This window comes from Mesorhizobium amorphae, from assembly GCF_014843845.1.
GTDB lineage: Bacteria > Pseudomonadota > Alphaproteobacteria > Rhizobiales > Rhizobiaceae > Mesorhizobium > Mesorhizobium amorphae_A.
Genome location: NZ_JHQS01000023.1, coordinates 1 through 57671 on the forward strand (window position 1 = coordinate 1; position 57671 = coordinate 57671).

44 protein-coding genes and 11 pseudogenes (1 of these 55 running past the window's edge) are annotated in these 57671 nt (G+C 58.2%); 40 read left to right on the forward strand and 15 right to left on the reverse strand.

Annotated elements, in window-relative coordinates; all coding sequences use genetic code 11:
- The coding region (locus DH08_RS12710) for an amidase family protein (protein ID WP_246800805.1) at positions 1–656 on the forward strand (656 nt) is incomplete at its 5' end.
- A gap of 268 nt (positions 657–924) precedes the next feature.
- Here the strand turns inward: DH08_RS12710 and DH08_RS37565 are convergent.
- Positions 925–1125: pseudogene (locus DH08_RS37565) on the reverse strand (integrase core domain-containing protein); the annotation flags it as partial.
- A 12-nt stretch (positions 1126–1137) separates the two neighbouring features.
- Between DH08_RS37565 and DH08_RS12715 the strand changes: the two are divergent.
- From DH08_RS12715 to DH08_RS36215, 21 genes and pseudogenes are all read left to right on the forward strand, one after another.
- Positions 1138–1402 (forward strand): annotated as a pseudogene (locus DH08_RS12715) (hypothetical protein); the annotation flags it as partial.
- Positions 1403–2012: 610 nt separating this feature from the next.
- Positions 2013–3614, forward strand: coding sequence for an ABC transporter substrate-binding protein (locus tag DH08_RS12720; protein WP_192179640.1), 1602 nt, complete (start codon positions 2013–2015; stop codon positions 3612–3614).
- Positions 3614–4555 carry an ABC transporter permease gene (locus tag DH08_RS12725; RefSeq protein WP_192179641.1) on the forward strand — a complete coding sequence of 314 codons (942 nt, stop codon included), beginning with the start codon at positions 3614–3616 and terminating at the stop codon, positions 4553–4555. Before DH08_RS12720 ends, DH08_RS12725 begins: the two co-directional genes overlap by 1 nt.
- Before the next feature lie 2 nt (positions 4556–4557).
- Positions 4558–5439 carry an ABC transporter permease gene (locus DH08_RS12730; protein WP_192179642.1) on the forward strand — a complete coding sequence of 294 codons (882 nt, stop codon included), beginning with the start codon at positions 4558–4560 and terminating at the stop codon, positions 5437–5439.
- Between the two features lies 1 nt (position 5440).
- Positions 5441–6448: an ABC transporter ATP-binding protein gene (locus tag DH08_RS12735; RefSeq protein WP_192179643.1), complete on the forward strand. Its 1008-nt coding sequence runs from the start codon at positions 5441–5443 to the stop codon at positions 6446–6448.
- A complete protein-coding gene (locus tag DH08_RS12740) occupies positions 6445–7476 on the forward strand; it encodes an ABC transporter ATP-binding protein (RefSeq protein ID WP_192179644.1) in 1032 nt (343 codons plus the stop codon). Before DH08_RS12735 ends, DH08_RS12740 begins: the two co-directional genes overlap by 4 nt.
- Positions 7477–7608: 132 nt before the next feature.
- The gene (locus DH08_RS12745; RefSeq protein WP_192179645.1) at positions 7609–9021 is read left to right on the forward strand and encodes a CapA family protein; all 1413 of its coding nucleotides are present in this window, start codon (positions 7609–7611) and stop codon (positions 9019–9021) included.
- 559 nt (positions 9022–9580) lie between these two features.
- Positions 9581–10988 (forward strand): annotated as a pseudogene (locus DH08_RS12750) (M20/M25/M40 family metallo-hydrolase).
- An 8-nt stretch (positions 10989–10996) separates the two neighbouring features.
- Positions 10997–12100 (forward strand): annotated as a pseudogene (locus tag DH08_RS12755) (ISAs1 family transposase).
- 592 nt (positions 12101–12692) lie between these two features.
- Positions 12693–13928 carry a hydantoinase/carbamoylase family amidase gene (locus tag DH08_RS12760; protein ID WP_192179646.1) on the forward strand — a complete coding sequence of 412 codons (1236 nt, stop codon included), beginning with the start codon at positions 12693–12695 and terminating at the stop codon, positions 13926–13928.
- A gap of 537 nt (positions 13929–14465) precedes the next feature.
- Positions 14466–15719, forward strand: coding sequence for a methylaspartate ammonia-lyase (locus tag DH08_RS12765; protein WP_192179647.1), 1254 nt, complete (start codon positions 14466–14468; stop codon positions 15717–15719).
- A gap of 15 nt (positions 15720–15734) precedes the next feature.
- Positions 15735–16886, forward strand: a complete 1152-nt coding sequence (locus tag DH08_RS12770; RefSeq protein WP_192179648.1) for a CaiB/BaiF CoA transferase family protein — start codon at positions 15735–15737, stop codon at positions 16884–16886.
- Positions 16887–17019: 133 nt separating this feature from the next.
- The gene (locus DH08_RS12775; RefSeq protein WP_192179649.1) at positions 17020–17922 is read left to right on the forward strand and encodes an HpcH/HpaI aldolase/citrate lyase family protein; all 903 of its coding nucleotides are present in this window, start codon (positions 17020–17022) and stop codon (positions 17920–17922) included.
- 127 nt (positions 17923–18049) lie between these two features.
- Complete coding sequence (locus DH08_RS12780; protein WP_192179676.1) at positions 18050–18976, forward strand: LysR substrate-binding domain-containing protein; 927 nt, start codon at positions 18050–18052, stop codon at positions 18974–18976.
- A 199-nt stretch (positions 18977–19175) separates the two neighbouring features.
- A complete protein-coding gene (locus DH08_RS12785) occupies positions 19176–20603 on the forward strand; it encodes an NAD-dependent succinate-semialdehyde dehydrogenase (RefSeq protein ID WP_192179650.1) in 1428 nt (475 codons plus the stop codon).
- A gap of 5 nt (positions 20604–20608) precedes the next feature.
- Positions 20609–22153 carry a FumA C-terminus/TtdB family hydratase beta subunit gene (locus DH08_RS12790; RefSeq protein WP_192179651.1) on the forward strand — a complete coding sequence of 515 codons (1545 nt, stop codon included), beginning with the start codon at positions 20609–20611 and terminating at the stop codon, positions 22151–22153.
- Positions 22154–22639: 486 nt separating this feature from the next.
- Entirely contained in the window at positions 22640–23137 is a 498-nt protein-coding gene (locus DH08_RS12795) for an Lrp/AsnC family transcriptional regulator (protein ID WP_192179652.1), read from the forward strand.
- A gap of 204 nt (positions 23138–23341) precedes the next feature.
- Positions 23342–23587, forward strand: a complete 246-nt coding sequence (locus DH08_RS12800) for a multiubiquitin domain-containing protein (protein WP_192179653.1) — start codon at positions 23342–23344, stop codon at positions 23585–23587.
- The gene (locus DH08_RS12805) at positions 23587–24012 is read left to right on the forward strand and encodes an E2/UBC family protein (protein ID WP_192179654.1); all 426 of its coding nucleotides are present in this window, start codon (positions 23587–23589) and stop codon (positions 24010–24012) included. The genes DH08_RS12800 and DH08_RS12805 overlap by 1 nt, the downstream gene beginning before the upstream one ends.
- Positions 24009–25463, forward strand: coding sequence for a HesA/MoeB/ThiF family protein (locus tag DH08_RS12810; protein ID WP_192179655.1), 1455 nt, complete (start codon positions 24009–24011; stop codon positions 25461–25463). The genes DH08_RS12805 and DH08_RS12810 overlap by 4 nt, the downstream gene beginning before the upstream one ends.
- 4 nt (positions 25464–25467) lie before the next feature.
- Complete coding sequence (locus DH08_RS36215; protein WP_246800807.1) at positions 25468–25923, forward strand: ubiquitination-like system serine protease family protein; 456 nt, start codon at positions 25468–25470, stop codon at positions 25921–25923.
- A 904-nt stretch (positions 25924–26827) separates the two neighbouring features.
- On the opposite strand, the gene DH08_RS37350 is transcribed toward DH08_RS36215, so the two are convergent.
- Positions 26828–27064 carry a hypothetical protein gene (locus DH08_RS37350; protein WP_428338301.1) on the reverse strand — a complete coding sequence of 79 codons (237 nt, stop codon included), beginning with the start codon at positions 27062–27064 and terminating at the stop codon, positions 26828–26830.
- Positions 27065–27400: 336 nt separating this feature from the next.
- Here DH08_RS37350 and DH08_RS12820 point away from each other — a divergent pair, with 336 nt between their 5' ends.
- From DH08_RS12820 to DH08_RS36225, 5 genes are all read left to right on the forward strand, one after another.
- Positions 27401–28807, forward strand: coding sequence for an aminotransferase (locus DH08_RS12820; RefSeq protein ID WP_192179656.1), 1407 nt, complete (start codon positions 27401–27403; stop codon positions 28805–28807).
- 662 nt (positions 28808–29469) lie between these two features.
- Positions 29470–30195: a LuxR family transcriptional regulator gene (locus DH08_RS12825; protein WP_192179657.1), complete on the forward strand. Its 726-nt coding sequence runs from the start codon at positions 29470–29472 to the stop codon at positions 30193–30195.
- 216 nt (positions 30196–30411) lie between these two features.
- Entirely contained in the window at positions 30412–30927 is a 516-nt protein-coding gene (locus tag DH08_RS12830; RefSeq protein ID WP_428338300.1) for an acyl-homoserine-lactone synthase, read from the forward strand.
- A 1-nt stretch (position 30928) separates the two neighbouring features.
- Positions 30929–31078 (forward strand): transcriptional regulator domain-containing protein, encoded by a 150-nt coding sequence (locus DH08_RS37355; protein ID WP_428338299.1) that lies wholly within the window; start codon positions 30929–30931, stop codon positions 31076–31078.
- Positions 31079–31448: 370 nt separating this feature from the next.
- Positions 31449–31727 (forward strand): DNA -binding domain-containing protein, encoded by a 279-nt coding sequence (locus DH08_RS36225; RefSeq protein ID WP_246800808.1) that lies wholly within the window; start codon positions 31449–31451, stop codon positions 31725–31727.
- A gap of 27 nt (positions 31728–31754) precedes the next feature.
- Here the strand turns inward: DH08_RS36225 and DH08_RS12840 are convergent, their stop codons facing one another.
- Entirely contained in the window at positions 31755–32006 is a 252-nt protein-coding gene (locus tag DH08_RS12840) for a DNA -binding domain-containing protein (RefSeq protein ID WP_192179658.1), read from the reverse strand.
- A gap of 173 nt (positions 32007–32179) precedes the next feature.
- Between DH08_RS12840 and DH08_RS12845 the strand changes: the two genes are divergently transcribed.
- Both DH08_RS12845 and repC read left to right on the forward strand, forming a co-directional pair.
- The gene (locus DH08_RS12845) at positions 32180–32437 is read left to right on the forward strand and encodes a helix-turn-helix domain-containing protein (protein ID WP_192179659.1); all 258 of its coding nucleotides are present in this window, start codon (positions 32180–32182) and stop codon (positions 32435–32437) included.
- Between the two features lie 224 nt (positions 32438–32661).
- Positions 32662–33498 (forward strand): annotated as a pseudogene (gene repC / locus DH08_RS12850) (plasmid replication protein RepC); the annotation flags it as partial.
- A 181-nt stretch (positions 33499–33679) separates the two neighbouring features.
- Here repC and DH08_RS12855 read toward each other — a convergent pair.
- Positions 33680–33957 (reverse strand): annotated as a pseudogene (locus DH08_RS12855) (ISL3 family transposase); the annotation flags it as partial.
- Between the two features lie 290 nt (positions 33958–34247).
- Between DH08_RS12855 and DH08_RS12860 the strand changes: the two are divergent.
- The 4 genes and pseudogenes from DH08_RS12860 to DH08_RS12875 all read left to right on the forward strand — a co-directional run bounded on the left by DH08_RS12860 (position 34248) and on the right by DH08_RS12875 (position 38699).
- Entirely contained in the window at positions 34248–35537 is a 1290-nt protein-coding gene (locus DH08_RS12860) for an ATP-grasp domain-containing protein (protein ID WP_192179660.1), read from the forward strand.
- Positions 35538–35597: 60 nt separating this feature from the next.
- Positions 35598–35894, forward strand: a pseudogene (locus DH08_RS12865) (short-chain fatty acyl-CoA regulator family protein); the annotation flags it as partial.
- A gap of 344 nt (positions 35895–36238) precedes the next feature.
- A complete protein-coding gene (locus tag DH08_RS12870; RefSeq protein ID WP_246800809.1) occupies positions 36239–37954 on the forward strand; it encodes an ABC transporter ATP-binding protein in 1716 nt (571 codons plus the stop codon).
- Between the two features lie 226 nt (positions 37955–38180).
- Complete coding sequence (locus DH08_RS12875; protein WP_192179661.1) at positions 38181–38699, forward strand: acyl-CoA thioesterase; 519 nt, start codon at positions 38181–38183, stop codon at positions 38697–38699.
- A gap of 278 nt (positions 38700–38977) precedes the next feature.
- Here the strand turns inward: DH08_RS12875 and DH08_RS12880 are convergent, their stop codons facing one another.
- The 3 genes from DH08_RS12880 to DH08_RS12890 are packed head-to-tail and all read right to left on the reverse strand — an operon-like array spanning position 38978 to position 42695.
- Entirely contained in the window at positions 38978–40024 is a 1047-nt protein-coding gene (locus tag DH08_RS12880; RefSeq protein WP_192179662.1) for a GlxA family transcriptional regulator, read from the reverse strand.
- Positions 40024–41136, reverse strand: a complete 1113-nt coding sequence (locus DH08_RS12885) for a mandelate racemase/muconate lactonizing enzyme family protein (RefSeq protein WP_192179663.1) — start codon at positions 41134–41136, stop codon at positions 40024–40026. The genes DH08_RS12880 and DH08_RS12885 overlap by 1 nt, the downstream gene beginning before the upstream one ends.
- Positions 41137–41144: 8 nt before the next feature.
- Positions 41145–42695 carry a trimethylamine methyltransferase family protein gene (locus tag DH08_RS12890; protein WP_192179664.1) on the reverse strand — a complete coding sequence of 517 codons (1551 nt, stop codon included), beginning with the start codon at positions 42693–42695 and terminating at the stop codon, positions 41145–41147.
- Between the two features lie 160 nt (positions 42696–42855).
- On the opposite strand from DH08_RS12890, the gene DH08_RS12895 reads away from it, so the two are divergent.
- Positions 42856–43767: a LysR substrate-binding domain-containing protein gene (locus DH08_RS12895; RefSeq protein WP_192179665.1), complete on the forward strand. Its 912-nt coding sequence runs from the start codon at positions 42856–42858 to the stop codon at positions 43765–43767.
- 2 nt (positions 43768–43769) lie between these two features.
- Here DH08_RS12895 and DH08_RS12900 read toward each other — a convergent pair whose 3' ends face one another.
- Genes DH08_RS12900 through DH08_RS12910 form a run of 3 tightly spaced genes read right to left on the reverse strand, consistent with a single transcriptional unit; the run spans position 43770 to position 47554 of the window.
- Positions 43770–45092, reverse strand: coding sequence for an NAD(P)/FAD-dependent oxidoreductase (locus DH08_RS12900; protein WP_192179666.1), 1323 nt, complete (start codon positions 45090–45092; stop codon positions 43770–43772).
- A gap of 13 nt (positions 45093–45105) precedes the next feature.
- Positions 45106–46632: an aldehyde dehydrogenase gene (locus tag DH08_RS12905; protein ID WP_192179667.1), complete on the reverse strand. Its 1527-nt coding sequence runs from the start codon at positions 46630–46632 to the stop codon at positions 45106–45108.
- Positions 46610–47554 (reverse strand): dihydrodipicolinate synthase family protein, encoded by a 945-nt coding sequence (locus DH08_RS12910; RefSeq protein WP_192179668.1) that lies wholly within the window; start codon positions 47552–47554, stop codon positions 46610–46612. Before DH08_RS12910 ends, DH08_RS12905 begins: the two co-directional genes overlap by 23 nt.
- 254 nt (positions 47555–47808) lie before the next feature.
- Here DH08_RS12910 and DH08_RS12915 point away from each other — a divergent pair, with 254 nt between their 5' ends.
- The 5 genes and pseudogenes from DH08_RS12915 to betB all read left to right on the forward strand — a co-directional run bounded on the left by DH08_RS12915 (position 47809) and on the right by betB (position 51574).
- Positions 47809–48651, forward strand: coding sequence for an enoyl-CoA hydratase/isomerase family protein (locus DH08_RS12915; RefSeq protein WP_192179669.1), 843 nt, complete (start codon positions 47809–47811; stop codon positions 48649–48651).
- The gene (locus DH08_RS35805) at positions 48648–48845 is read left to right on the forward strand and encodes a hypothetical protein (RefSeq protein ID WP_210328712.1); all 198 of its coding nucleotides are present in this window, start codon (positions 48648–48650) and stop codon (positions 48843–48845) included. Before DH08_RS12915 ends, DH08_RS35805 begins: the two co-directional genes overlap by 4 nt.
- Positions 48846–48874: 29 nt before the next feature.
- Positions 48875–49510: pseudogene (locus tag DH08_RS37360) on the forward strand (mandelate racemase/muconate lactonizing enzyme family protein); the annotation flags it as partial.
- Between the two features lie 73 nt (positions 49511–49583).
- Positions 49584–49952 (forward strand): annotated as a pseudogene (locus DH08_RS36845) (enolase C-terminal domain-like protein); the annotation flags it as partial.
- A gap of 167 nt (positions 49953–50119) precedes the next feature.
- The gene (betB, locus tag DH08_RS12930) at positions 50120–51574 is read left to right on the forward strand and encodes a betaine-aldehyde dehydrogenase (protein WP_345892380.1); all 1455 of its coding nucleotides are present in this window, start codon (positions 50120–50122) and stop codon (positions 51572–51574) included.
- 254 nt (positions 51575–51828) lie between these two features.
- Here the strand turns inward: betB and DH08_RS12935 are convergent, their stop codons facing one another.
- From DH08_RS12935 to DH08_RS37365, 4 genes and pseudogenes are all read right to left on the reverse strand, one after another.
- A complete protein-coding gene (locus DH08_RS12935) occupies positions 51829–52596 on the reverse strand; it encodes an ABC transporter permease (protein ID WP_345892381.1) in 768 nt (255 codons plus the stop codon).
- A gap of 123 nt (positions 52597–52719) precedes the next feature.
- The gene (locus tag DH08_RS12940) at positions 52720–53676 is read right to left on the reverse strand and encodes an ABC transporter permease (protein ID WP_192179672.1); all 957 of its coding nucleotides are present in this window, start codon (positions 53674–53676) and stop codon (positions 52720–52722) included.
- An 18-nt stretch (positions 53677–53694) separates the two neighbouring features.
- Positions 53695–55377: an ABC transporter substrate-binding protein gene (locus tag DH08_RS12945; protein ID WP_246800810.1), complete on the reverse strand. Its 1683-nt coding sequence runs from the start codon at positions 55375–55377 to the stop codon at positions 53695–53697.
- Between the two features lie 250 nt (positions 55378–55627).
- Positions 55628–55865, reverse strand: a pseudogene (locus DH08_RS37365) (hypothetical protein); the annotation flags it as partial.
- 1 nt (position 55866) lies between these two features.
- On the opposite strand from DH08_RS37365, the pseudogene DH08_RS12950 reads away from it, so the two are divergent.
- Positions 55867–56280, forward strand: a pseudogene (locus tag DH08_RS12950) (VirB4 family type IV secretion/conjugal transfer ATPase); the annotation flags it as partial.
- Between the two features lie 51 nt (positions 56281–56331).
- On the opposite strand, the gene DH08_RS12955 reads toward DH08_RS12950, so the two are convergent.
- On the reverse strand, positions 56332–57671 hold the 3' portion of the coding sequence (locus DH08_RS12955) for an amidase (protein WP_192179673.1). 115 nt of this gene lie beyond the right edge of the window; 1340 of the gene's 1455 nt are visible here — the last part of the coding sequence; its start codon lies off the right edge, out of view — the gene reads right to left on this strand; the stop codon is at positions 56332–56334.

Genomic DNA, 57671 nt, shown 5'->3' on the forward strand with positions numbered 1-57671 from the left:
GGGGAGCGTTTGATCTCGATCCGGAAATTCTTCAAGCAGTCGATACAACTGCTGCACTCCTGGAGGACATGGGCCATGTGGTTACGGAGATGGATCCGCCATATGAGCCCGTAGAGAAAACGAGGCTATCTCTCGGCGGCGGCACTCGCTTTGCAGATTCACTTGATGCTGCGGCGCGGGCCATGGGCAGGACCATCAACGCGAACACGTTGGAACCGGGCACTCTCAAGCATTATGAACGTAGCCGAAATTCTTCACCTGCTTCCATGGGAGACCTACTTGAGGATATCCGGAGATTCCGGTTCCGCGTCGGCGTGGCGATCGAACCCTTCGATATTTTGCTGACGCCAACGATGCCATTCGCTGCCCTGCCGCACGGAGGCATCTTCAGTACGACCAATCCGACCTTATCCTCAGAGGAGTTCAGTGACGCGGATGGCGCGGCTGCGATCTATCAGTACTTGGGTGTATTCAATATCACCGGGCATCCATCAGTGTCGCTGCCGGTGGCCCAGAGCACTAACGACTTACCAATCGGCCTTCAAATCGTCGGCCGTTTCGGTGACGAGGCAACGTTGGTGCGTATCTCGCGCGACCTGGAGGAGGCATGCCCATGGCGCCACCGAAGACCAGGCGTGCGAGCGGGGCGAAGCTGACAGCGCACCGGAGTTTTGCCTCCCGATGAAGCAATTGTCCGCTCTGTACTTGCAGGCAGTGAATTGGAGTGAGAGAAACCTCTTCGAATTGACAGGATTGGCTGCGTGGGATCCTCGCAGGTGTGCACGAGACGCACAATTTCGAGCGGAGTTTCGATCTCTTCGCGGTTTGTCCAACAAGCTCCGGCCGTGAGGCGCCGGTGAAAACCGGCGAAGACACGGAGCCTTCGATCAGCGCAGTGTCGGAGCCGGTTACGGCGATGACTTCGGCAAAGGCCGCCGGGTTCTGATAGCCGAGCGAATTGCGACCTCGCAGTGTTGAAGTCCTCCATCCATTTAGCGATAGCACTTCGGCGTGATCCAGGCCGACGAACGGGCTCTCGTTCAGGAACTCATCGCGCCGTTCATTGAATGTCTCGACATAGCGGTTCTGCATAGACTTGCCCGGCGCGATGTAGTGCCACCCGATGATCCTTCGACCAGCGCCGAGATACACTTGGCCGTGCGCGGCTTGGGGTGCCCTGTTCGGTTCACGCTTACGGCAGGCCAAAAGGGCGATGCGCCGCAAGCCGCCGCCTTGATGGAAGATCTGCCCGCCGATGTGGTCACGGCCTATAACGACGCCGACCATTTACGTCCTGCCCTCGCCGCCAAGGATCGGTCCCCGTCATAACCCACAACCCATCGCGCGCTCAAATATCAAGCAGTTCCGCCGAGTCGCAACCCGCTTCGAAAACCACAGCAATTAACAGGCCGTGATCACTCTCGCCGCCATCGTCCTATGACTGCGCTAGTGCTCACACTACCTAAAGCCTGGTCCGCAAGCATCATACGTGGCAATCGCATACCTGCCGCAAAGATCAGACGCTGAATGCTTCTTTGGTGAGGCCGGACGCAGAGCTTGATTCAGGCATGGCGACACGCCTTAGGCCGATCTGAGCCAATCTTAAAACCAGATGACCGCGATACACACACTGAATTTGACGTAAGCTCCGAGGGGATCGAAAATCCAACTTAATAGCCAGAACTTGGAACGGGAGGAACAATGAGCTTTTTGGCAAACTGCAGGCGGTGCATGCAGCGTTGGCGCGGCCTTTTTGTCGCCGGTCGGGCTGCGCCAGCGATTCTCTGACGAGGTCCCGGCCGGAAGCTCCCATGACAAATCAAATGGATAGAGTGCGCAGTGCGTGGATTTTAGAAAACCAGGATCTCATGGCAAAGTAGAACTATAGAAGACAGCAGGAACTGTTCAGAAGAGTAATGCAGGAGCAAGATTTAAGTCGCCGGTGATCTTCTCGGCACTGATCCAATAGACGCGGTTAACCGCTCCACTAAGCAAGAAAGGGGAATGCAACAATGACAATCTCTCGACGCGATCTCATCAAGGCGGGCATAGCCGCCGGAACGGCTCTATCGCTCCCGTCCGTCCTGCGAGCACAGACGGCGCCGGCCGATGCCCGGATCGCTCGGATGGTTATGGGAGGTAGCCTCAGCGCCTTCGACCCGTACTATTCGACGGCTACCATCGCCTACAACCACGCCTTCGCGATTTACGACACGCTATTCGGGTTCGACTCCAAGAATATGCCGCAGCCGCAAATGGTGGGGCAGTGGGGCGTTTCCGACGACAAGAAGACCTATACGTTCGAGCTCCGGGATGACCTGGGCTGGCACGACGGCACCCCGGTCACTGCGGCGGACTGTGTTGCCTCGATCCGTCGCTGGGGTCAGCGGGAAACCGGCCCCGGACCCCAGGTTATGCAGCGGGTTAAGGATATCTCGAAGAAGGACGAGAGGACCTTCATCATCGCGCTCAAGGAGCCGCTGGGCTTGCTGATCGAAATCTTGGCGTCGGAGAGAATATTCGTCATGAGAGAGAGGGACGCGAGTCTCCCTCCGACCGAACAGGTGACTGCGAATATCGGATCGGGGCCGTTCAAGTTCAATCATGCTCTTGCCAAGCCTGGCGCGAGCTTCACATACGACCGTAACGAACAATACGTGCCACGCAACGAGCCACCCGACGGGCTCGCCGGCGGGAAGGTCGTCAACGTCGATCGCGTGATCTGGGACAATATTGCCGATCAGCAGACTGCTTTGGCAGCTTTGCAGACGGGTGAGGTTGATTTCGTCCAGACCCCGCCGTCCGACTTTTACTCGGTGATCGAGAGCGACCCCAACCTTGAACTTCAGGTACTGGACAAGGGAGGGGAAGACATGTTCTTGCGCATGAATGCGCTGCAGAAACCGTTCGATAATGTCAAGGCGCGCCAAGCGATGCTTCACCTGATCGATCAAGAGGCTATGATGCGCGCTGCGCACGGCGATCCTAGGTACACCGGCACCGTCACTTCGCGATGGGGGAACAGTCCGCCCTATTCGAATGACGAGAATACGGGATGGTTCAAAAAAGGCGGAGATCCGGACAGGGCCAAGCAACTCTTCAAAGAGGCGGGATATGCAGGCGAGAAAGTCGTCATCCTGCAGCCCACGGACTGGGCGGCGACAAGCAATGCCTCTCAGCTTCTGGCCGCCACATTGCGGAAGATCGGCGTCAATGCCGAGCTCGCGCCGAGCGACTCGAGCGCGTTGCGCGCGCGCCGGGAGAACAAGGGCCCCGTTGAGAACGGCGGCTGGAGCATCTTCATTACAGGCTCGTCGGATGATTCCTTCCGCGATCCAATTGCCTCAGCTTACCTAGCCCCGACTGGCGAGAAGGGCTGGGCGGGGTGGGTGAAGAACGATGAATTCGAGGCTCTCCGGGCGAAATGGCTGGATGTCGAAACGCTCGAAGAGCGCAAGGCGATGGCCCGCGAGATGCAAAGGCTGTGGTGGGACTTCGTCGGCATCGTTTTTCTGGGTAAATCTGTCAGGCCAATCGCGCGCCGCAAGACGCTCACCGGCCTCATCGGCGTCCCGGATTTCGTCGTTATGTGGAACATGCAGAAGGCCTCATAATGGCTGCCTACATCCTTCGCAGGATGGTTTCGACCATCGCCGTCATGGCGATGGTCGGGATCTTCGTCTTCCTGCTTCTAAGGCTAGCGCCCGGCGATCCCGCAGCCATCATCGCCGGCGACACGGCTACGCCACAGATCATTGCCGGCATCCGCGAACAGCTGGGGCTCAACGAGCCGCTGCCCGTTCAGTTCGTCCATTGGGCTCTCAGCATACTCGGTGGCGACTTCGGGACCTCAATTTTCACGGGGCGACCCGTTCTCCAGCTGATCTCGCAGCGGCTGGAGCCGACCATTTCCATTTCGATCCTGACGATCATCCTTTCGGTGACGATTGGGGTCTCCTTCGGTATCGTCGCGGCGTGGCGAGCTGGCGGTCTCGTTGATCGCATCCTGACAGCATTCGCGACACTTGGTTTTTCTGTCCCGGTGTTTGTCGTCGGCTTCTTTCTCATTTACGTGTTCGCGATCCGGACACGTTGGCTTCCCGTTCAAGGATACCAGTCTATCGACGATGGCTTCGGGCCATGGCTTGTGCACCTAATCCTGCCGACCGTGACTTTGGGCGTTCCCTACATTGCTTTCATCGCCCGGATCGCGCGGGCAAGCATGCTGGAGGTTCTGTCGGAAGACTATATGCGGACTGCCGCTGCCAAGGGCGCCTCGTCATATTCCATGCTTTTCCACCACGCTCTGAGGAATGCCGGTGTTCCTATCCTCACCGTGATCGGGTTAAGTTTCGCAGGTCTGATCGGTGGCGTCGTCATCACGGAAACGGTGTTCAACATACCTGGCGTCGGTCGTTTGGTGGTCGATGCGATCAACAACCGCGATTACCCTATCATTCAAGGTGTGCTCATCCTGGTTTCGGGTCTGTACGTCCTTATCAATCTCGCGGTCGATCTTTCCTACACTCTCGTCGACCCCCGCATCCGGTACTGATTATGACGCTCCTCTCCGCACCAGTTGAAACCGTCCTGACGGGCCGCCTGCGAATATCTGACCTTCCCCGTCTGGCAAGGCGGCATCCGCTCGTCCTTCTAGGCGGCGGCCTCTTGGCGCTGTTGATCGTTCTGGCGCTCGCTGCCCCGCTTTACGCCGGCGATCCATCAAGCATGGATCCATTCAAGCGCCTCCAGCCGCCGTCAGCCGACATGTGGTTCGGAAGCGATAATCTGGGGCGTGACGTGTTTGCACGAACGGTGTTCGGCGCCCGGATCTCACTAATAGTCGGATTGACCTCGGCGGTGGGCGCGGCTTTGGGCGGTCTTCTGATCGGTGTCATCGCCGGCTACAACCGCGGCTTCGACAATATCGTCATGCGGGTCATGGATGGCCTTATGTCGATCCCGACGATTCTGCTGGCCATTGCCCTTATTTCTCTGACAGGACCAGGGATCGGTATCCTTATCGTCGCTATTACGATCCCGCAGATGCCGAGCGTCACGCGGCTCGTTCGTTCGGCGGTTCTGAGTGTTCGGGAGCGTCCCTATGTGGAAGCCGCGCTCTGCGGGGGTGCGCGCCTGCCGAAAGTGCTGTGGCGGCACATCCTCCCAAGCACTATTCCGGGGCTTATGGTGCAGAGCGCCATAGTCTGCGCAGATGCGATTCTGACAGAGGCCGGGCTGAGCTTCCTTGGGGTAGGCGTGCCCCCCGAGATCCCCAGCTGGGGCAACATGATTTCGAGTTCTCGCTTGTATCTCGCTATCGCCCCTATGACGGTCTTCGCCCCCGGCATCTGCCTTGCTGTCACGGTCCTTGCCGTCAACCTGCTTGGGGATGGACTGCGCGACGTGTTCGACCCCCGCTCAAACCGGAGGCGCTAACATGCAGTTGCATCAAACCGCAGCGAACGACGTGCTTCTCGATGTCCGAAATCTGGAAACGCATTTTTACGGCGAAGAGTGCGTCACCCGGGCCTTAGGCGGCATTAGCTTCCAGGTGAAGAAAGGCGAGACGCTCGGCGTCGTAGGCGAATCGGGATGCGGGAAGAGCGTCACCGCTCTCTCCATCCTTCGCCTGCTGCCGAAGCTGACCGCCAGGACTGTCGGCGGCGAGGTGCGCTTTCACGGACGCGACCTGCTTGAGCTGTCCGATCGGGAAATGCGACAGATCCGCGGCGCCCAGATCGCCATGATCTTCCAGGACCCGATGACGAGCCTTAACCCGGTCTATACGGTCGGTCGCCAGATCGCCGAGGCGGTGCAGATCCACACGCAAGCGTCCCGCTCGGTGGCCATGGCAAAGGCCGAAGACATGCTCCGTCTCGTCCGCATCGCGGATCCTGAGCTTCGCGTCAACAACTATCCTCACGAAATGTCGGGCGGCATGCGCCAGCGCGCCATGATCGCCATGGCTCTTGCCTGCTCACCGGAACTGTTGATTGCCGATGAGCCGACGACGGCGCTCGACGTCACCATCCAGGCGCAGATCCTGCGGCTCATCGTCGATCTGAAAGAGCGCACGGGAACGGCCGTGATGTTTATCACGCATGATCTGGGCGTCGTAGCCGAGACATGCCAGCGCGTGATCGTGATGTATGCCGGCCGGATCGTAGAACAAGCGAGCGTGATAGATCTGTTTGCGCGACCGGCGCATCCCTACACCCAGGGCCTCATGCGATCGGTGCCCGATCGGCGGCGCGGCCGCCAGCGCCGCCTTCCGGAAATCCCTGGCATCGTGCCAAGTCTGCGCGAACCCATTGTCGGCTGCAGCTTTGCGCCTCGCTGCGCGTTCGCGATCGACATTTGCCGCGAGAAGAGGCCCCCCCTGCGTGATGTCGGGTCGAGCCACGCCGCAGCTTGCTGGCGCGCCGAAGAGGTGGTGGGCGCATGAGCGGTCCTTTGCTGAAAGTCGAGAATCTGACCAAGCATTATCCGCTCGGTGCGGGATTCCTGAAGAGGACCATCCCGGTGATCCGGGCAGTAGAGGATGTGTCCTTTTCCGTTGAGGCGGGCGAGACGCTCTGTATCGTTGGTGAATCCGGCTGCGGCAAGTCGACTGTCGCGCGGCTCCTGATGCGGCTCGTGGAGCCGACGGGCGGGCGCGTGCTGATCGACGGGACCGACATTGCGGGTCTCAAGAAAGACGCGCTTCACGCCTGGCGCCGTCGGATGCAGATGGTCTTCCAGGACCCTTACTCGTCGCTAAACCCGCGCCTCACCGCTGGGCAAATTATCACCGAACCCGTCGAGAATTTCGAGCGCCTCAGCCGGAAGCAGCGTCAGGCACTCGCTGCGGACCTTCTCCGAAAAGTCGGAATGTCGCCCGAAATGATGCACAGGCTCCCTTCCGAATTGTCGGGCGGTCAGCGCCAGCGGCTCGGCATTGCACGCGCCCTGTCGCTCAACCCCTCGCTCATCATCGCCGACGAAGCGGTGTCAGCGCTCGACGTCTCCGTGCAGGCGCAGATTCTGAATCTGCTTCTGGATCTCCAGCAGCAGTTGGGCATCGCCTTTGTCTTCATCTCGCATGACCTTGGCGTCGTGGAGCATATCGCCCATCGCGTTGCCGTCATGTACCTGGGGCGCATCGTCGAGCTCGCCCCGTGCGAGGCGCTCTTCGCCAAACCAGTCCATCCCTACACCGAGGCGCTGATTGCGGCAGCGCCAGTGCCGGATCCGACGCGGATTCGGCTGGAGGCGCCCGTTGAGGGCGAGGTGCCGAGCCCCATCAATCCGCCGAGTGGGTGCGCGTTCCACCCGCGCTGCCCACTGGCCGTCGAGCGGTGCCGCATCGAAGTGCCGCCTTTGGTGCCCATGGCAGACGGGCGACTCGTGGCCTGTCATGTGCGCGCTCCGGCCATAGATATCCCGGTCCATCTGGTTGATGCGGGCGAGCATTCGCCCAGTGGTGTGTCATAGCCACAGACTCTTCAACCCCATCAAACATCTTGTTCGTACCGCTCACATGAATACCGAATATTGCGTGGAGCGCGACAAAAAGAGATGAACTGAACAGACTTGATCGCAAAAGATTCAGCTATGGAGACAGCTATGGAGAAGCATTCAGACGAGAACGGTTGCCGACCGGCCCAAGCCGGCAGCTATGATACGGTCGGTTCGATTGCAACGAACGTTGCGGACGGCTTTACGATGGTAGCGGTTGGCGACCTTATCGTGTCGCGGCCGCTGGCCAAAGGTCAACATCCCGGCCTCGGCGAGATCGTCAAGATTCTTCATGATGCCGATGTCACTTTTGGCAACATGGAAATGAACATTTTTGATATCCGATCCTTCAAGGGAAGTCCGCAGGCTGAATACGGCGGTGCGTTTCACATCAGCCTTCCCGAGATCGGACCTGATTTGAAGGCGATGGGATTCAACATCGTCAGTCGAGCAAACAACCATACGCTTGACTGGGGGCTTGAAGGCATGCGCGAGACGAGCCAAGTGCTCGATCAGAGCGGGATCGTCCATGCAGGGGTGGGCGAGAACCTCGCACAAGCTGGCGCTGCTCGCTTTTTGGAAACCGCGCGCGGTCGCGTGGCGTTGGTGTCGCTTGCTTCATCGTTCACGCCTATGTCTCGGGCGGGCGATCCCGCCGGCGAGGCGCCAGGCAGACCCGGACTCAACGCCCTTCGTTTGGCGCGAAGCATCGTGGTCCCGCCCGAGAAACTCGAGAGCTTGAGGCAGATACGCGATGCGTTGCCCGACTCCCTCCCGGGCGGTCGATCGGCGCCGCCTGCAGTCTCAGGGGCCGCGGCTGAGCGGCCCGAGGATCCTAAGGATCCAAACCGCGTCGTGGTCGCCGGAATGACGTTCAAAGCGGGCGACAAGGCAGGTTACAGCTACGAAGCCGACCCCCTGGACGTCGCCGACATTCTTAGAAATGTTCGTCGGGGCAAGCAGTTCTCCGACTTCTGTATCGTCACGAATCACTGTCACCAGCCCGGGAATTGGAGCGAGGAGACGCCTGATTACGAGCAATCCTTTGCGCATCGAGTGATTGATGCAGGAGCGGATGCATATGTCGGACACGGACCCCACAAGTTGCGCGGCATCGAGATCTATAAGGGTCGGCCTATCTATTATAGCCTGGCCAATTTCTTTTATGATGACCACCGGACGCCTGTAGGGGCCGACATGTTCGCTGCTTATGGGAAGGACCCACGGGTCGACACGGATGCCGAGGTGACAGTCGCGGAGGAGGCGAAAGGATTTGACGACCCGGTGTTCTATGAAAGCATAGTCACCGTCAGCCGCTTTGAGCAGAACCAGCTTGCTGAATTGCGGCTTTATCCCATTGAGCTCGGTTACTTGAAGAGGTTTGCCAACCGGGGTGTCCCGCGGCTCGCCCCTCCGCCGCAAGCAAAATCCATTCTGGAACGTCTGCAGAAGCTCTCGAAGCCATTTGGGACCGAGATCGCCATCGAGAACGACGTCGGCGTAATTAAACTGAGGTCCTAACTCGTCGCAATTGTACGGCTCGAATTCGTGATTAGCGGCTTGAACAACGCGCGGATCGTGGCCGAGAGCCTTATGCTGAGCATGCGCGTTGCGGAGGTCGTGGGCAAAACGCTCGGGCAGGTCTATGACTGCCGGAAGGAGTTTGGAAGCAGCCGGTCGGCGCTACCAGAAGCATGAGGTACAGATTTGGCGCCGAGGGGTGGCCAGATCGCCCGTCATGTGCTCCTGCGAAGCCAGCGACATGGTCTGCGATCCGCGCTCTCAATCTCATCGAAACCAAGCTGGGGGCTGCATCAGGCTGTTCCCTTGCTTCCCTTGCACCGGTGGGAGTTGTCGCCGGCCTTTCGAGATGCGGCGACTTGGGAGGCGCGCGCCGGCCGGCCCGTCGACCCACGGGTGCCCGCGCGGACAACGCGCTCATTCGCCTAGGTCCAACTCCCTTCAGTGGTGGCCGCTCGGACTTGCCCATCTGAATTGTCGTTAGCATGCTTGCAGCAGCTGCCTGCCAGGTGAGAACACTCTGTACCTCTGAACTCTCCTCTTTCTTACAGGCAAAGATATGACCTCTTCTGATCCGTTGGACGCCGTTTTCGAGCATATTGAGGCGAACCGCCCCCCTCCTCGATCGCCTGATCGATTACGTTCGGCACCCGAGCATCAGCGCCGAGAATGTCGGCATCGCCGAAGTCGGCGCGCTCCTTGTCGAGATGCTTACCGGGATCGGGCTCGAGACCAGCCTGGTGCCGACCGAAGGGCACCCGATGGTGGTTGCGCGCTGGCAGAAAGCGCCGAGGAAGGCGACCGTTCTGCTCTACGGCCATTACGACGTGCAGCCGGCTGACCCGATCGACAAATGGCTCTCGCCCCCTTCGAGCCGACCATACGCGACGGGCGCCTTTACGCACGCGGCGTGGGCGACAACAAGGGCCAGCATTTCGCACAGATCCTGGCAATCGAGTCCCACCTCAAGGTGCATGGCGCGCTGCCCTGCAATGTCATCCTGCTGCTGGAAGGCGAAGAGGAGATCGGCAGTACGCACATCGCCGATTTCGTGCGTGCCAACAAGGGTATCCTAAAAGCTGATCTTGCCGTCACCGCCGATGGCCCGCGTCATGCAAGCGGCGCACCTGTGATCAAGTTCGGATCGCGCGGAGAGGTGTCTTTTGAACTGCGCTGCCGCCACGCTAACGGCGACTTGCATTCGGGTAACTATGGCGGCGTTGTGCCCAATCCGATCTGGACGTTGGTGCATCTGCTCGGCACCATGAAGAATGCCGATGGTGAAATCACCATTAACGGTTTCGACGATGAAATCGAGCGACCGTCAAAGGAGGAATTGGTCGCGGTCCAGCGTTTACCTCTCGATGTCGAGGCCGTGAAGCGTGGTCTCAATCTTGCGAGACTCGACGCGCCGGCGGAACGACCCTTCTATGAACGCCTGTGCTTCCGCCCGACGCTGACGATCAATGGCTTCCATGGCGGCTATGGCGGGCCTGGCAGCAAGAGCGTCCTGCCCAACGAAGCCTTCGTGAAATGCGACATTCGGCTCGTGGAAGCACAGGACCCCGCGGACATCCTGCGCAAGGTGGCCGCCCATGTGGAAAAAAAACGCGCCCGAAGTGGAGTTCATGGCGCAAGGAAGCATCCATCCCTCGAAAACACCCATTTCCTCCCCTTTCACCGCGCCGCTTCGTCGTGCTTTCGTCGCTGCGCAAGGGGAGGAGCCTTTGCTGATCCCCGCAGGCTTCGGCACTCTCCCTAACTATGTGTTCACGAAGATCCTCGGCATTCCTGCTTTCGACACGCCTTACGCCAACTACGACGAAGCCAACCACGCGCCGAACGAGAACCTAACGCTCAGCTGCTTCTACAGCGGGATTCGCACAGGCGCTGCATTACTGCACGAGCTTGGCTCGTTGCAACTTCCTGCGCGCGAGGTCAGCGGAACGAGTTCAGGCGTAGATTAGCGTGATTCATGGCTTCCGGAGATTGGAGAGGAAGCCATGAGCGAAGACGTGCGGCGCGCCGCAAGAGCCTTTTGGAGCATTTTCCGCAATCAAGGACAATCGCCAGCCGTGCAAGGTGATGTATCAGCTCGGCGAGGTGCTGCTTTTGGTGGTCTGCGGCACGATGGCGGCCTAGCGTCTTCAGCCCTACCATTTCGGCATTCCCTGCGCCGACTGGCTGCGGGGTGATGAACCGGATCGGGCCGGACCTGTTCGCCTCCTGCATTCTGGCTTTCGTCGCCGAGCGGCTGCCCGCCGTGGTCGGCCAGATCGCCATCGATGGCAAGACCTCATGTGGCAGCCACGATCGCGGACGCGGACAGGCGGCACTACACCTGGTCTCGGCTAATGCGACAACCCACAGCCTCGTACTGGAGCAACTGGCGGTGGCCGACAAATCCAATGAAAATCACCGCCATTCCCTTTGCTGCTGAAGGAGTTGGCCGCGTCCGGAGCGCTTTCGGGCAGTCTCGTTTCCATCGACGCCATGGGCTGCAGTCCGACACCGCTGGGACGATCGTCGATCTCGGCGGCGACTATCTGCGGGCCACCAAGGACAATCAGAAGACTCCAACTCTATTTCGACGGCGTCCCGCCAATGAGATCGATGCGCTCACCGAGGTCGAGAAGGCTCATGGCCGCATCGAGACGCGCCGTCATCTCGTCTCGCAGCGTGTCGACTGGATGAGCGGCAAGCGGCACTATCCCGATGAGCCGCGTTTCAAGGGTCGCAGCACCATCGCCCATGGTCGAAACCCGCATCGAGACCGGCGCCGAGGTCAGGGTCGAGCGGCGATGCTACATCTCCTCTCGCATCCTCACCGCGAAAGCCTTCGCCGAGGCCGCCAGAGCCTGGGGCATCGAGAACGGGCTGCACTGGGTTCTCGATGTCCAGTTGAAGGAGGGCCAATGCCGCCCGCGCCGCGGCCACGGCGCCACAAACATGGCAATGGTTCGCCATCTCGCCCTAAACCTCATTCGAGCTATGCCCGCCAAAACAATCCATCAAGGGAAAGCGAAAACTCGCAACCTGGGATACAGACTGCCTCATGGCCGCACCCCAAGCCCGTTAACCTGGACTCGTTGCCCTGCTCGCGAGTCGGTGGAGTGTGTAGCGCCGCGTCCAGCGAACAAACCGCTCCGGGGAACTGCGCCGTCTGGCGTATCAAAGTTCGTGCGGTTGCCGCCGGTTCACGCACGGGATTCTGACGCATTTCAAAGCGGCGGTCCAAAACGCCCGATCGAACCGCCGTGGTGCGAACCAGTATGCCCGGACGCGTGGGTGACGGCGTCACGACGCGTCTCCCTATCCGATCAATCTCTGATTCACGCAACCCGCACGATGCTCTAATCGTTGAAAAGCGCAGAGAGCGCGGCCCGCTTCGACCACCAAAGGTACTTTTTCTTCATACCACTTGGACTGCCATCTAGGACCAAGATATCCTTGATCTGAATACGCAATTTGACGTTACGCGTGATCTTCTCATATCCTGGCATCGGTCAAGTGATCATCAATGCCTCGCAAAGGGTTGGCTCACCGGCCTCCCGTTTCGCAAGGGCTCTAGAGCCGACCACAGCCGATCCAGAGCCAATGCGGAAATCATGTTGACTTGAATCCCACTGACACGCGTCCTATGGCAATACAATACCAGGACAGTGCAGCAGATGCCAATGATCAACGCCGGGCGGTTGCTCTCGGAGCTCAGACGTTTCGCGCAGTTCGGCGCGTACCGGACGGGTGTCCATCGCCCGACCTATTCGAAGGAGGACATGGACAGCCGCCGCTGGCTTGCGCAGCAATACGAAGCCGTAGGGCTTCAGGCGCATATAGACGGGGTCGGCAACGTGTTCGGCGTGCCGCGGTCGGAACGGCGATCGCTGTTGATCGGGTCGCACGCAGAGTCCCAGAATTATGCCGGATGGCTCGACGGGGCGCTTGGTGTGATCTACGGCCTCGAGATCGCTCGGACCTTTGCGGAAACACCGGACTGCGCAGGCCTTCCCATCGCCCCAGTGGCGTGGGCGGATGAAGAAGGTCACTACGTCTCGATGCTCGGTAGTCGTTCATTCGTCGGTGATATCGACGAGGCGGAGATCGATCGCGCGGTGAATGTCGATGACGGGCTGCCGCTTAGGAACGCGCTCCGTGCGGCCGGCCTGGCCGGCGTACCCCGATCTCTGTTGGAGCCGGAACGCTACGCCGGTTATCTGGAAGCACATATAGAACAGGGCGACGCGCTGGAAGCCTCGATCAAACGGATCGGTGTTGTTACGAGCATCGTCGGGCTCTGGCAGTACTCAATCGTCTTTCACGGCATCCAGAATCACGCCGGCACGACGCGCATGGCTATCCGAAAAGACGCGGGCGTCGCTGCAGCTACGCTGGCCATGGCCATTGCCGAGCGCTTTCCGGAAGTGGCCGGCCCGTGTTCCGTCTGGACCACAGGCCGCATTACACTGGAGCCGGGTGCTCCCAGCATAATTCCGGGCAGGGCAGAGATGCTGTTCCAGTTCTGGGACTCAGCGATGTCGGTTCTTGAGCGCCTCGATTCACTACTAAGAGAACTGGTTGAACAGACCGCGATCAAAACGGGTTGCCGCGCCCAGATCGAGCGGACCGAGACTGGCAAACCATGCCATATGGATCCGGCCTTCCAGGAAGCGATAGAGAGTGCAGCAGCGCGCTATGCTCCCGACGTCTACGTGAGAATGCCGAGCGGGGCTAGTCACGACGCGCAAGTCGTGGCCCATAAACTGAAGTCCGCTATGCTTTTCGTGCCAAGCATCGGAGGAATCAGCCACTATTGGACCGAAAACACAAGCGATGCCGACCTGGTGCTCGGCTGCCAGGTGCTGGCTGATGCCGCTGAGGCGATCCTGCGTGGTGAGGGAAACACCTGAACCGCGGCTAGACGCTTCTATGCAACGCCGGGAGCTGGCTGAACCTCGCGTCAACTTCCATTCTGCTCACGCTAACCTGAGGCGCAGCAGTCTAGAATTTGGACGGTCAATTTCCTATTGGCGAACAATCACGCTAGGGCGGAAGGCTGGAATCGCGGGAAGCGCAAGAAGAACCGCCGATACTGGATCCGGACTCAGCGTGATCTCCAGCACACGGTCGAGAGTCTGCAGAGCCATGATCTTGAACATGTCATGGGGATGGCGAGGGGCCGAGGATACGGTTCGTCGAAGCCAACGGCGTTCCACGAGCAGCAAGCCTAGTCTAGAATGAGTCCGCGAGTTGAGAACCTACCCACAATAAGAGACGCTCTGCTCCCGGGGGAGGTTCATTGCAGCAGGCGCCGGCCATCTGAAAACGCGATGGTACCGCCCGGGACATTATATTGGCGAAGTCAACGCCAAGGGGCGCATACTTGGAGTCCAGCGGATCGAACTGCATCCGCCGCCAACGCCGTCCGATAAATCGAGCGAAACAAAGTGCAGATCAAAGATGTCTTGCTCGCGCCTGGCAATGGCGCATTTTTCTACGATGATCAGGAAGCCATTAGGTCCGGCGCAATCCAGGACGGCTTCATCTATGTCGGCGAACCGATAACGCCTGGGTTCGCTTCGCTTCGCGTTCCGGCATCTTCGCTTAGTGTCGGGCTTGTTCTCACCGACGACACCGTTGTTTGGGGCGACATGATGGGCGTTCAGTACTCTGGAGCCGGTGGACGCGATCCTCTATTTGAAACTGCTCAAATCTCGGATTTGACGTCGCGCGTCGTGGTGCCACGGCTTCTCGATGTCGATGCGTCTTGCTACCTTGATGCCTGCGCCAAGGTTTTCGAGCCTCACGAACATGAGCGGCTACCCCTCGCGCTTGAGTATGGCGTCAGCCAAGCGCTGCTACGCGCAGCAGCCCACCTTCAACGTACGACGATGGCGGAGATCGTATGCAGTGAATTTAGCCTGCCGCTGCCAACGCGTAGGGTCCCGATCTACTGCCAGAGCGGTGATGCTCGGGAAATCAACGTCGACAAAATGATTCTGAAGGCGGTGGATGTGCTTCCCCACGGCCTGATCAACTCCCGGCAGAAATTCGGCGTCAACGGCCAGACCTTCATGGAGTTCGTGAAGTGGGTTGCAACGCGTACGCGCCAAATCGGCCGCCCGGAGTATCATCCGGTGCTGCATTTCGATGTGTATGGCTGGATCGGCCAGGAAATCGACCTGGAGCCGCAAAGCATCGCCGACTTTATCTGCAAGGTTGCAGATACCGTCCCGGATTTCACGCTCAACATCGAGTCCCCGGCGGATTTTGGTTCGACACAAGCTCAAATTGAGAACTACGCCAAGATCGTATCTATTTTGGATAGCCGGGGCTCCAACGCACGCATTGTCGTGGATGAGAGATGCAATACGCTGGAGGACATTCGGCTTTTTGCCGAAGCGAAAGCCACGCATCTCGTCCAAATTAAGACCCCCGATGTCGGCTCGATTGCCAATACGGCGCGTGCCGTTCTCCTCTGCAAGGGGAACAAGGTGGGAGCTTATGTTGGAGGAAGTTGCACGGAGACGGATCTCTCCGCCCGGGCTTCGGTTCACGTATCGGTCGCAACACAGGCGGACATGATGCTCGCAAAGCCTGGAATGGGTGTCGACGAGGCATTCTCAATTGTTGGGAACGAACAAAACCGGTTGCTGGCGATGCTGAACCGTCGCCGGACCCAAAACGAAAACGTTGGATGAAAAGCACGGTGCCGCATGCAGAACTCTCTTGAGGGGATCACCGTCGTAGCCGTGGAGCAGGCCGTGGCCGCGCCTTACGCATCTTCTCGTCTTGCTGACGCCGGCGCACGTGTCATCAAGGTCGAAAGGCCCGAAGGGGACTTTGCCCGCAACTACGACAAGTTGGTGCGGGGACAAAGCGCTTACTTCGTCTGGCTCAACCGGGGTAAGGAGTCAGTCTGTCTGGACCTTAGATCGGAGGCGGACCGCGCCGTCCTGGACACGCTCATCGCCACTGCTGACGTCTTCATCCAGAACCTGAAGCCGGGCAGCATCGAAAAACTGGGTTTCGGGTCTGCGGATCTCCGCCGACGCTTTCCGCGGCTGATCACCTGCGACATCTCTGGTTTCGGGGAGACAGGGCCGTATTCCCATTTGAAGGCTTATGATCTCATCGTCCAAGCTGAAACAGGTCTATGTGCGATCACCGGCAACCAACAAGGGGCCGCGCGTGTAGGGGTGTCGGTTTGCGACATCTCTGCGGGCATGACAGCGCATAGCGGCATTCTTCAGGCGCTGTATCACCGCGAGGTCACCGGCGAAGGGACAAGCATCCAGGTGTCACTGTTCGATGCCGTCGCCGACTGGATGAACGTGCCGGTACTTCAAAACGACTACAGCGGCTACCACACGATACGCGCCGGTGTGAAACACCCGTCGCTGGCGCCGTACGGCGCCTATCGTTGTGCCGATGGCAAAGACGTCATCTTTTCGGTTCAGAATGACCGCGAATGGGTAAATTTCTGCGCCAAATTCTTGAAGCAGCCGGAGCTCACACGCGCACCTGGTTTTGCTGACAACATGGAGCGCCTCGGTCAGCGTGCGCAACTTGATGAGATCATTGAACGGCGGTTTTCTGAACTATCCTGCCACGAAGCAATGCAGGAGCTTGAGGCAGCCGGCCTGGCATATGGTCGACTGAACGAAGTGGTGGATGTTTCAAGGCATCCACATACTCGCAGAGTGCAGGTTGGAACACCCGAAGGAACCGTCGAGACGATAGCGCCGGCGGCGATTTTCAACTCGGAGCAACCCTCGCTGCGCCCAGTTCCGGCTCTTGGCGCTCATACCGAGGCAGTCCGCGAGGAGGTTCTGGGGCTTTTGCGCGAAAGAGCCGCGTCAGCGTGAGCGCGCGTCAGAGTAGGGTGAGTGCGCTCGCGGTTTACGAAGGGCCTGTATACCTCGGATCATCTCAGCGCATCGGCCATCCAGCATGCCCACTGTCGCCACGCTCGCTAAGATCGATCGCAGAGGCGACTCCATGATCAAGGACACCTTTCCAGTCGTTGAAAGCGCGATGGCTGTACCACGATGGAGATCCCTGCTCTTCGTACCCGCACACGTTCCGCGCTTCGTGGAGACGGCCCATGAGCGGGGTGCGGATGGCGTTATTCTCGACCTCGAGGATTCCGTTCCCCAGGACAAAAAGGGCGAGGCACGGCGGCAGCTTGCTCAATCCGTGGCGAATGTGGGGCGCAACGGCGCATCTGTTTTGGTCCGCGTGAATCGTGGTTTGCGCGCTTTGGCGGCCGATCTCGATGCAGCCGTGATGGCTGGTGTTGACGCGCTGGTTCTTCCGAAGACGGATTCGGCAGAGTGGGTTCTAGAGATCGCGAAAACGCTTTCAGAACTTGAACTGGAAAGAAATCTTCCGCTGGGACGCATCCGGTTCCTTGCCCAGATCGAGACCCCGGGCGCCTTGCAAAGGCTCGCGGCCATTGCGTCGGCGCATCCCAGGATGGTCGCAATGGCGCTTGGTCCTGAAGACTTCAGTGCCGCTGTTGGCGGCGCCCCGGAATTCGACCTTCTCCTGGCGCCGAACCTTTCCGTTCTGTTTGCCGCCCGTGCGGCCGGCTTGCTCCCGCTAGGCTTCATCGGAAGCATCGGCGAGTTCTCGGACACTCATAAACTTCGTGAAACCGCGGCGCATGCGCGGCGGCTTGGCTTTGGAGGAGCTTTGGCGATCCATCCGACACAGGTGGCCATATTCAACGAGGCTTTCTCGCCAAGCGCCCAGGAACTCGAGTGGGCCCATCGTGTCGTCGCGGCGGAAAACGATGCCGCCACGCGTGGACTGTCCGCATTCTCGTTGAATGGTAAGATGATTGATCCGCCAGTGGTGCGCCGCGCCCACGAGATCCTGGCTCTCGCTAGCAGTAACTGAGCCTTTAATCAGCGGCCGGACACGCGTGTTTCCGACCCACGGCCCCAGTTTTGTTGCTTGCCTGCCATCTCGTTTCGAGATAGACATGAAAGCACTAGGGATCATGCCCCAGTTGGATTTGTTCGTCGTGGACATCAGGCAGTTAAGATACTTTGTCGGCGTCGTCGAAGCCGGCAGTTTCACGAAGGCTGCTGCAACGCTCAACGTTGCTCAAAGCGCTCTAAGCCTGCATGTGCGTCAATTGGAGGAAGGATTCGGCACCCAGCTGCTCGTTCGCGATAGGACCGGCGTCAGCGTCACGGCGTCCGGAGACAAGCTGCTTGAGCGCGCGCGGATCATTCTGAAGGAAATTCAGCTCACTGAGGCGGAACTGACCAACTCGGTGGCTGCTCCTTCCGGAGAGGTGACTATTGGCATTCCGTCCGGAGCCGCTCGCGTCCTTAGCGGCCCCCTGCTTGAATCGGTAAGAAGCGAATTGCCGAGGATCTCGCTTAAGATGATCGAGGGCATGACGGGACCGCTGGAGGAGTGGATGGCTGCTGGCCGCTTCAATCTGGCTGTCCTTTACCGCACTGCCGAGAGCGTGGGGCAAATGACGGTGCTGGCCCGCGAAGAGTTTTGCTTGGTGGTGCCGCCGGGTGAACCGCCTTTCGAAGATTCGATACCGCTCGCCGACCTGCATGCGTTCCCGCTGGCGGTTCCAATGCGCAACAACAATGTCAGGCGTTCGGTGGCTGATGTCGTTGCGCAACACGGTTGTGTGCTGGACGTCAGATTCGAAGTCGACTCCCTTTCTACGATCATCAATATGGTCATGGAAGGTAAGGCGTATTCCATCCTTACCCCGTCGGCCATTCAAAAAGAGGCGTCTCATGGCCAAGTCCGGACGGTTAAGATCATTGACCCGGTGATTACCCGCTCCGTTGTGCTTGCCGTCAACCCGAAAGATGAGCGCTCTCCAGCCGTGTCTGCGGTCCGCAAGCTGATCCCCAAGGTCGTAAAGACTTTGATCGAGGGCAAGCACTGGTCAGCCACGGTTCCGGACCGGGTTTAGGAAATCCCAAGCCAAATTCTTCCAGTGCTATGGCTATTCGCTGCTGCTTGAGCGGTAACAATCTGGATTCGAGATGGTTTTGGGCGACATTCAATATTTGACCACATGCGACTATCGCGATGAAATCGCAGACGAGCGATGCACGGTTCGGATATCGGCTGTTCTCGTACCAGGCAAATTCACTAAAGCGGAGCATGCGATGTCCAACGCCACGACCTATCAGCTTTTCATCAACGGCAGTTGGCGAGACGGTAATGGAACCCTGACGGTAACCAACCCGGCGACAGAGACGGTATTTGGCTCGGTGGCGGCTGCGTCGACTTCGGATCTGGACGAGGCCCTTGCTTCTGCAGAGCGAAGCCGTCGGGCCTGGTCCTCGCGACCGCCGAAGGATCGCGGCGAAATCCTTGTTGCGGCCGCCAAAATCCTGGCAACGAAGGTGGGAGACGCAGCGAAGGATTTGTCGAGAGAACAGGGCAAGACGATTGCCGAAGCAACAGGCGAGTACGCGCGCGCAGTCGAAACGCTGGAGTGGTACGGCACACACGCCGAAGAATTGTCGGCCCCAATTCCACATGGCCCGAACCGAATGATCGTCCCCGAGCCCCTTGGCGTCGTTGCTGCCTTTACGCCTTGGAACTATCCCGCCGTTCTCATCGCCCGCAAGCTCGCCCCTGCTTTGGCGGCAGGCTGTCCGGTGATCCTCAAAGGGGCTGAAGAGACACCAAGCACGGCTGTCCATTTCGTCGAAGCCTTGCGACAAGCGGGTATTCCGGACGGCGTGGTCAATCTCGTCTTTGGCGTGCCGGTGCAAATATCCAGGCATCTCCTCAGCTCGCCGATCGTCAAGGTCCTAACTTTCACGGGCTCTACCGAGGTTGGAAAACAGCTCGCCAAGCTCGCCGCGAATAACTTGCAGCGGTGCATTCTTGAACTCGGTGGGCACTCCCCGGTCGTTGTATGCGAGGATGCCGACTTGGCAAAGGCCATACCGGCAATTTCGGAATACAAGTTCGAGTGCGCGGGCCAAAGCTGCAATGCGCCCAGCAGGATCCTCGTCGCGCGGCCGCTCTATGAGGAATTTCTATCCCGGATGACCGAAGTCGCCCGCAAAATCAAGATCGGCCCACCCGATGACCCTACGACTGAGATGGGACCGATGGCAAACGCGCGGCGAATCGAGGCCATGCAGCGTCTGGTCAAGGACGCGGTTGATCGCGGCGCCCGCGTCGAAACCGGTGGCACCCGCCTCGACCAGCCAGGCTTTTACTGGCCGCCAACCATCCTGACAGGGGTGCCAAAGGATGCGAAAGTGCTTCATGACGAGCCGTTCGGGCCGATCCTGACTGTGGCGCCGTTCGACACGATCGAGGAGGCTATCGAAGAAGCCAATGCCACCGAGTATGGCTTGGCCGCCTACATCTTCACTGGCGCCGCCGATGCGAAGCGAGCGTTGATTGGCGGTGTTTCGGCTGGCGCTGTCAGTGTAAATTACCTGAAAGGGGTTTCCGCGGATGCGCCGTATGGAGGCGTCAAACAGAGCGGTTATGGGTATGAAGGTGGCGAGCAGGGACTGCGGAGCTTCCAAAGCCTGAAACTGGTCAACGGGCTCGGGTCATTCGGATAAGGTTCGTGAACAAAAGGACACGCACCATTGCCGGTGAAGACATAGCAAGGAGCGTCGCCGACGCCCTTCAGTACATCTCGTATTACCATCCTCCAGACTACATCCGGTACCTTTCGCAGGCATACGCGCGCGAGCAGAGCCCATCGGCGAAGAACGCGATAGGGCAGATACTGTTGAACTCTCGCATGGCGGCATTTGGGCGTCGGCCGATCTGCCAGGACACTGGTCTCGTGGTGGTTTTCGCCAAGGTCGGAATGGGCGTTCGTCTCAAGTCTGCGGCCAGTTTCGCCGACCTCGTGAATGAGGGCGTCCGCCAAGCATATCTCGACCCCGACAATCCCCTTCGACCATCGATCGTCTCGGATCCGCTTGCCGGGCGGGTTAACACGCGTGACAACACGCCGGCAGTTGTCCACGTCGACCTCGTGGCCGGCAACCAAATTGAAATTACCATCGCAGCAAAAGGGGGCGGGTCCGAAAACAAGGCGCGGTTCACCACCCTTAACCCCAGCGCGTCCGTCGCCGACTGGGTGGTCGACACCGTTTCGACCCTCGGCAGCGGATGGTGCCCACCCGGCCTGATCTCGGTCGGCATCGGTGGTAGCGCTGAAAAGGCGATGCTGCTGGCCAAGGAGGCCATGAACGAGCCAATTGACATTTCGGAATTGATCGCGAGAGGGCCATCAAGTGCGGAGGAGGCACTGCGGGTTGAGCTTTATGAACGAATAAATGCCTTAGGTATCGGCGCTCAGGGCCTAGGCGGCCTGACGACAGTCGTTGACGTTAAGGTAGCGACTTATCCTACCCACGCCGCGTCCAAGCCCGTGGCGCTCATTCCGCAATGCGCCGCCAACCGGCACCTGAAGTTTACCTTGGACGGCTCTGGACCCATCAGGCTTGAGCCGCCCGACCTTTCCGAATGGCCCCAGATCGGTCATGAGGATTTGCACACAAGCGGCGTCCGCCGGGTCAATCTCAACGCGGTCACAAAGGAAGAGACGGCATCGTGGCGCTGCGGGGAAACCCTTCTTTTGTCCGGAAAGATGCTGACGGGCCGAGATGCTGCCCACCAGCGAATGGTCGACCTGATCGATGCCGGCAAGCCGCTCCCAGTCGATCTGCTAGGACGCGTGATCTACTACGTCGGACCAGTCCGCGCAGTGAGGGAGGAGGTCGTCGGGCCGGCTGGCCCGACAACCGCCAGCCGTATGGACAGTTTTATTGAAAAGATTCTCGCCGAGACCGGGCTATATGCGATGGTCGGCAAAGCGGAGAGGGGCCCGGCGGCCATCGAGTCGATTGTGAGACACAGAACGCCCTATCTCATCGCAGTGGGTGGCGCTGCGTACCTGGTTTCAAAATCGATCAAGGCGGCCCGGATCGTTGCCTTTGAAGACCTGGGCATGGAAGCCATCTATGAATTCGAGGTCCAGGACATGCCGGTCATCATGGCTGTCGATGTTGAGGGAAACTCCATTCACAATTCGGGGCCTCTTGAATGGCGTAAGCGCATGGCGGCCGACAGCATCGCCCGCGGCATCGGCGTTTGAACCTTCCCGGCTGCGCGATCCGGCCAGACTCCCGCGCCGGATTTTGGGTCGCATCGGTAACACGAGCGGCATTTTGCGTTCCAGCTCCTCGGCGAGCCAGATAAGAAAGGCCTTCAATTCATCTCGAAGCTGAATGCGCCCGATGTAAACACTGCATCTGACTGTGTCCCCAATCGATGCTCGGATGATGTCGAGGGTGTCAATCAAGTAAGCAGCGGAGATTCAAAAAATGCGCTATCTATTTAAGACGAGGTCGCCGCCGACAGGCGATCCCCCCTTCAAATGCGTCATTGCCCGGAGGGCAATAGCCCAACTTCTACAGCCTTTCTGCTTGGATCGCTCTCAGTCACCTGACTTTCGACAACCTCGCACCGAAGCGTTGCAGGCCGAGGAAGAATGACGTTCACTACATTCGCTCGCTTCAATTAATGAGAGAATTGGTTGGCACCAATTGAGCTGTCGACCACCGCTTGAGAGCAAAAGGTCATGAAGTCGAAACCCGATCCTGTGCGACTAGACGCTTGGGATGTCCGGATTCTCTCAGAGATCCAGTCAGACGGTCGGATTTCGAAAAGCGAGCTTGCAAAGCGCGTTCATCTATCGGCGTCGGCCTGTTCGGAGCGGCTCCGTATACTCGAAGCCGCAGGGATCATTGAGGGGTTCTACGCGCGACTCAGTCCAGCCCTCATCGGGGGCATCATCTCTATAATGGTGGAGGTGGTTCTGGATCGCCATCGTCTCGAGGATCAACGACACTTCGAGACTGCGATCCAAGAGATTCCGGAAATCCTGGACTGCTGGGCTATCGGGGGGCGGATCGACTATCTGATGCGCGTCGTGTCTCCTTCTATGGCTGCTTATCAGGATTTTATGGAGGGACTCCTGCAGGCAGGCTTAGGGATCGATCAATACTACAGCCTGGTCGTAACGAAACCTGTGAAGTCCAATTCGCCGATCCCCTTGTCGGCACCAAAGCGAAGGTAAACTACCGAAGCCTTGGTTTTCACGGCGTTTGGAGCCGATTCCGAGAATTCGTCGGCGAAAGACGTGCATTCCCGCGAAATTCGAGAGGCGTTTCCGGTATAGAGCGGTGGCTGGTCGAGCGTTCCCTCAATCAACGGGAGAAGAGGGATTGATGCGCCTGAGCCATCTTGGAGCCAAGCAACTGCGAGAGAAGGATCGAAGCATATGGCTGCGAAAGAGAAGTTCAAATTCAAAATCGAAAACGAAAATTATGAATGGGACAACCGGTTCATAACCGGCGCTGAGGTGCGAGGCGTAGGCCCTGGCATACCAGATAGCATGGACCTGTATCTGAAAATGCCTGGCCAGCCCGGACAGCTTGTCGGGCGTGATGACTCAATCGATTTGCTGCCTCCGGGGATCGAAAAGTTTTACGCCCAGGATGCAAGTTCCGAAGCCGGAAATGAATAATGGCCCTGTTGTTCGATTCTGATTACGAGATACTCGTCAAAGCCGGTATCAATTTTGAAGAACAAGAAAGCCCCCGTTTTCTTATATTAAAAAAATTTCCGCTACCGAAAGACATGTATCTGGCAGATGGAAAGCCCGCAGACGCGATCGATGTCTTGTATGTTATTCCGCAGAATTATAATAGCTCGGGTGGCGACATGTTCTGGGTTCACCCACGCCTCCATCGGGCTGACGGCAAGCCAATACCAAACACTGGCGGGCCTAGTCCCAGTGAGGATTCACGTACTCACAAAGGGATGGTGTTTTGCCGGTGGTCTAGGCACTGGCACAAAAATCCTTGGAAACCAAAGGTCGACAACGTCCGAACGATTATGGATCGGATTTCGTGGGCGTTTAAGTACCCTGACGCAGCAAGGCGCCCATGAACGGACATCGCATTTCGATCATCGGTTCTCTCGACAATAGGCTCAAGAGTTGGTTGACGTGGCACCCTGACGGTCACGAGCGCGGCGCGCTGGTTCTCTTCCGCAAAATGGAGAGGACTGTAGCGGGTCTGCCGCCGTCAGCACGTTTTGTGGCGGTTGACGTGATTGAGATGGATGGCGACTGGATACTGGACAGCTCGCCGGTTCACTTGCGCATTAATCTGCGCAAGTTTCAGGATATCTACGTTCGTTGCGAGCAGGAGCTGCTCGAGCTGGGGTTCGCTCATAGTCATCCAAGAGGCGTTCTGGATTTCTCGATGAAGGATGACCAGAACGAACAAAGCATTCTGAGGGGATACGCTGGCTGCAACGGCCCTGATGTGTCACTTGTCGCGATGGTTTTGGCTCACGGGCAGTGGCGTGCGAGAGTTCGGCCGGGTGCGGCTCCTGACAGTGTGACTGATGTCCGGCATGTCTGTGTGATCGGGACGGACTTGGCAGTTCATATTGGCAAGGCAGATGATGCCGCTCCGTCGGAAGTACTAAGTCGCCAGGAAGCTGCCTTTGGCACGCCTTTCAACGAGAAGCTCAGATCGTTGCGCATAGCAATCGTCGGAGGTGGCGGAACGGGGTCTTCGGTCGCCACACTCGCCGCCCGCGCCGGTGTTGGCGAACTCATCATTGTCGATGGGGATTTGCTCGAAGATAGCAATCTCAACCGCGTCCGTGGATATCGCAGTTGCGATATCGGCGCGAGTAAAGCAGCCACGTTGGCCCGATACATACGAGATTTAGGTTTACAGGTGTCTGTCGTTGCCATTCAGGAATATGTGAACGAGTCTCCAGAAGCGATAGATGCAATTTCTAGCGCTGACCTGGTGTTCGGCTGTACCGACGATGTTGCTGGAAGGGAGGTCCTCAATCAGGCAGTGTACTACTACTGCCAGGGCCTTATCGACTGCGGGCTCACCGGCAAGATTGATCTTGACCAGGAGCGTCAGCCTTATCTACGTGACCATAGAGGCCGGGTTAGCACAGTTCTTCCCGAATATGGTGCGTGCTTGAGGTGCCAAGGCGTCGTCACCGAGGAAAAGCTCAGCTACGAGAGTGCACTAAAGGCGCGTCCTGAGCTGACGGAGCTCGATCCAGAAACGCTTCGGAAGGAGTACTATCTGGTCGGGGGCGGCGAGCGGGCTCCCGGAGTAGGTCCCTTCACCAGTGCCACTGCCGATATGGCCGTAGCGACGTTGTTTGATCTGGTGCGGCCCTATCGGTGGCTTCCGAGCGACATTCGCCGCGACAATATCTGGTACGACTTCGTGCATATGGTAATTCGCAGCAATATGCCAAAGGACAACTCCGAGTGCTTTTGCTGCGGTCCGAATGGCTTATTACTCGCACCAGAGAATGGATATCGGCTCAGTATGCCCTCACTAGGCAAGCCGAGTTAATCGTATGTGGTCTTGGCTGCTAAAACTCGTACGGTGGTTAGAGGAAATCATCCTCGGTCCACGCGGTCCAAAAACATCCGCCAACCGAACTCCTTCTGAGCAGCGTTCCGCGGACATACTTTTCGCTCGCAATGAAGTGGTTGAAAAAACGCCTCCGAATGACACGGTGCGGCCGGGACAGTTCATCACCGTCGTGCACAAAGGCCGACCATACTGGTCGCTCTTTAGGTGCCCCTGTGGCTGTGGCGAGGTGGTTTCCTTACCAATGCATCCACCACATAGCCCCAGGTGGCGTATTGAGGTGAGCCTAGAGGGCCGGCCAACATTGCATCCCTCTGTTTGGAGAAACAAAGGATGCCTAAGCCATTTTTGGCTTAGCGACGGAAGAGTCTACTGGTGTGAAGACACCGGTGTCGAGCCTTGGCGAGCCCGACCAGACCTATACGGAAAAAAAATCTAGAGCGCGTCCTGGAGCCGACGAATCGACTGCGATGTGACGACGGCCATGCGCCTTCGCTCGTGATTCAACATCCACTTTGATGAGTTGGATGATGGCAAGAGCACTGAGCTACGACCATTCAGGTTGCACGGTCGAGATGACTGCGACGAGCCCCAGAGTGCGCTACGCGGTCACACCACGGCGGAGAGCCACAAGCTAAGGAGCTTCACCGCGGGCCAGAAACGCCGTGTCACCCCCGGCCATCAAGGCCGGGTGCGGCGCCACTCGCCCATCGAATCCGTGACCGGCCACATCAAGGCCGAGCGGCCGAGCTCCCGATGGGCCGCAACTATCTCGCCGGCCCAGCCGGGTGACCGTTAACGCCATTCTGGCCACCGCCGGCTATAATCTGTGCCTCGTGCTCTGAATGTTCATATTGGCGTTAGCGCTGCCCGAAATTTTTGCGGTACAGATTGTCCTCAGTGTCGAGAGGCGAAATGATGTGTTCGACCAACTAATTGACTTGACGGCACGCTGAAGTATCGCCGCAGTCCGGGCAGAACTGGCTATGTCCGATCTTGTCTATGTAATCGCCTTTCCAGACCATCCTTGGGTTGGATAAACATTAACCTCAGAGACACCTAATTTAGTTTTTAGCGGTCGCCTGGCTCCCATCTATCCTATCTAGGTTCCATCGCGATGAGCATCATCGCGGCCGCAGTTGCGAATGAATGCATTCCATTCGTCGCCGACGACAAGTTTGATGCGCTCGGTAACGAGAGCGACCCCGCAAGCCAGCTGAGCCAGTTCAGTAACGGGCACGCCAGCAAGACGCGTTTGATTTCAATGACGACTGTGCCAAGCTTCGTCCACCGGGATTCGATGTTCGTTGGCCCCCAACCAAGGCCCAGAGTTCGCAAACAAATCAGCCAAACAGTGCGCAGATGGTTGAACAGCGCTGTGCGCTCCGCCACCAGACTTTCTCGCTCTTGACCGGCACGAAGCGCATCGTCGGTGGCGTCGCCGCCTCGGCGTCGCGGTCGTCGCGCTTGTTCGCTTTCACATACGGCCGAACCAATTTCGGCGACACGAGGACGCCATCAGGCAGATTCTGCTGAACTCCAGCATGGCGGCCTACGGACGGCGCATCTCGTACCACCATCGCCCGGCCATATGCGGTACCTTGAGCAGACATACGCGCGAACAGACCCCCGGCAGCGCCCTCATCAACTCAAGGCCAGTTTCGCTGACCTCGTGAATGAGGCGTCCGTCGGCAGATCTCGACCAGCCTTCTCGTGACCAAACCTGTGAAATCCAACACTAAGGCGACGGTGAACGCCGAAGCGCTGGTTTCCACGGCGTTTGATGCCAATTCCGCGAATTCGTCGGCTAAAGACGTGCATTCCCGCGAAACTCGAGAGGCGTTTGCGGTATGCTAATTGCTAAAGAGGCGGCCGGGCCGAGTGCCCTCCGCCAATCCATCGCGAGGAGGGGGACCATGCGCCTGAGCAATCTGGGAACCGAGCAACTCCGGGAGAAGGATCGAGGCTTCGTGTTTCATCCGTCTACGCATCTGGCCAAGCACAGCCGAGGCGAGACGCCAAACCGGATTATGGCCGGTGCGGAAGGCGTCTATATCTGGGATACCGAAGGCCGAAAGAGCCTTGACGGTTTCGGCGGGCTCTACTGCGTCAATATGGGATATGGCTGCACAGAAATTGCCGAGGCCATTGCCAGGCAGGCGCACGAATTGCCGTTCGCCCATGTCTATGCAAGTCAAGGTACAGAACCAGTCGCCCTCTTGGCAGAGGCAGTCGTCGAATATTTTGGTCAGAACATGCGAAGGGTCTTTTTCGGCCTCTCCGGTTCCGACGCCAACGAAACCAATATCAAGCTGGTCTGGTACTACAACAACATTCTAGGCCGCCCTGAAAAGAAGAAGATCATCTCGCGAAATCGCGGCTATCACGGGTCCGGGCTGGTCACCGGGAGCCTGACGGGCCTTGCCTTCTTCCACAATTTCTTCGACCTGCCGCTGGATTTGGTGCGCCATACCACGACGCCGCACCACTATCGCCAGGCGCATGACGGCGAAAGTGAGCAAGTGTTCTCGAAACGCTGCGCGGATGAACTTGAAGCCCTTATCCTCGCTGAAGGCCCCGAGACCGTTGCAGCTTTTATCGGAGAGCCGGTGCTCGGGACAGGCGGTATCGTTCCGCCTCCAAAAGGATATTGGACCGCTATCCAAGGGGTGCTCGACAAGTACGATATTCTTCTCATCGCCGACGAAGTGGTCTGCGGGTTTGGACGAACCGGTGAGAAATTCGGTTCCCACCTCTATGGCATGCGTCCAGATTTCGTGACCATCGCAAAGGGCTTGAGTTCCGCCTACCTACCCATCTCCGGGTCAATCATTGGCGACCGCGTCTGGTCGGTCTTGGAACAAGGAACGGAGAAGCACGGCGCCCTCGGCCACGGCTGGACATATTCGGGTCACACACTTTGCGCTGCGGCAGCGCTCGCCAATATTCGACTCCTAAAAGAAAAAAATATCTTGGAGCATGTCCGCGATGTCGGACCGTATTGGCAAACCCGCATGAATGCCGAGCTGGCGGGACATCCCATCGTCGGCGAAGTTCGTGGCGTCGGAATCCTCTCCGCCGTAGAGCTGATGCGGGATCCAAAACAAAGGATACCGTTTGAAACCGACATTCAGGTCGGCGTTCGCGTCGCCGCTGCTCTGTTCGAGGACGGTGTCATCGGCCGCGCCATGCCGCACGGCGATATCCTCGGGTTTGCCCCGCCTTTGATCATCACCCGGAAGGAGGTCGACATAATCGTCGACGCAACGGCGAAATCAGTCGATACGACCTACCGCGCGCTTAAGGCCGAGGGCGCGGTATGAACTTGCGAGCGCCGACGAGAGCGAGGCCCGAGTTCGACGACAGGCCGATAACCAATGTGGTGGTCCCCAGCGATGAAGAACTCTCCCTGGAACCAGACGCTTTGACGTCTGGCTGTCGTTAGGTCGTCCATTGGTGACGGTGGGTTTGACAGCGCCTTGTCGTGTGAGCCGGCCGAAACTGCTGAATTTCAAGCCGTCTGATCTCGAGCATGCTTCGGATTACTTTGATCGCAAGCGGTAACCAAATCAGTTCTGCCGCCGCTGTCCTGTTGCCCAACGACCAGGGCGTTTGTGCGGCGCACCCTGCCGGTGTACCTCCCTACCGGCAGGGTGCCATTTTGACCCGCTGAATCAGGGTGATTGTAGCGCGTCAGCAATCGAGAGTTTGAGAAGGAGGTCATCTGCATATCCCGATGGCACATCGAGCTTCGACATTTCTATTACGCATGCCAACCGCCCACCATCGCAACTCTCGACGCGCAGCTGACGACAGCCGGCGTGGAGGTCGCACACATCTCCCTTCACATGATCGAATGTCGGGGGAGCAATCATCGCGGTGAATTTCTCCAGCGTCGAATATCGGGGGGGCGAATCTCCTCGCCATCTTAGCTGGCCAGAAGCAAGAATGTACCTAGGTTAATTGGAAACAGCTGCAGGAGAAAATGCAGATCGTCTTCGAAACTTTGGTGGAACAGTTGTCTTTGAGCGTTGATGAAGTCGATTTCCATAACGCACTGGCCAACGCTGCCGGCGCCTTCGACATTCGCGCATTCGCTTATCTATCTCTGGTGTCGGATAGCGTCACAAAACCCAGGCTGATATCGAATTATCATTCTGGCTGGACGTCGCACTACTTGCGCCACCAATATGAAAAGATCGACCCGGTCATAGGATGGGCAAGGTGCAGCGGATGTCCCTTTCAGTGGGGACCGGGTTTCGGCCATGCCGGCATTTCAACGCGACAGCAACAGCTTTTCGATGAGGCTGCCGAATTCGGTATCTGCTGCGGACTGACGATTCCACTTGTCGATCGCCGCGGCGGAGTTGCTGCGATGACCTTCGCGGCAGACAGGCCCGATCCGACCTTCCTGCGCATCGCTGAGCGATATGAACAGGCGCTCGAGATTATGGCCATGTGCTTTCACATTGCCGTTCGCCGCAAGTTTTCGGGTGACCTGGCAGTGGACGGTGTTTCGCTCACGCCCCGTGAGTACGAGTGCCTGGAATGGACGGCGCAGGGCAAGTCCGCCTGGGAGATCGGCTGCATCTTGGGGATCAAGGAGCGCACGGCCGTCTTCCATCTAGACAATGCCAAGAAGAAGCTCGGCGTGCGCACCAAAAATCAGGCAGTGACGCTGCTGGCCTCCTCACGATCTTCAATTCTCTGAGAACTGAATCCCTCTTTGTGTGCATGCGCACAGGTGGTCGCGACGTGAAGGTTCGCCTCCAATGGCAGGGTCATACCTGCGAGGAGACCATCATGATTGAGCTTATTGCGCCCGGCTGGTACGGCGCCTTTGCCGACGAACTTCACGAAATTATCGCGTTGCACGAAATGTCACCGCCTGCGCTACCGCGTCTTCAAGGCGGGGCTCGACTGGAACGTGCGCACGATCGGCGGCTTCGAGATCGATTCATTCGATTCCCTGAGACTGCCCTATCTTTTGTTGCGCGATTCCGCCGGTCGCGTCGGGGGCGGCGTTCGCCTTCTCCCCTCGACAGGGCCGACGATGACGCGAGATATCTTTTCAAGGCTGTTAGAAGGGAGGTCGGCACCCGAGGAACCGAGTTTCTGGGAAAGCAGCCGTTTCGCCCTTGATCTTCCATCGTCTGCGCCGAGGGGGAATGGGAGCATTGCTGTCGGCACCTATGAATTGCTCGCTGGCATGATCGAGTTCGGTCTGTCGCGGCGGCTCCGCCATATCGTCACGGTTGCGGATTCGCGCATGGAGCGAATCCTGCGTCGCGCCGGATGGCCGCTGGCCCGGATCGGTCCACCCCAGGCAATCGGCACCACCCGCACCGTTGCCGACCTTTCAGATGTCTCCTACGAGAGCCTTGCTGCGATCCTTCACAATGGCCTCGGCGGTCCCGTGCTGTGGGCGCCTGTGCTCGGCTGACATGGTTTTGATAGGCAACGGCGCCCACTGGCCGGACTGGCAGGATGAGAAATCCTATCGCTACACGCGCCACCTGACCCGACGCGGCTGGGCCTGGGAGTTTCTGCGGCGCAATCCGGCCCTTTTAGCGCGATCTGACACGCGCCCTTGAGCAGGCCGAATATGTAGAAAGGCACTTCGAGGTAAAAGTGGTGAAATCGCCGCTCGATCTGATGCGGTGGGGACTCCTGTTTCGCAAGCTCCGTTGAGCGTGATGCGGCTATGTTCTGGTGCCCCCCAATGCCCGTATGTCCTGCCGGTCATTGCGCAAGAGGCATTGCCGCCGGAAAGACTTTCGTTTGATCTCGCTGCATTGCCATGTTGGGCAGCAGTCCTGATGACGGCTGACGGTCGGCAGCACGTCGTGCTGCGAAATGCTCGCCGGAATTTACAGCTCGTCGTGGAGGGCGCGGACGTCTTGCGCCCCGTTCGGCTTTCCGTCGACGCGATCTGGCCCGCCGATCGGATGAGGCAGCAGTTGAATGCGTTCGAATGCCTCAATGGTCTTCAAACGACTGGACAACTTCCCGACAGGCTGTTTCCGCCCGAAGCGCGGCAGCCGCCTGCGCTTTGTCCTCCAGGCGCTCGACGGCTCGCTCGGCGGTGCATCGCGTCGTGAAATCGCGGCGGCCCTGTTGGGCCAGCATCGCGTCCATGCCAATTGGACGGATCCTCGCAACCACCTTCGCGATCGCGTCCGCCGTACCGTCCGGCGCGGTCACATCCTCATGGATCGTGGATATCGAGACTTCCTCGCCTAGTGATTGGAAAGGCTCAGCTGGGGTCCGTCAGCGCGTAAACAGTTCCTTGTATCCGGTCGTAACCATCCAATTCGCCCGATCGAGATGGCTGCGAACCGCCTTTCGGGCGCGGTCAGGTTCTCGCACAGGATCGATGCCGAGGACCAGCTGCGCCATTTCGTCTTCGCTGGCATCGTCGGCGGACGCGTCCAGGAGCCTCATGTAGATCGTGAAATGCTCGTTGTCGTAAGCGGTCAGGCTGTCCGACCACGGGACTTCGTCGGAAATCGATAAGGCCATGTCTATGCTCGTCAATGTTAATCCAGATTAGCTCTTGCCCACCGCAGCGACTCAACGAGGGCGGCTCATTGCGGATAGCCGCCGTTTGAGCTCGACAACCAGATAACCAGTTTTTCTGGTTATCTGAATTTCGATTTAATTCGTCTGCCGGTTTCGTCAAGGGCCCGGCAGGCATGCAAAAGACACTCCGATCGCCGAGGCATGTACGCCTTGTTCAATTGATCATCGATGAGCGGAAGGCATCCGGCCTCAGTCAAGCGGACCTTGCGAAGGCTATCAGCCGATATCAGTCAGTCGTTGCGGCCATTGAATCGGGAGGTCGGCGTGTCGACGTTGTCGAATTCCTCGACCTCGCCGAGACGATCGGGTTCGATCCGCATGAGATGCTGCGTAAGGTAGCAAAGATTTCCCGCACTGGATCTGACAACTGACGCTCCCTGCAGCGCTGGATGCACTTGGCGGTGGCTAACGAAACCAAGGCCTCGTAGCACTGGTCGCCTCGGCTCTCGCTACGCGGCCCACCGACGACGAACCGCCCCGTTGGGTTGACCAGGAATTTGATCGATTTTGTGGGTCGGCAAGACCGGCTCTATGATCTCCTCAATGCCGCCTTGCCGGATTGTCCCAGGCGAGACTTCTCGGCATGCTGCGTCGCCAGCGGGACAGCCCGAACGGGAAGCGTTACGCGCGCAAGGGCATAGGAGGGGGTATCGAGGAGGCATTTGGGTTCTCGGTAGCCCCGCTGCTGGCCCGTGCTTATGAGTTCGAGGCAGTCGCCGAGCGTGTCCGCTCGATAGCAGGGCGCTCAGGCTTACGCGGGAACGCATCACATTGCACCGCCGGGACATCCAAAAGTTGATCGAGCCGTCTCTCGAGGAAGATGTCCCAGGCGACTGGGGTGGCCCTCTGGAGGCGATTCCGCATCATTGTGGAGGCGATCCCGCGCCGAGCATGCATGGCCGAACTCGCGCCGATCGTGACTGATCTGGCCGCACTGCGCGACGAAGTGGACAAACTGCTGGAATTCACATCAAATCCAGGAATTCAAGCCGCAATAACGAACGGCAGCAATCTAATTCAAATACCGGCTCTATTTTTGAATTTGAACCTGCCTTGGAAGAAAGCGGGGCGCCGAGCGAGCAAAGCACCAGGACCGCAGGGCCGCCGAAAACCTATCCGCTTGGGCTTGTGCTGAAGGCCTGCCCTGAAATTGCGGATTACGCCGTGGATGGAATCGGCAACTGGCGCGATTTCATCGCGACAGCGGTCCAGGTGTGCGGTTATCTCGGCGTGTCACATTCCGCGTACGGATGCCTGCCATCTGGTGGGGCAGGAAACCACGGCAATCATGATCGCCTGCATTCTCCAGCGGGCGCGCCACATCAATTCGGCTGGTGGCTACCTGCGCGTGCTCACCGACAAGGCCAGGGCAGGGGAGTCTTCGGTCGGGCCGATGCTGATGGCCGCCTTGAAGGCCAACGGGTCGACGTGAAGGATCATGGGACATACCTCCTCAAAGAGAACGCGTCGGCCTCTATGCCTATCAGACGTAGCCGTCCCGCGCGGGCTTTGGGATGCACGTCCAGGCCTTCGGTGCTTCCCGATTGATCGCTCACGCCATACTGCTTCAAAACGAACTTTCCAGCTTCACGAACAAGGCGGTGCTGTCGCTCCACGACATTCTGCAACGCATCGGAGAGTTTCGTCAGAGGTGCCAGCGGTTCGGCCACCTGCCGGGCTGCGGGTGCTCCCTCTCGCGCACCGCGCGCATAGGCTCCGGCTCGATCCCGCGCAATGACTTCGACACCGGGTGAGCCGCCAGCCATCCGGAGAGCGTTCCCATCTCACGGTCAGGCAGCAGATCAACGACGTTGTTGGTTTCGAGATCGACCAAAATAGTCCCGTATCGCTGACCACGCCGCCATGCCCAGTCGTCAACGCCGAGGATGCGTGGCGCCTGGTTCGCATGATACGCGAGATACGCGAGATACGCCTTCTATCCGAATTCCTCCTCGAACGAGCAGTTTGCCAGTGGTCGCCGCCTGACCAGCAGCTCGCCTATGGTCCTTCCTAATTCAGCCGTTGCAACAACACCTTCAACGAAGTTCACAGAAGCTTTACGCCGCAAATCGCCGACAATGGTACGTTGACCACAAGGTCTGAGGTCACGCGCGGCTAGAAAAGCTAAAGCCGATTTACCCTCGGATCGCTGCACAGCACGCAACGGAGGGTCAACAGCCAATGGCAAGAAGAGCGCTCATCCTGGTTGAAGGCGATCCAAGGGGTAATGGTCTGCTATACGTCAAAGCGGCCCAGCGTTTTGGTCTGCATCCAATTACCCTGTCGGCCGATCCAGCCCGGTACGACTATCCTGCGGCGGAAAGGATTGAGGCAATCCGTGTCGACACAGACAATCTCGATGCGCTGATCCACGAATGTTCCCGGCTGCGTGCGACGTATGACATTGCTGGCATTACGTCCGCCTGGGAGCCGGTCTATGCGACAGTTGGCAAGCTTTGCCGATATTTCGATCTGCCGGGACCGAACCCCGCATCCATTGAACGATGCTACGACAAATTCGCTCAACGTCAGCTCCTTGCGGAGGCCGGCGTTCCAATACCGGCTTATCGCGTGGCAGCAAATGCGGCGGAGGTAGAAAGCGCTGCCGCGGAGATCGGTCTGCCGGTGATTCTTAAGCCAGCCGTAGGCAGCGGCAGCCGCGGAGTCCGATTGTGCCGCAACGCCGATGAGGTGGCCGAACATACGATCTATCTGCTAGGCGGGAAGCACATATGGCGGTCTTCGCCGAGGATACTCGTCGAAGAATTCGCACAAGGCCCCCTTTATTACGCCGAGATCATGGGAAATGAGGTGATTGGGATTGGTGTCGCCGACTTTGGACCCCCACCGCATTTCGTCTCTCGAGAGTGCAGCTTTCCGGCCCTGCTGACTGATGACGAGCAGGAGCGCATCGCCGATGTTTCGCTGGGCTGTTTGCGCGCTCTCGGCCTTGGCTGGGGCCCAACCTGCATAGAATTCCGGTGGACGAAGCTTGGCCCAGTCGTCATTGAAGTCAATCCGCGTCTTGATGGCGCGCCCGGTCCTCAACTGGTTCAGCTGACTTACGGGCTCGATCTCGTCACCGAGCACATCAAGCTTGTCATCGGCGACGAATGGAATTTGCGCAAAAGGTATTCGCACTCTGCGGCCGCGAGGATCCTAGTTCTTGATCGCGATGGCACCCTCGATTGGATCGAGGGCGACAGTCAGGCTGCTGCTGTACCAGGGGTCGTTGAGGTCAAATTCTATGTTGAACCCAAGACGCCGGTCGTCAGGAAAGGCGATATCCGAGACTGCATCGGACATGTCATCGCCGCTTCACCCAGCTTGGCTGAGACCGAGGCGATACTTCAGCGTGCCGTCGACCTGATCGATTGGTCGATCACACCATTTCCGAACGTTGGCGAACAGGAACAACATGCGGCCCCTTGCGTCGCCGCACCAGCGCAGGTGGCGCCAGGTAAGAGATGATCGTCGCCAAACATATGGTGCAATTGAGGGCACGACAAAGATGCAGGTCGACAAGATGCGACGCCAGACGGCGTGCGTTATCTCAGTATCGCCACAGAAATCACCAAGGAGGACGGTGGATTTGGAACTCCTCATCGACGCTGTTCGATCGCGCTCGGATGCGAGATCTCCGACGCGGGCGATTTCGTTTATGCAGACCGGCTGGATTTTGCCGACAGGTCAGCCTTCGAGCCTATCGGCGTTTCATGCCGCATTTGTGCGCGCATGGATTGCATTCAACGCGCCATTCCGCCGCTCAAGAGCACGATAACGATCGACCACGACCGACGCAGCGAACTGCCATACACGATTTGCTGATTGAGAGTGAGGTGGCCGGAAGGTGCCATCTTGTCTGATGTCATTTCCACGTGCATGCGACACATCTCAGCTGTTCGACCTACACGGCCTCTATTCTGGGCTTGTAAACGGGCGTTCTCGAACCGCCCGATCTGGCCTGGGCGGGAAGGCGTGCCGCGTAAGTCCAGTCGCTCTATCCGCCGGGCGCTCGACGGGACGTCGAACTTGTTGGTCATGGTGCAAAATCCGGGAAGTTTGATGCGATTATGCAAAGGAATGTCGCACCCAGTGCGGTGTAGGACTTCTTGAACCGACCAAAATCAAAAAACGGCCGGCGACGGGCATCAACAGAGCGGACCCTGCAAATGTCAAATGATCTCTCATTGCCGGACAAGCCGGGTGACGTGACGCTGGCCACGGCCGCGCAAGCCAGTCGGCCGGGGAAGCCCGCCACGTTGCTCAACATACGCAACCTTCGGATTGAGGCGATGGTCTACCCACCGGGCGAGAGCCCAAAGGGCGTAATTCTCGTCCACGACGTTTCGCTGACGCTGGAACGGGGCAGGGTTTTGGGTCTGATTGGCGAATCGGGCGCCGGCAAGTCCACCATAGGTCTGTCCAGCATGGGTTATGGTCGCGGCGGGGTCAAAATAACTGGCGGCGAGGTCATCCTTAACGACCGTGACATTCTGAAGGTCGGCGCAAGGGGCATGCGCAAACTCCGGGGCCGTGAGGTCTGCTATGTTGCGCAGTCGGCCGCCGCCGCATTCAACCCCGCCCACCGGCTGATGGACCAGGTGGTGGAGGCGGCACTTCTACATGGCGTGGCAACGCGGACAGAAGCCGAGAAGCGGGCGATTGCTCTATTTAAGAAGCTTGGTCTTCCTGACCCCGAAAACATCGGCAAGCGTTTCCCCCATCAGGTTTCGGGCGGTCAGTTGCAGCGCGTCATGACGGCCATGGCGCTCTGCTCGGAGCCTGACCTCATTGTCTTCGACGAGCCGACCACAGCGCTCGACGTCACCACACAAATCGACGTGCTGGCCGCGATCCGGGACGCCATCCGTGACACCGGGGTCGCGGCACTCTACATCACCCACGACTTGGCGGTGGTGGCGCAGGTCGCGGACGAGATCATGGTGCTGCGCCACGGCAAGCTCGTAGAGCGAGGAATGACGCAGCAGATCATCAACCAGCCGCACGAGCAATACACGCGAGCCCTCGTTTCAGTGCATCACATCGATCACGAGCAGAAGGACTGCGGCATGGCGCCTGTGCTGTCAGTCAAAGGCCTGACAGCAGGTTACGGCGACGGAGCAATCAAGGTCTTACGCGATGTGTCCCTGGACCTTCATACTGGACAGACGCTCGCCGTGGTCGGTGAATCGGGCTCGGGTAAATCGACGCTGGCGCGGGTGATCACCGGGTTGCTGCCGCCTTTGGCAGGCAGCATCCAGTTCGACGGGCGCGACCTTCCCCGTCGGTTGGCCGAGCGATCGAAGGATGACCTTCGGCAGCTTCAGATGATCTATCAGATGGCGGATGTCGCGATGAATCCGCGCCAGACCGTTGCTACGATCATCGGGCGACCGCTCGAGTTCTATTTCGGCATCAACGGTGCGGAGCGCGACCATCGCGTGGCCGAACTGCTTGACAAGATCGAAATGGGCAAGAGCCTTGCGAACCGGTATCCGGCAGAGCTGTCAGGCGGACAAAAGCAGCGCGTTTGCATAGCCCGAGCGCTTGCGGCAAAGCCCAAGCTGATTATCTGCGACGAGGTGACTTCAGCCCTCGACCCATTGGTGGCCAACGGAATCTTGAAGCTCTTGCTGCACCTGCAGAAGGACGAGGGGGTAGCCTATCTCTTCATTACCCACGATCTCGCAACGGTGAAATCGATCGCCGATTCGATCTCGGTGATGTATCGCGGGCAAGTGGTCCGCTACGGGGCAAAAACCCAGGTTCTTAGCCCACCTTTCGACCCTTATACTGAGCTTCTGCTGTCTTCCGTTCCTGAGATGGAGGTCGGCTGGTTGGACAAGGCTATCAGCTCCCGGCGCATGGAGAGCGCCGGGAACTAGCCGCAGCTCTGTCGCTCCGGGACGGGCATGCAGAGTTAGACGCGGACATTTCGTGAATGGTCCTGGGATCGCTTCAGCAATGCATTGACGGCTCTGTCGGCCGCTTTCTGCGCGGCAAGTTGGAAGCTCAGATTCTTCAGCTTAGGTTCGCTCGCGGCATTCGCCGGGATTGTTGTTGGCAACTCAGGGAAGCGTTACCCGGGTTGTTAGTGTGAGATGCTAAAACATGGCCGAAATCTATGATCCGCCGATCCCCTGGACGGGGGTTCTAAAGGTCCCCCTTGTACTGTATCGGACAAGGGTTCGTTCAGAGTGGATTGACGAGTTCGAGCACGTTAATTCCGCCCACTACCTATCGATCTCCAATCACGCTGGCTGGGCCTTCTGGAATTGGATCAACTCTCCTGAGGGCACCATGGAGGCACGCGGCGGCCATGAGAATGTGGTCATTGAGAACCACGTCCGGTATCTCAACGAATTGACGCTCGGCACTGAGATAAACGTCACGACGCAGCTAAGTGACTTCGACAACAAGCGCTTTGTATTGTTGCACCAGATCCGGAGGTCGGACGATGGTGTCCTCGCCGCGACGAACGAGATGAAATGCCTTGCCTTTAACTTGAACAACCGGCGGGCCGAGAAATGGCGTTCGATTGTTGTCGATCGACTTGAGTTGATCCGCAACTTTCAAGCTGCAGTCGGCGCACCTGCAACCCTTGGCCGGGTCGCACTCAAGGAGAGATAAGGCATTCTTTGCTCATGCCCCCCACTCAACCGGTAACTCGCACCGACGGGAGTGGCGCCACGACCATCAAGAGACGTCAGAAACATGCGTCCCATCACGCAAACTCGGATTCGATCTATTCTCAGAAGACCCATGAGAGCGGAACGCTCGGTATCCAGGACTGGATGGGACAACTAACCAAGCATCTTGCCTCGGAGTCGGACGAAGGTAAGGGGCTGCACTCCGGCACCCGCCTTCAGTGGCAGCGGGCCACAGGGAATGCGATGGAGACTCGGCCATTAGCCTAGACCCGGTCCTACCCAGGCTGGCACCTCCAAACGGCATTGCTGCGGAGTTTTCGCATAAATGACCTTAAAACATTTCGAGAAATGCGATGAGGAAATGAAGCCGCACGCAATTGCAACGTCGATCAATGGCATTCGTGTGCCCTCGATTAGCCTTTTGGCGTGGTCGAGTCTCATTTTCAGATAATGCTTGGCTGGCGAGAGGCCAAGGTGTGTGAGAAAAAGTCGTTCGAGTTGGCGCCTTGAGAGACCGGCGCGCTTCGCCACCACATCCATCGAGAGCGGGTTATCAAGGTTTGCTTCCATGGTCTGAACGGCGGCAACAAGCTTTTCGCTGACGTTTGCGTACGACAGTCCCGATGGGGCAGTCTGGCGATTTGAACCGGAGCGTTGTCCGTCAACAATTGCATGGCGGCATACTTCTTGTGCGACCGTTCCGCCGGCTTGGCTCGCAATGAAGTCGACTGCCAGGTCGAAGGCCGCCAGTTCGCCCGCACAAGTGGAATACTGCCCATCCTTCACGAAAAGCGTTTCCCGAATGCGCGGCCTACGGAACACCTCGGAAAAAGCTGCGAGTCTCGACCAATGGATTGTGCAAGGAATATCGGCCAGCAAGCCAGTTTCGGCCAGAAGCCACGTGGCCGTGCCCAGTGCCGATATGAAAATGCCCCGCCTTGCCATGCATCTTAGGAACCCGTGTAACTGTGGCGTATGCTGCCGTTCAACCTGCTCGCCCGCGATAATTACGAGCTGGTTGAGGTGCGCATTGGTAGCGCTCAAGGCCTCAGCGGTTATGTCGACAGAAATTGCGATGTTGTTCGCACCGTAAACTGCCTTGTTGTCTAGTCCTGCAATTTGCCACCGAAACAAAGAGGCCTTCGCTAGCACATTCGCTATCCGAAACGGCTCGAGATAAGCGTGAAGCGCCAGGTGCGAGAAACCTGGCAGTACCAGAACGGCGATGTAAACCGGTTGATCGAGCGACAGATCATTCGGCCGCTCTGTAGGCTTCATCGCCTGGATTGTAGCCGGAGCGTTCATCAGCGCCCGTATCTTGCAATCGGTTCACCCAACGTCTTCGCCTCGGGCTGAACACCGAGCCCGGGCCGCTGGGGCACGGAAATATGCCCATTTCGTATCACTATTGGGTTTTCGGGGTCATAGTGCCCATCGATGTACTCCTGGGCAATCCATGTGCCTTCAAACCGCCGCGGCTCGACTGTCGAGGCGAGATGGACGCAAGCTGCTGCAATAACATCGCCGCCCCAGGCGTCATCGCAAGTGTGCGGAAGAGATCGGATCGCACACATGTCTCGCACGGTGGTCATCTTCGTGAGGCCCCCAAGACGCGTGACTTTCAACCCAAACCCATCAGCGATGCCCGAGGAAATAGCGCGAAGGACAGCGTTCAAATCTTCTGTGTTTTCATCGAGATATACAGGATGCGTAAGCCTGCCTTTGAGACTCGCGACCTCTTCCATAGTGTTGCACGGCTGTTCGAACACGAAGGGAACGGACTGGCAAAGTCGATCGAGGTGGATGGCGGCGGCTATGGTCAGGCCGCGGTTGCCGTCGACCGCAATTCTCGCTCTGTACCCGACGGCCTCCCAAACCTTATGGACAGTTGCGGCATCCTGTTCGAGATCGCGCCCGCCAATCTTAATCTGCAGGCGCGGATATCCTGATTTGACCTTGTCCGCAGCGATGCGAGCGGTTTCTTCAGGAGTGCCAACGATGGTAGAGTAGTACGAAGGTACTCGATCCGTGAGCGCGCCGCCGAGCAGAGTCGAGACTGGCACCCCGAGACGCTGGCCGAGCAGATCCAGCAGTGCAATGTCGAAAGCTGCCTTGGCATAGCCGTGGCCGTTCAACCGTTCGTCCATCGTCTTTAAGAGATGGCGGATTGAGGACACCTGTTGGCCAATCAAGCCGAGGGCGATCTCAGCAATTGCTGCGCGGGCGCCAAGCGTATGATGGGGTTGATAAACCGGACCAATCGGGCAGGTCTCTCCCCAACCCTTGAAGCCGTTGTCGGTCGCGATTTCAAGCAGAGTGCTGTCAAGCTGTTGTACGCTGCCGCTCGCCATTCGGTAGCTGCTACCGCCCTTCACCGGAAGCAAGCATTTATAAACGTTAATGGTCTCTATCCGCATGGCAGGCCTTAATATTCGTCATTTAGCGCGTCGACCGCTGGAATCTCGCGCGAGCGGCGTTCGATGTATGCTTGCAGTTCTTCATCCTTAGCCTGGTCCAGCTTGGGCTCCTGATATTCTCCCAAAAGATGTCTGGCGTGTTCGAGGGCGCGCTGCTTTATGTCCTTCGAGCCATCGGCTTTCCACTGCTCAATCGAGTTGTTATCGAACAGCTTTGGTATGAAAAATGCGCGTTCAAAGTTGGCCTGGGTGTGCGGGTGGCCAAGGTAGTGGCCGCCAGGTCCAACATCACGAATCGCTGCCAGAGCTTCGTCGAAATCATCCCACTGGATGCCCTGGGTCATGCGGTAGCCCATATCACAGACCTCCGCGTCGACGACGAACTTGGCGATTGAGCAATGCATCCCGGCTTCGTTCCAGCCTGCCGAATGCCAGATATAGTTGGCCCCCGACATCAGCACGGCCATCATCGTCATGGCGCTTTCGTAGCCGGACTGAGCGTCGAAGACTTTCGCGCCGCCCAGCAAGTTAGAAGTGCGCCACGGAATATTGTATCGTCGGGCCATCTGCCCGATCATGAAGTTCATCAACGAGATCTCGGGAGTTCCCGCCATCGGTGCCCCAGACTGCATCGATACCGTTGACAGATAATGACCGTAGATCGCCGGGCAGCCTTTGCGCACAACCTGGGTATAAGCAAGGGCCGAAAGAGCTTCCGCGTTGAGCTGGGCGACTGCGGCAGCGGTGGACGCCGGTGTATTGGCGCCGCCGAGTACGAAGGGCGAGCAAAGCACCGGCTGGTTACGCCGGCAGAAGGCTCGCATGGCGCCAAGCATCACTTGGTCCCACACCAGCGGCGAATTGCCGTTGCAGTTGCCGGTGGTGACCGCATGGGTTTCCAGGAAGCCCGGTCCGAACAGGATATCGCACATGTCGAGAGCGTCTTCGGCGTTTTTCGGCGACGTGGTCATGCCCATGAACGTCTTGTCGGAATACCTCATGGACGAATACGTGATGTGCAAATGCCTGTGCGCCACCACAATGTCCATCGGCTCGACGATGTGGTGTGCTGAGGAATGCAGCGCGGGCATCATATGGGCGAGTTTGTGGAACGTGCCGAGATCGGCAATCGTTGGACCACGCCGAACATCGTCAAGATCGCGCATATAAGGAGCGCCGGTCATCGGTACGAAGATCGACTTCGGACCTCCCAATTCGACGTTTTTGGAGGGATCGCGCGCAAAATACTCGATCTCTGGCGGAATGGTCTTGATAAGCTCCATGACCAAGCCGCGGTCTAGATAGACCCGTTCGCCGCGAACGTCTGCGCCTGCCCGACGCCAATCTTCTAGCGCGATCGGATCCCGGAACACCACGCCGACCTCTTCCAAGATGGCCAGCGACGCTTCATGCATTCGCTCGACTTGCTCCGCATCCATTGGTTCAACCACGGGCAATCCGCGTTTGAGCGTTGGCAGCATTTCGACGTTGGGCGCGGTGCGAATTGTTCGCCGCGCTTCCCGGCCGCCTCTTCGCGAAGCCCTCGCTTCAGCAGTCATGCTGGTCTCCAAAATACTAAGGAAAAGCAGGGCATTGAGTGAGCGCCCTCAGCGCGACTATTGCTTAATCCTAGGGATTTGACCTAATGCAAAAGTCTCACCCCGGTGTTGACTAAAGTGCTGTCCGGATTTCGGGGCGGTCAGTTTGGTTGAATGTTCTATGGTTCGTCGTTACTATGATCTCCCGTCCCTGACCGCCCTTGCAGTGTTCGAGGCTTCTGCAAGGCATCTTTCGTTCAAGCTTGCGGCTTCCGAGCTCAATGTGACGCCGGGGGCCGTCAGCCGGCAGATTAAAGCTATTGAGGACGAGATTGGGGTTCCTCTCTTCGTGCGGCTTGGAACCGGGGTCATGCTCACCAGCGCTGGCGAGGATCTCTATGCCGTCCTGGCAAGCGGTTTTTCCAGGGCGTCCGAGATTGTCAGAATGATCAAGCGCGGTGATCGCGCGAAGAACGTTACAATTGCCTGCTCAGATGGCATTGCATCGATGTGGCTGATACCGCGGATGCCGGGTTTCTGGAATCGTAATCCCGAGATCGCGGTCGACCACCTGATTTCCGACAATACGCGCGACTACAGGCGCGCTGAAGTCGAGTTGCGAATCCGATATGGCTTCGGTTCATGGCCGGACGAAAACAGCGAATTGCTGTTTGGTGATGTGATCTATCCTGTGTGCGGGCCCGGATTTGCGCAGGAGCACCGGGATGCCACAGCGGAATCGCTGCCCGAACTTCCCCTCCTACACGTCAACTGGGTAGATCCGGATTGGACCGGGTGGGACGAGGTATTCCGGCGCGCAGGAATTCCACATGGGACTCCTCGCGGCCGTAGGTTCGGCAAATTTTCCGTGGCCTTGCAGGCCGCTCAGGCCAACCAGGGAGTCGCTGTGGGTTGGCACCGGCTGGTGCTACCGCTGGTAGAAGAGGGCAAATTGGTCAGGATTACCGACCTCGAACTGCCTGCTCCCGGGGGATATTATCTAACCTGGAACGACAATCGAACACTGTCGCCTGCTGCTGAGCTGCTTCGAGAATGGTTAAGGCAGATCGCTGCCAAGGAGCGCGAAGCTTAATGCTATAGCTCGCGCCCGGCACGCCTCTGCATGGCCCAAAGTTGCAAGGGTGCGCCGATTGCCATCAACGGCATTGGATAAAGCTTATTTGGCGGCGGTTCCTGCAGAGCCTCTGCGACCATTGGCTCTCCTGTCCCGACCGCCAAGTCGGCGGCCAGCATTCCGTAGAGCGTGCCCTTGACCGTACCCAGGCCGTTGCAGCATCCAGCCACATACACCCGATCCTCGATCTCACCGAACGCCGGCGCCGAGTTTAGCGACAGGCACAAGTGACCGCCCCAGCGATGTTCCATCGCGACGCCCTTCAGCATTGGGAAACGCGCTATGAAAGACCGATCATGTGTATGCCCGGTCTGGCGCACCTGGTCCTCGCTCGTCGTCATCGAGGGATTGTAGGTGAATGTGTTACGCACGACGATGCGATCGCCCACCCGTCTGATTGTCGACCCCATCGGGTCGGCCGGAATGAGTCCCCAGCTCGGCTCACCACCCAGCGCCCGTTGTTCTCGGTCCGAGAGCGTCCGTGTCATGCTGGCGTAGGTGAACACGTGAAGAAGACGTTGCTTGTAGAACCCAAAACTCTCCAGATGCCCATTTACCGTGAGGATCAGGCGCGGCGCGACGATTTCGCCCTCCGCCGTTTGGACATGATGCTCCTTGCCGGTGCGAAGCTCGGTCACGGGGGAGTTTTCGAAAATCTTAACACGTTCGGCCAGTCCGGTAGCCAGCCCCCGAATGAAGCCGGCGGGTTGGGCCATCACCGCGCCCGGCGTAAATGTGCCACCGACGAAGAAATCGGTCCCCGTGATGCGCTTCATGTCTGTCGCATCGAGACTTCCGAAATCCTCCGCAAGCCCGACAAGGTGGCTTTCGAATTCGCGGAGCGATCGAAGGCCATGATCTGTCGCTGCTCCGTGGATCTTACCGGCTCTGACGAAATAGGGGTGGAGACCGTATTCCTCGGCTGCTGAGCCGGAAAAATCGATCGCCGCGCGATTCATTTGGATCTGCTTTACATCGTGTTCCCGGCTGCCGCCGTAGTTTTCGCCGCCCAACTCGTGAGGCAGGTCGATCATAAAGCCCGAATTTCGTCCCGCTGCACCCCAGCCGATCCGCTGGGCGTCGACGACAGCAATACGGTCGTTCGGTACCAATTGTGAGAGGCGCCGCGCGGCCGCGAGGCCGGCGAAGCCGGCCCCGACAATGACCCAGTCAGCCATGTAGCGGCCGCGCAGCACCTCAGGCGCCTTGGGAGGCGGCAAAACAGCATACCAGCCCGGTATGGCCATGTCCGCTGGCGTGCGGACAGCCTGATGGACACTCATCAGAAATTCCCCGTTAGTCTACGGAACGTGAGATCTTGGGATCGGAGATGTCCGCCCAGATGGTCTTGAGCTCGGTATACTGGTCGTGGGCATGCAAAGACTTGTCGCGACCGCCGAAGCCAGAGAGCTTAAACCCGCCGAACGGCGTCGTGATGTCTCCTTCCCCATAGCAGTTGATCGTAACGGTTCCCGCCCGAATATCCCGTGCAATTCGATGCGCCTTGCCGATGTTAGCGGTAAAGATCGAGGCGGCGAGCCCATACTCGGTATCGTTGGCGACCCGCACCGCCTCGTCGGCGTTAGCGACCGTGATGATTGAAAGAACAGGCCCGAAAATCTCCTCGCGGGCGATCGTCATTTCCGGCCTTACGTCATCGAAAATGGTGGGCTCGATGAAGAAACCTTTGCCCTGCTTGTGAGCACTGCCACCCACCACGACCTTGGCTCCTTCTGTGCGACCTTTCTTGATATAACCCATGATACGGTCGAACTGCTCTTTCGACACGATTGCGCCTAGTCGGTTTGCCGGATCCAGCGGATCTCCCAGTGGCCATTCGTGGAGCTTGTGGAGAATGGTCTCGACCAACTTAGCCTTGATCTTCTCGTGCACGATTACTCGCGACGTGGACGAGCAATTCTCTCCCATATTCCAAAACGCCGCTTGGGTCACATGTTGCGCGACCACGTCGATGTGTTCGGCGTCGTCCAGGACTATGCAAGGGTTCTTGCCGCCGCACTCCAGTACAACGCGCTTCAGGTTAGATCTTGCCGAATATTCCAGGAATTTTCGTCCGACGTCGGTGGAGCCTGTAAAAGCGACCATATCGATGTCGGCATGCATACCAAGCTCTCGGCCGGTAATTTCACCAGGCCCTGGCACAACTTGCAGCACTCCTGCCGGGATGCCGGCTTCGAGAGCGAGCTCCGCAACGCGCAGGGTAGACATGTTGGTCTGCTCCGCGGGTTTGATAATAACTGAGTTCCCGGTGGCAAGCGCTGGTCCGATTTTCCAGGCCAGCATCAAAATTGGGAAGTTCCATGGCAGCACGCAGGCGACGACGCCAAGCGGCTGACGAACGATCATCGAGACCACGTCATCGCCGGACGGCGATGTCTGGCCGTAGAGCTTGTCGGTCGCTTCGGCGTGCCATTCGAGGCAATGGAGAGCTTCCGGGATATCGATGGTCTCCACGTCAAAAATAGGCTTCCCGCTTTCGAGCGCCTCAAGGACGGCCAGCTCGTGGATGTTATGCTCCAGTAGTTTGACCAGACGCCGCATAACGCGCTTGCGCTCGCTCGGATGCGCTCTCGACCAGATGCCGCGCTCAAACGCCAAGCGCGCTTTTTCCACGGCTAGGTCGACATCGGCTTTGCCGCATGAAGCGATCTTGGCGATCACCTGCCCAGTTGCTGGATTGATGGTCTCAAAAGTCTCGCCGGATTGCGCGGCGCGCGCCTTACCATCAATAACGGCGTTCGTGGGCAGCGGCAGGCTTTTTGCCAGGTTGTTGTATTCCTCACGCGTTAATAGCGATGACATTCTCAGAAACCTTCTTCTGGGGTTTGCCCACGATCGATGCGATCACTGCTTTCAAGGTCCGAATGGTGACTTCCAGTTCACGCTTCTGGGACTCATCGAGGTCGCGCATCGGCCGACGAACGGGTCCGGCTGGCAGGCCTGCCAGCTCGCAACCATACTTGATGCTCTGAACAAACTTGCCGCCCTGCTCCAGCACCCGCATGAGGGGTAACAGCGCCGACATGATCTGCCGGCCTTTTACGTAATCGTTTTCAATGACGCAGGCATTGTAGAGAGCAAGATGCTCCTCGGGCAGACAATTGCCTGCGCCGCAAACCCAACCTTTGGCACCCCATGCGAAGAACTCCAGCGCTTGATCATCCATGCCGCAGAACAGATCGATGTGCGGGTAGTCCCGGGCTAGCGCATGGAGCTGGTTCATGCTGCCGCTGGATTCTTTGATGGCGCAGAAATTGGTACTGCGGCCAACCCTGTCGAGGAACTCGAAATCCATCATTGTGCCGGTCCGGCCGGGATAGTTGTAGAGCATGACAGGCAAATTGACGGCTTTGTCGATGGACAGTGCGTGGTTGGCCAACTCGAGTTGGGTGGGCACGGCGTAGTAGGGCGATCCGATGAGGATGCCATCGTATTTCAAGTCGCGAGCCAACAGCCCGTATTCGATGCAATCTTCGGTTCGGATTGCACCAATGCCGGCGATCAGAGGAAGACGCCCATTGACGATCGTTCTTGCGAGCTTGAGCAATCCCACGCGCTCATCGCGGGTTTGTGAATAATACTCGCCCGTCGTTCCGCCCACGATGATTGCATGAACCCCAGATGACACTAGGTGTTCGAGCATGGTGCAAAAACCGTCGCGGTCTATCGACCCGTCCGCGTGAAGGGGCGTGGTGACCGGTGGTATGACGCCTTCGAAGGACATGCGCCTGGCTCCAATTCGGCTTTGCTCTGAATTCTATATGCGAGGAAGCAGCGGTAGACATCCGAAACAAAATCACTAGGCAGATTACTTTTTTGCGCTCTCCCAATCCTGAGGAGTGATGCTATCGCTGACCTTCGAACCTCTGCAGCTGCGACTTTGGATACGACATGAAGTAGGCTTGCCGGTGTCGGGCTGGGGCCGCTGAGCTCGAGATAGTCCGCTGTCCAGTAGTTAACCGCCGAAGGAAGAGTTTGATGGACCTAATTACCCCTGAGACCACCGAGTATGAGCACCTCCTGTATGAGGTGGATGCGGAACACGTCTGCTGGCTGACTTTGAATCGGCCAGAGAAAATCAACGCCATGAATGAGCGTCTCATCGCTGAGCTCCGGGCTGGGCTTCTTCGTGCTGACCAAGATGAAAATGTGAATGTGATGGTTATTCGCGGCGCCGGCCGCGGATTCTGCTCAGGCCACGATCTCGATGAAGATACGGCCGATGATCGCTCTTCCATTTATGATTATCGCATGAAGTACATTCGTCAGTTTGAGCAATTCACGACCCCTTGGACCGTCAGCAAGCCGGTTATTGCTTCCGTCCATAAGTATGCGATCGGCAAGGGATTTGAGCTGTCTCTCTTCTGCGACGTCACCATCGTCACTTCGGATACCAAGATGGGCTATAGCGAAGTTCGCTACGCCCTGTCCGGTCATTGCATGTTTATGCCCTGGCTCGTGAACATGAAGAGCGCAAAGGACATTCTGCTCACAGGACGTGAAGTGTCGGCAAAAGAAGCCAAGGAGATGGGACTGGTCACCGAGGTTGTGGCGCCAGAGGACCTTCACGAAGCCACCCGCCGAAAGGCCACGCTCATGGCGCGAATGCCGCGCGAAATGCAACGGATGCACAAGATGTATCTCAATCGCGTTTACGAAATGCAAGGTCTGAAGAGCGCGACTGACTTCTACCTCGAGCAGGTAGCAATCATGGGCGCACAGCCGCTTCCCGAGTACGTCGAGTTAACCAAGATGACAATTGAAAAGGGCTTGAGAGCAGCATTGGACCACGCGCAAGCCCGATATCAAGGACTCGATTGACGAATGAAGCCGGAGCTCGGGCAGTCGCCGCCGACATGGTCGGCAAGACCTTGATCGTCAACGAGGTGCTGCGCTGGAGTGACACCGGATTCGACGTGGCTTCGAGGATACACCGCGAGGCCGCTCGCGACCAACATCCGCGCCGTGTGCCGAAAACTGACAAAAGAGTGCCTAATGCGCAATCAACCGAATAACGCTCTACTCAGTGCCAGTGCATGTGGGCATGAACCTGACGCGGTATGTTGCGAGCCAGTTCATCGATCCCGCCTTGGACGACTTGGTCGTCAAAATCGAGACGGACAGCGGTCTAGTAGGCTGGGGGGAGGTCTCGTCGGCTCCGCCCTTCTATCTTCCGGAGCTTTCCGCCGGCGCGCGGGAGGGTATCGTCCATGTCTCGCCAGTCGTGCTGGGCCGCGATCCGCGGCAAACTGCGGCGATCCTTCACGATATCTCCGTGGCCCTCCGGGGCCATGGAAATGCCAAAACCGGCTTGGAAATGGCCCCGTTGGAATTGGCGGCCAAGGCGCACGGCATTCCTCTAGTGGATCTTTGGGGCGGTCGGGTAGCTCAGAGCCTTCCGGTTCTGTCCGTCGTCCGTATTGGCACGCGCGAGCAGACGCTCGCTTCTTTCGAAGCAGAACGGGCCAAGGGCTATGCGCGATTTCAGATCAAGGTGGGAGGTGGCGAAGCCCATCGGGATATAGCGACGATCCGCATGGTGCAGGAGATGGCGTTGCCCCACGAGCGTGTCTGGTACGATCCAAACCGTGGATGGCTTGTCGATGACGCAATCCGCATCATCTCGGCTGTCCGGCATCTTTCTCTCATGAGCGAAAATCCCTGCGAGAGCTACGAGGAATGTCGAACTGTCGCCAGGCGAACTGGGATTCCGATAATGCTGGACGAAGTACTCGACAGTCCTCGTCGCTTTCTCGAGGGCGGTTCAAGACGGCGTACTAGACGTCGCCTCGCTGAAAACCTCGTGCGTTGGGGGAATAGAGGCAACGCGGCAGGCGATGGGTTTGGCAAAAATACTTGGAGTTCCCGTGCGCATCGAGGATTTTCACGGCGCAGGGATTCTTTTGGCGTGCGTCACTCACATGGCGCACACTCTGCCGCGCAACCTGGTATTTGGACTCTACAACTATGTCGGCGATGAATTGCCGGTGGTAAAAAACCCATTGCCGGTGATTGCTGGCGAGATCCGGCTTCCGGACGATTGCGGTCCTGGCCTGGGTGTTGAGGTTAATGAGGCAATTCTAAAGGATCCGGTAGCCGTCATCGAAGCGTCCCACGCCTGACGCGCGGGATCGATCTAAACTAGCCGCGAAGCTCGATGTGAGGAACGGACGCTAGCATTGCGAGCCTGCATCGTCGTCGTTGATCAAGAGAAACCTGGTTTCGACCGGTGGCCCGTTGAGGATATCTGCTTCCCCATGAGAGAGCAGGGATGAGAAGGAGTTTCAAAGTGAGGTTCCAGCCAAAGGCAAGCCATTTTATTGACGGCGAATATGTCGAGAGCACAGCGGGCCAGCCGATCGATGTTATCTACCCAGCCACGGGTGAGACGATCGCTCGACTTCGGGCCGCGACGCCTGCCGTTGTTGAAAGGGCGCTGCAATCAGCAACGGCCGCTCGGAAGAATTGGGCTGCTATGACCGGAACCGAGCGAGGACGCGTCCTGCGTCGTGCCGCCGAAATCTTGCGCGCCCGCAACTATGATCTATCGGTGCTTGAGACCCACGACACCGGCAAGCCTATTCAGGAAACCACGGTAGCAGATGCGTCCGCCGGCGCCGACGCGCTGGAGTATTTCGGCGGGCTCGCCGGCAGCCTGACTGGCGAGTATATTCCGCTCGCCAATGGGGACTTTGCCTACACGATACGAGAGCCGCTTGGCGTTTGCGTTGGTATAGGCGCCTGGAATTACCCCATTCAGATCGCCTGTTTCAAAGCGGCACCCGCGCTGACCTGCGGCAACGTGATGGTATTCAAACCATCCGAAACGACACCGCTCTCGGCACTGAAGCTCGCCGAGGCGCTAATGGAAGCTGGCGCTCCGAAGGGCATCTTCAACGTCGTACAGGGCTATGGCGATGTGGGGGCAGCACTTGTATCCGATCGCCGCGTGGCGAAAGTGTCATTGACAGGGTCGGTCCCCACCGGTCGCAAGGTGTACGCGGCTGCAGCAGAGGGGATGAAACATGTGACTATGGAACTTGGCGGTAAGTCGCCTTTGATTATTTTCGACGATGCTGATCTCGACAACGCAGTAAGTGGCGCCATCATAGGAAACTTCTACTCATCGGGGCAGATTTGCTCAAATGGCACTCGTGTGTTCGTGCAACGAGGGATTAAGACCGCGTTCCTCGATCGGCTTTCGGCAAGGCTTGCCACGGCGAAAATCGGCGATCCCATGGATCCGGAAGTGAACTTGGGACCTATGGTGAGCGAACGCCAGATGGAAATCGTGAAGGCCTATATTGCCAAAGGGATTGAGGAAGGGGCGCGGCTCGCCTATGGGGGGCGCCAACTGGATCGACCAGGTTTCTACCTCGAGCCGACGGTCTTCGCTGACGTAGCAGATGGGATGGCAATAGCACGGGAAGAGATTTTCGGTCCGGTTATGTCGGTTATGGATTTCGACACGGAGGAGGAAGTGCTGGCACGGGCTAACGCTACCGAGTTCGGGCTGGCTGCAGGCGTGTTCACCAAGGATCTTTCGCGCGCCCACCGCGTGGCCAAAGATTTTGAGGCCGGCACCTGCTATATCAACACATACAATCTTGCGCCGGCCGAAGCGCCCTTCGGCGGTTCAAAGCAGTCTGGAGTCGGCCGCGAAAACTCTAAGTTGGCGATCAACCACTTCAGTGAGATGAAGACCGTGTACGTCTCAATGAACGATCTGCGGGCTCCTTACTAGCGCGAAAGCTGGCGCGATTTCTGCCGTTCGTCAGTCAAGCGCGCTGCCAGGCGTCCGTCACCGCTGACCGATTGTCCGTCACCAAAGAGAAATCGCCTGGCGGATCGCGATGGCGGTTCGATGACAGCTGCGCGGATCTAGCGGGAGCTCGTTACAAAACCACAGCGGCGTTGAGGGCTACGACCGCCGAGATCCGGACCGGAGCGCGCCTGCTGCCAGATTGGTAGCCTCTGGCGGCACGGAAATGCTGCCGCCTAATCCTTCAGCCCACTTGCCGAGTGCAGAAACCAATCCACGACCATATTGATGCCAACTGCGAGCAGCGCAATCGCACCAGCCGGCAGCAGTGGCGTGACATCACCATAGACAATCAAAGTGGCAGTATCACGAACCATAGAACCCCAATCGGCGGTTGGGGGCTGAATGCCGAGGCCGAGAAAGGAGAGACCGCTGATAAGCAGGAACACAAAACAAAACCGCAGGCCGAACTCAGCTATGAGGGTCGGAGCAATGTTCGGTAGGATCTCTCGGGTCATTATCCAGATCGGTCCTTCACCGCGGAGCCTCGCCACTTCGACGTAGTCCGAAGCGGCGGCGTTGACCCCTACGGCCCGCGTGAGCCGAAAAACGCTAGTTGAATCCAGAACGGCAATGACAATTATGAGCGTTGGAATCGAGGTGCCAAAGATAGACAGAAGGAGTAGCGCGAAAATTAGTTGAGGTATCGACATCAAAACATCGATGAGGCGTGAGAGGATCTGGTCCGTCCACCCTCCGAAGGTGGCGGCAGTCAATCCGGCCGAAGCGCCAATGGAAAACGCGAAGATCGTTGTCATCAACGCGATCCCGATCGTGTTGCGAGCTCCGAACACGAGCCGGGTGAACATGTCGCGCCCGAGATTGTCGGTGCCGAGCCAAAAGCGAGCGCTCCATGGTTCGAATTGCGTCCCGACAATTTCGGCTTCACCGTAAGGAGCCAAGTGCGGAGCAAGAAGGGCTGTCAGCACATAGAGTGTGATCACTGCGATTCCGAACTTTGCGCTTAGCGGTGCTGAAACGAATTTACTCGCTCCAGTCTTAATGATCCTCGGTGGGTGCAGCATTGTCATGGGGGTTAGCTCAACGGCCGTCGATTGAAGGTGTTGTTACTTCGGATGCATCAGGCGCGGATTCATGATTATCGATAGTACGTCGGCCATTAGATTGAGTAGAACATACGTTGACGCGAATATAAGACTGCAGGCCTGGACAACCGGAACGTCTCTCTTCTGCACCGAATCGACAATGAGCTGCCCAAGTCCCGGATAAACGAATACGACCTCAACGACCACGACGCCGGTAATGAGATATGCAAGGTTGAGGACCACGACAGTAGCGATCGGCGCCAGTGCATTAGGCAACGCATGTCTGACAAGGACGCGCCACTCCGGGAGACCTTTGAGTCGCGCTGTCTCGATATACTGATTGCCCAGCAGATTGACGATTGAGGTTCTTGTCATCCTCATCATATGGGCCAGCACCACCACCGCAAGGGTGAGCGCTGGCAGGGCGATGGCAGTCAGACGTCCAAGGAAGCTCGTGCTAGAATCGACGTCGGAGAGGCTAGGAAAGACGGCAACATGAACAGCGAGGATCAAGATAAGGATGTAAGCGACGAAAAACTCAGGGAATGAAATAGAAGCAAGTGTAACTACATTTATTGCACGATCAATGAACGTGTTCCTGTAGACCGCGGCCACGATCCCCCCAAGTAGAGCCAGAGGAACCGAAATCACTGCAGCACTCACGGCGAGGACCAAAGTATTAAAAAGCCGCGGCCTAATGAGTTCAGCTATGTCCCTGCCGCTGGCGAGCGCCGTCCCAAAGTTCCCGCGCAGTATCGACCCGAGCCAGTCGAGGTAGCGCAGGTAGACCGGCATATCGAGTCCGAGGCTCTTGCGGAGCGCTGCAACGGCCTCGGGCGTCGCCGACTGCCCAAGTAGTTCAGTGGCGACATCGCCAGGAAGGAGTTGAACCCCGGCGAAAATGATGAGTGACACGATCCATAGGGTCAGCGCGCCTAAGGCGACACGCTGACCGATGATCTTTGCTATTGAAGTCATTGGTTGAACGGCGACTCCCTATACATCTGTGAACCACCAGCGCTCCGCGCAGCGGAAACTGTCCAGATCCCAATTAGACCCGATCTTGTTATGGCCGACTTTTCCCGACATCGCGTTGATGTAGTTCGCGAAGACGGGAATGACAGCGCCGCCGTCGTCTCTGCATAGGCTCTGCATCTCAGTGTACATCTCGAGCCGTTTGGCGTCATCGAGTTCGCCCCTTGCAGCTATCAGTAGTTCGTTGAAGCGGGGGTTCTTCCAATGCGTATCGTTCCAGGCTGCTCCAGCAGCATAGACTTGAGAGAACATCAAATCCGCTTTAGGTCGACCGACCCAGTAGTTTGTGCACCAAGGCTTCTTCATCCAGACGCTGTCATAATATCCGTCCGCGGGTTCGCGGACAACTTCAATGGTGATCCCTGCCTTAGCAGCGTCCTGCTGATAGAGCACTGCGGCGTCGACCGCGCCGGTGTACGCAGCATCGGAGGCGGACAACTTCAGCTTCAAGTTCGCCAGCCCGGCCTTCTTGAGATGGAAACGCGCCTTGTCCAGATCCTGCTCGCGTTGGGGCAGGTTCTTGGCGAAGAAGCGATTCGTGGCGGCAATTGGATGGTCGTTGCCGAGCTGTCCATAGCCGCGAAGCAGTGTATCCAGCAGCTGCTTCCGGTTGAGTGCATATTTAAGTGCCAGACGCACATCCACGATGTCGAATGGCGAGACATCGACCAGCATCGGAAACTGGTAATGTTGGGTGCCGCGGACCGACGTGATCTCCAGGCTCTTATTTCGTTCCAAGAGATGTATGGTCTTCAAGTCGCACTTGTCCATTGCGTGGATCTGGCCGGTCGTCAGAGCGTTCGTTCGCGCAGCGACATCATGTATCGCTAGGACATCGAAGGACTCGAACCATGCCGCATTCGGCTTCCAATAGTTCGCAAACCGTTTGGATGTAGCCTTTACGCCGAAGTCGATGCCATCGAGAACATACCCACCGCAACCGACCCCAGAAAGGTCAGGTTTCCCATCCTTGGCCGGCATGATCGCGAGCTGATAGTCTTCCAGGAGGTAGGGGAAATCTACGTTGGCTTCTTTTAGCGAGATAACAACGGTTCCCGAGCCATCGGAGCGGATTTCCTCGACAGCTTTGAAATCATCTTTTGCTCCGGACTTGGATTCCTCGCCACGATGGTGGTTGATTGAGGCGATCACGTCGTCGGCATCCAAGTTCTTGCCGTTGTGGAATTCGACGCCCTTCCGGAGCTTGAAAGTCCAGGTCTTAGCATCTTTCGAGGGTTCCCAGGATTCTGCAAGTTCTCCGATTAGATTGCCGTCCGCATCCACCTCGGCGAGATAGCCATGCAGGCTGCGGGCGAATATGTACATAAAGGTTTCTAAGTATGTGGCCGGGTCAAGTGAATCGGAGGTGGAGCCGGAGCCAACGCCGATCTTGAAATGACCACCTTTCTTCGGCGTCGCATCTTGAGCGAACGACGGAAGAACGCCATTGGCCGAGCCGACCGCCAGCGCGCCGACAGCCGCTGCAGATTTGAGAAATCGCCTCCGGTCTACGGTCGAATTCAATACTTGTATTTCACCCCATTTGTTCATTGCAGTTTTCCTCTCTTGATTTTCTTCTTGGCGATTGTCCGCTCCATTTTGAACCCCCCAAAAAAGTGGCTGCGCGATGACCCTCACCTTCATTCGGGCAACCGGTCGTTGTCGTCGACAATCTCACGAAGCTCCCCGCCCTCAGCCGGTTCAGAGCTTAGGCTAGCATGAGCGAGGGGCTCGGGAGTCGCGCAAAAAAGTCATCTGCCGAATGACTTTAATTCGGATTTCCAGCCTTGCTTCCTGGGGATAACCAGCTCGCCGTTGGTGGTGCCGTCATCGGAACGCCAGCGCGGAGGCACGTGCTCGACCTGGGTTCGGGCCGATCGTGACATTGGTCCTAGCGGGCGATCCGCAAACCGCCCCGCTCCTCCACCGACTGCGTGACCGTCCGGCGCGATCGAAAGCACATTGCCGAGATATTGCTCGACCTCGCGGATCGAGGTCTGGACGCTGGCAAAGCACTGTGTCGGCAGCGGGCCGATCGGCTCTCGTTGTCCGAATAGACGTATCGCAGGGACCGAGCGCCGCATCTCCAGCGGCCGCCAGGTAAGGATAAGCGCGTGGCGGCTCTCGAAATTGAAACTCTTCCAGTTTGTCCGCCTTTGCATCACGGGCGAGCACCATCCCGTGCGCCTGCCCGAGATTCCGATGTATTATCTCGATTGGTTGGCGACCACCGAGTTCAGCCACGGTCTCACGCCGATGGTCGACACCTGATGTCTCGCCATCTCGCCGTGGTCGGGATGGACGGCTTTCCGGCCGCGAGGTGGTCTGGGATTCTCAACTCCCTCGATTTATGCCGCTCATCTTCGGTGTCGTCGCGTTTCATCCTCCTCGACGATCAGGAGGCGCGCGCCTGGCTGGAGCGCACACACACAAGAAGTGGCCGTAGAAGGTCAGGCCCTTCTTCGACCAGCTGTTGCAGACGCAATCACGCTCGATCGACCAGGACGCGATGGCGAGGTGGCCGAAACCGAGGATGCGATCGCTGAGTATGTCATCACGGCCCGTACGCGACCCGAAGCGGTTCCTCGCAGGCACGCCCTATTCAGCGCTTCCGGCAAAGACCCGCGGCCGCCGCGTTGCCCAGGGCATCGCTTCCTCCAGATCGCGTGCGAGACGGACGAGTGTGGCCTCGTCGCCAAAGCGGCCGGCGATCTGAATTCCTATCGGTAGCCCATCGGCAGTTTGTGCTAAAGGCAGGGATACGGCAGGTTGTCCAGTAATATTGAATACGCCCGTGTACTCACCAAGCTCGTAACCAGCTTGCATATACTGTTCTGCGGAGATCGTCGGGTTACCCAGAGAATATTTGCTCTCCGTCCAATAATTCCCGCGATTCCGCAGGGCCACTATCGGCGCTGTAGGCGTCAGCAAAACATCATAGCTATCAATCGCTTCGCCGACGCGAAGTCGCACTTTCCGGATCGTTTCATTTAGATCTTCCGAAACTGATAAAGGTTGCTCCCGGCCCCGTTCGTAGAGCTTGAGATTGACCGGCTCCAAAGTGTCCGCGCTGATAGTGCGGCCCATGGCCCGCGCTGCACTTTCGAGCGAACTCGCGCCGAGATCTGACACGCCGAGCATTATCTTCGTCAACTCTTCTGCCTCAAATGGCGGCGCGATGTCCATCAGCACATGGCCCATTTCCTCCAGAAGTGAGGCCACCAACTCGACCGCTTGCAGGACTTCCGGTTCAGGATCGAGCGTGCCCCATGTCGTCCGAGCGACCCCGACCCGCAGAGTGCCACTGGGCTGAGACAGCTCCTCAACATAAGGTCGTTTCGGCTGGACGATAATAAATGGATCGCCGGGATGAGGACCGGAAAAGACGTCCAGCGCGGCTGCCATATCGCGCACGGTACGACATAGGACAAAGGTTCGGGAGAGGCCAAGCCATCTGTCCTGGTTGTTCGGTCCCCCAGAGATGCGTCCACGGGACGGGTTCAGCCCGACAAGGCCACACCAGGATGCCGGGAAGCGAATTGACCCGCCGCCGTCGCTGCCATGTGCAATCGGAACAATGCCCGCAGCAACCGCCGCCGCGGCTCCCGCGGATGAGCCCCCTGCGGAGCGCTCCAAATTCCATGGATTGCTGATGATGCCATTGAGAGTTGATTCGCTCAATCCCTGTCCAAACTCCGGTAGTGCAGTTCTTCCGATAGTGCGGAGTCCGGCATCTCGGGCGCGACGAAAAAAGAAGCTGTCAGTGTCAGAGCAATAGCCCTTGTACAGGCGGCTTCCATTTTCCTGAAGACGTCCCGCTTCAGAAGCTTCTGTATCCTTCCGAAGGAATGGCACGCCGTTGAACGGGCCGGCGTCCGCACCGGCAACGGTCTCAGCATCTTCGTAAAACTCGATGATCGCGTTGATGAGGGGATTGA

Bases quoted from the DNA above. Each gene is read 5' to 3' on its own strand.
- DH08_RS12900 (WP_192179666.1), bottom strand. From the start codon at position 45,092: ATGAGTGTCCATCAGGCTGTCCGCACGCCAGCGGACATGGCCATACCG.
- DH08_RS12760 (WP_192179646.1), top strand. From the start codon at position 12,693: ATGCCAATGATCAACGCCGGGCGGTTGCTCTCGGAGCTCAGACGTTTC.
- DH08_RS12910 (WP_192179668.1), bottom strand. From the start codon at position 47,554: ATGTCCTTCGAAGGCGTCATACCACCGGTCACCACGCCCCTTCACGCG.
- DH08_RS12845 (WP_192179659.1), top strand. From the start codon at position 32,180: ATGCAAAAGACACTCCGATCGCCGAGGCATGTACGCCTTGTTCAATTG.
- DH08_RS12840 (WP_192179658.1), bottom strand. From the start codon at position 32,006: ATGGCCTTATCGATTTCCGACGAAGTCCCGTGGTCGGACAGCCTGACC.
- DH08_RS37355 (WP_428338299.1), top strand. From the start codon at position 30,929: ATGGTTTTGATAGGCAACGGCGCCCACTGGCCGGACTGGCAGGATGAG.
- DH08_RS12905 (WP_192179667.1), bottom strand. From the start codon at position 46,632: ATGTCATCGCTATTAACGCGTGAGGAATACAACAACCTGGCAAAAAGC.
- DH08_RS12895 (WP_192179665.1), top strand. From the start codon at position 42,856: ATGGTTCGTCGTTACTATGATCTCCCGTCCCTGACCGCCCTTGCAGTG.
- DH08_RS12745 (WP_192179645.1), top strand. From the start codon at position 7,609: ATGGAGAAGCATTCAGACGAGAACGGTTGCCGACCGGCCCAAGCCGGC.
- DH08_RS12875 (WP_192179661.1), top strand. From the start codon at position 38,181: ATGGCCGAAATCTATGATCCGCCGATCCCCTGGACGGGGGTTCTAAAG.
- DH08_RS12915 (WP_192179669.1), top strand. From the start codon at position 47,809: ATGGACCTAATTACCCCTGAGACCACCGAGTATGAGCACCTCCTGTAT.
- DH08_RS12880 (WP_192179662.1), bottom strand. From the start codon at position 40,024: ATGAACGCTCCGGCTACAATCCAGGCGATGAAGCCTACAGAGCGGCCG.
- DH08_RS12870 (WP_246800809.1), top strand. From the start codon at position 36,239: ATGTCAAATGATCTCTCATTGCCGGACAAGCCGGGTGACGTGACGCTG.
- DH08_RS12890 (WP_192179664.1), bottom strand. From the start codon at position 42,695: ATGACTGCTGAAGCGAGGGCTTCGCGAAGAGGCGGCCGGGAAGCGCGG.
- DH08_RS12785 (WP_192179650.1), top strand. From the start codon at position 19,176: ATGTCCAACGCCACGACCTATCAGCTTTTCATCAACGGCAGTTGGCGA.
- DH08_RS12800 (WP_192179653.1), top strand. From the start codon at position 23,342: ATGGCTGCGAAAGAGAAGTTCAAATTCAAAATCGAAAACGAAAATTAT.
- DH08_RS12825 (WP_192179657.1), top strand. From the start codon at position 29,470: ATGCAGATCGTCTTCGAAACTTTGGTGGAACAGTTGTCTTTGAGCGTT.
- DH08_RS37350 (WP_428338301.1), bottom strand. From the start codon at position 27,064: ATGGTGGTACGAGATGCGCCGTCCGTAGGCCGCCATGCTGGAGTTCAG.
- DH08_RS12725 (WP_192179641.1), top strand. From the start codon at position 3,614: ATGGCTGCCTACATCCTTCGCAGGATGGTTTCGACCATCGCCGTCATG.
- DH08_RS12735 (WP_192179643.1), top strand. From the start codon at position 5,441: ATGCAGTTGCATCAAACCGCAGCGAACGACGTGCTTCTCGATGTCCGA.
- DH08_RS12795 (WP_192179652.1), top strand. From the start codon at position 22,640: ATGAAGTCGAAACCCGATCCTGTGCGACTAGACGCTTGGGATGTCCGG.
- DH08_RS12720 (WP_192179640.1), top strand. From the start codon at position 2,013: ATGACAATCTCTCGACGCGATCTCATCAAGGCGGGCATAGCCGCCGGA.
- DH08_RS12820 (WP_192179656.1), top strand. From the start codon at position 27,401: ATGCGCCTGAGCAATCTGGGAACCGAGCAACTCCGGGAGAAGGATCGA.
- DH08_RS36215 (WP_246800807.1), top strand. From the start codon at position 25,468: ATGTGGTCTTGGCTGCTAAAACTCGTACGGTGGTTAGAGGAAATCATC.
- DH08_RS12810 (WP_192179655.1), top strand. From the start codon at position 24,009: ATGAACGGACATCGCATTTCGATCATCGGTTCTCTCGACAATAGGCTC.
- DH08_RS12860 (WP_192179660.1), top strand. From the start codon at position 34,248: ATGGCAAGAAGAGCGCTCATCCTGGTTGAAGGCGATCCAAGGGGTAAT.
- DH08_RS12805 (WP_192179654.1), top strand. From the start codon at position 23,587: ATGGCCCTGTTGTTCGATTCTGATTACGAGATACTCGTCAAAGCCGGT.
- DH08_RS12730 (WP_192179642.1), top strand. From the start codon at position 4,558: ATGACGCTCCTCTCCGCACCAGTTGAAACCGTCCTGACGGGCCGCCTG.
- DH08_RS12940 (WP_192179672.1), bottom strand. From the start codon at position 53,676: ATGACTTCAATAGCAAAGATCATCGGTCAGCGTGTCGCCTTAGGCGCG.
- DH08_RS12885 (WP_192179663.1), bottom strand. From the start codon at position 41,136: ATGCGGATAGAGACCATTAACGTTTATAAATGCTTGCTTCCGGTGAAG.
- DH08_RS12945 (WP_246800810.1), bottom strand. From the start codon at position 55,377: ATGAAGGTGAGGGTCATCGCGCAGCCACTTTTTTGGGGGGTTCAAAAT.
- DH08_RS12775 (WP_192179649.1), top strand. From the start codon at position 17,020: ATGATCAAGGACACCTTTCCAGTCGTTGAAAGCGCGATGGCTGTACCA.
- DH08_RS12770 (WP_192179648.1), top strand. From the start codon at position 15,735: ATGCAGAACTCTCTTGAGGGGATCACCGTCGTAGCCGTGGAGCAGGCC.
- DH08_RS36225 (WP_246800808.1), top strand. From the start codon at position 31,449: ATGCGTTCGAATGCCTCAATGGTCTTCAAACGACTGGACAACTTCCCG.
- DH08_RS12740 (WP_192179644.1), top strand. From the start codon at position 6,445: ATGAGCGGTCCTTTGCTGAAAGTCGAGAATCTGACCAAGCATTATCCG.